This is a genomic window from Pseudarthrobacter sp. NPDC058196 (assembly GCF_042882685.1).
GTDB lineage: Bacteria > Actinomycetota > Actinomycetes > Actinomycetales > Micrococcaceae > Arthrobacter.
In genome coordinates this window covers 1-57,338 of sequence record NZ_JBHVVN010000011.1, presented here as the reverse complement: position 1 = coordinate 57,338, position 57,338 = coordinate 1, and the positions used below count along the sequence as shown (strand labels likewise).

The 57,338-nt window shown below is 66.3% G+C and carries 51 protein-coding genes (1 of these 51 running past the window's edge); 36 read left to right on the top strand and 15 right to left on the bottom strand.

Annotated features, from left to right (window positions below; translation table 11 throughout):
* From ACFVVC_RS16315 to ACFVVC_RS16285, 7 genes are all read left to right on the top strand, one after another.
* On the top strand, window positions 1-498 hold the 3' portion of the coding sequence (locus ACFVVC_RS16315) for an oligopeptide/dipeptide ABC transporter ATP-binding protein (protein WP_387455463.1). Its footprint begins 510 nt before the window's first position; 498 of the gene's 1,008 nt are visible here — the last part of the coding sequence; its start codon lies off the left edge, out of view; it ends in the stop codon at window positions 496-498.
* A 39-nt stretch (window positions 499-537) separates the two neighbouring features.
* Entirely contained in the window at window positions 538-2,829 is a 2,292-nt protein-coding gene (locus ACFVVC_RS16310) for a family 78 glycoside hydrolase catalytic domain (protein ID WP_387455460.1), read from the top strand.
* A complete protein-coding gene (locus ACFVVC_RS16305; protein ID WP_387455457.1) occupies window positions 2,829-3,788 on the top strand; it encodes a glycoside hydrolase family 43 protein in 960 nt (319 codons plus the stop codon). The genes ACFVVC_RS16310 and ACFVVC_RS16305 overlap by 1 nt, the downstream gene beginning before the upstream one ends.
* 58 nt (window positions 3,789-3,846) lie before the next feature.
* Window positions 3,847-4,311 (top strand): phage tail protein, encoded by a 465-nt coding sequence (locus ACFVVC_RS16300; RefSeq protein ID WP_387455454.1) that lies wholly within the window; start codon window positions 3,847-3,849, stop codon window positions 4,309-4,311.
* A gap of 68 nt (window positions 4,312-4,379) precedes the next feature.
* The gene (locus ACFVVC_RS16295; RefSeq protein WP_387455451.1) at window positions 4,380-6,734 is read left to right on the top strand and encodes a glycoside hydrolase N-terminal domain-containing protein; all 2,355 of its coding nucleotides are present in this window, start codon (window positions 4,380-4,382) and stop codon (window positions 6,732-6,734) included.
* Between the two features lie 85 nt (window positions 6,735-6,819).
* Window positions 6,820-8,319 (top strand): family 43 glycosylhydrolase, encoded by a 1,500-nt coding sequence (locus tag ACFVVC_RS16290; RefSeq protein WP_387455449.1) that lies wholly within the window; start codon window positions 6,820-6,822, stop codon window positions 8,317-8,319.
* Between the two features lie 220 nt (window positions 8,320-8,539).
* Entirely contained in the window at window positions 8,540-9,541 is a 1,002-nt protein-coding gene (locus ACFVVC_RS16285) for a LacI family DNA-binding transcriptional regulator (RefSeq protein WP_387455446.1), read from the top strand.
* Window positions 9,542-9,632: 91 nt separating this feature from the next.
* On the opposite strand, the gene ACFVVC_RS16280 is transcribed toward ACFVVC_RS16285, so the two are convergent.
* From ACFVVC_RS16280 to ACFVVC_RS16260, 5 genes are all read right to left on the bottom strand, one after another.
* Window positions 9,633-12,215: a family 78 glycoside hydrolase catalytic domain gene (locus tag ACFVVC_RS16280; RefSeq protein ID WP_387455443.1), complete on the bottom strand. Its 2,583-nt coding sequence runs from the start codon at window positions 12,213-12,215 to the stop codon at window positions 9,633-9,635.
* Window positions 12,216-12,368: 153 nt separating this feature from the next.
* On the bottom strand, window positions 12,369-13,277 hold the full coding sequence (locus ACFVVC_RS16275; RefSeq protein WP_387455440.1) for a carbohydrate ABC transporter permease: 909 nt from the start codon (window positions 13,275-13,277) through the stop codon (window positions 12,369-12,371).
* 3 nt (window positions 13,278-13,280) lie between these two features.
* A complete protein-coding gene (locus tag ACFVVC_RS16270; protein WP_387455437.1) occupies window positions 13,281-14,165 on the bottom strand; it encodes a carbohydrate ABC transporter permease in 885 nt (294 codons plus the stop codon).
* 77 nt (window positions 14,166-14,242) lie between these two features.
* A complete protein-coding gene (locus tag ACFVVC_RS16265) occupies window positions 14,243-15,565 on the bottom strand; it encodes an ABC transporter substrate-binding protein (protein ID WP_387455434.1) in 1,323 nt (440 codons plus the stop codon).
* A 167-nt stretch (window positions 15,566-15,732) separates the two neighbouring features.
* On the bottom strand, window positions 15,733-16,563 hold the full coding sequence (locus ACFVVC_RS16260; protein WP_387455431.1) for an IclR family transcriptional regulator: 831 nt from the start codon (window positions 16,561-16,563) through the stop codon (window positions 15,733-15,735).
* 151 nt (window positions 16,564-16,714) lie between these two features.
* Here ACFVVC_RS16260 and ACFVVC_RS16255 point away from each other — a divergent pair, with 151 nt between their 5' ends.
* The 3 genes from ACFVVC_RS16255 to ACFVVC_RS16245 are packed head-to-tail and all read left to right on the top strand — an operon-like array spanning window position 16,715 to window position 21,398.
* Window positions 16,715-19,444 carry a family 78 glycoside hydrolase catalytic domain gene (locus ACFVVC_RS16255; RefSeq protein WP_387455428.1) on the top strand — a complete coding sequence of 910 codons (2,730 nt, stop codon included), beginning with the start codon at window positions 16,715-16,717 and terminating at the stop codon, window positions 19,442-19,444.
* The gene (locus tag ACFVVC_RS16250) at window positions 19,441-20,433 is read left to right on the top strand and encodes an alpha/beta hydrolase fold domain-containing protein (protein ID WP_387455425.1); all 993 of its coding nucleotides are present in this window, start codon (window positions 19,441-19,443) and stop codon (window positions 20,431-20,433) included. Before ACFVVC_RS16255 ends, ACFVVC_RS16250 begins: the two co-directional genes overlap by 4 nt.
* Window positions 20,430-21,398: an alpha/beta hydrolase gene (locus ACFVVC_RS16245; RefSeq protein ID WP_387455422.1), complete on the top strand. Its 969-nt coding sequence runs from the start codon at window positions 20,430-20,432 to the stop codon at window positions 21,396-21,398. The genes ACFVVC_RS16250 and ACFVVC_RS16245 overlap by 4 nt, the downstream gene beginning before the upstream one ends.
* 11 nt (window positions 21,399-21,409) lie before the next feature.
* On the opposite strand, the gene ACFVVC_RS16240 is transcribed toward ACFVVC_RS16245, so the two are convergent.
* Window positions 21,410-22,345 (bottom strand): PaaX family transcriptional regulator C-terminal domain-containing protein, encoded by a 936-nt coding sequence (locus ACFVVC_RS16240; RefSeq protein WP_387455419.1) that lies wholly within the window; start codon window positions 22,343-22,345, stop codon window positions 21,410-21,412.
* A 170-nt stretch (window positions 22,346-22,515) separates the two neighbouring features.
* Between ACFVVC_RS16240 and ACFVVC_RS16235 the strand changes: the two genes are divergently transcribed.
* The 3 genes from ACFVVC_RS16235 to ACFVVC_RS16225 are packed head-to-tail and all read left to right on the top strand — an operon-like array spanning window position 22,516 to window position 26,131.
* Window positions 22,516-23,883 carry an MFS transporter gene (locus ACFVVC_RS16235; RefSeq protein WP_387455416.1) on the top strand — a complete coding sequence of 456 codons (1,368 nt, stop codon included), beginning with the start codon at window positions 22,516-22,518 and terminating at the stop codon, window positions 23,881-23,883.
* 38 nt (window positions 23,884-23,921) lie between these two features.
* Window positions 23,922-25,667, top strand: coding sequence for a CocE/NonD family hydrolase (locus ACFVVC_RS16230; RefSeq protein ID WP_387455413.1), 1,746 nt, complete (start codon window positions 23,922-23,924; stop codon window positions 25,665-25,667).
* A complete protein-coding gene (locus tag ACFVVC_RS16225) occupies window positions 25,664-26,131 on the top strand; it encodes a DUF3237 domain-containing protein (protein WP_387455410.1) in 468 nt (155 codons plus the stop codon). The genes ACFVVC_RS16230 and ACFVVC_RS16225 overlap by 4 nt, the downstream gene beginning before the upstream one ends.
* A 47-nt stretch (window positions 26,132-26,178) precedes the next feature.
* On the opposite strand, the gene ACFVVC_RS16220 is transcribed toward ACFVVC_RS16225, so the two are convergent.
* Window positions 26,179-26,559: a MerR family transcriptional regulator gene (locus ACFVVC_RS16220; protein WP_387455873.1), complete on the bottom strand. Its 381-nt coding sequence runs from the start codon at window positions 26,557-26,559 to the stop codon at window positions 26,179-26,181.
* A gap of 154 nt (window positions 26,560-26,713) precedes the next feature.
* Between ACFVVC_RS16220 and ACFVVC_RS16215 the strand changes: the two genes are divergently transcribed.
* Window positions 26,714-27,655: an aromatic alcohol reductase gene (locus ACFVVC_RS16215; RefSeq protein WP_387455407.1), complete on the top strand. Its 942-nt coding sequence runs from the start codon at window positions 26,714-26,716 to the stop codon at window positions 27,653-27,655.
* Window positions 27,656-27,775: 120 nt separating this feature from the next.
* Here ACFVVC_RS16215 and ACFVVC_RS16210 read toward each other — a convergent pair whose 3' ends face one another.
* Window positions 27,776-28,243 (bottom strand): MarR family winged helix-turn-helix transcriptional regulator, encoded by a 468-nt coding sequence (locus tag ACFVVC_RS16210; protein WP_387455870.1) that lies wholly within the window; start codon window positions 28,241-28,243, stop codon window positions 27,776-27,778.
* Window positions 28,244-28,374: 131 nt separating this feature from the next.
* On the opposite strand from ACFVVC_RS16210, the gene ACFVVC_RS16205 reads away from it, so the two are divergent.
* The 11 genes from ACFVVC_RS16205 to ACFVVC_RS16155 all read left to right on the top strand — a co-directional run bounded on the left by ACFVVC_RS16205 (window position 28,375) and on the right by ACFVVC_RS16155 (window position 41,039).
* Complete coding sequence (locus tag ACFVVC_RS16205) at window positions 28,375-29,313, top strand: SDR family NAD(P)-dependent oxidoreductase (protein ID WP_387455404.1); 939 nt, start codon at window positions 28,375-28,377, stop codon at window positions 29,311-29,313.
* 2 nt (window positions 29,314-29,315) lie between these two features.
* Window positions 29,316-30,209 (top strand): amidohydrolase family protein, encoded by an 894-nt coding sequence (locus ACFVVC_RS16200; protein WP_387455401.1) that lies wholly within the window; start codon window positions 29,316-29,318, stop codon window positions 30,207-30,209.
* Complete coding sequence (locus ACFVVC_RS16195; RefSeq protein WP_387455398.1) at window positions 30,202-31,425, top strand: acyl-CoA dehydrogenase family protein; 1,224 nt, start codon at window positions 30,202-30,204, stop codon at window positions 31,423-31,425. Before ACFVVC_RS16200 ends, ACFVVC_RS16195 begins: the two co-directional genes overlap by 8 nt.
* 43 nt (window positions 31,426-31,468) lie before the next feature.
* On the top strand, window positions 31,469-31,924 hold the full coding sequence (locus ACFVVC_RS16190) for a MaoC family dehydratase (RefSeq protein WP_018763272.1): 456 nt from the start codon (window positions 31,469-31,471) through the stop codon (window positions 31,922-31,924).
* Window positions 31,925-32,029: 105 nt separating this feature from the next.
* A complete protein-coding gene (locus tag ACFVVC_RS16185; RefSeq protein WP_387455395.1) occupies window positions 32,030-33,358 on the top strand; it encodes an MFS transporter in 1,329 nt (442 codons plus the stop codon).
* A gap of 7 nt (window positions 33,359-33,365) precedes the next feature.
* A complete protein-coding gene (locus ACFVVC_RS16180) occupies window positions 33,366-34,928 on the top strand; it encodes a long-chain fatty acid--CoA ligase (RefSeq protein ID WP_387455392.1) in 1,563 nt (520 codons plus the stop codon).
* A 94-nt stretch (window positions 34,929-35,022) separates the two neighbouring features.
* The gene (locus ACFVVC_RS16175; protein WP_387455389.1) at window positions 35,023-36,036 is read left to right on the top strand and encodes a bile acid:sodium symporter family protein; all 1,014 of its coding nucleotides are present in this window, start codon (window positions 35,023-35,025) and stop codon (window positions 36,034-36,036) included.
* 125 nt (window positions 36,037-36,161) lie between these two features.
* Entirely contained in the window at window positions 36,162-37,151 is a 990-nt protein-coding gene (locus ACFVVC_RS16170) for an alpha/beta hydrolase fold domain-containing protein (RefSeq protein ID WP_387455386.1), read from the top strand.
* Window positions 37,152-37,211: 60 nt separating this feature from the next.
* Window positions 37,212-38,093: a fumarylacetoacetate hydrolase family protein gene (locus tag ACFVVC_RS16165; protein WP_387455383.1), complete on the top strand. Its 882-nt coding sequence runs from the start codon at window positions 37,212-37,214 to the stop codon at window positions 38,091-38,093.
* Complete coding sequence (locus ACFVVC_RS16160; protein ID WP_387455380.1) at window positions 38,093-39,826, top strand: FAD-dependent monooxygenase; 1,734 nt, start codon at window positions 38,093-38,095, stop codon at window positions 39,824-39,826. Before ACFVVC_RS16165 ends, ACFVVC_RS16160 begins: the two co-directional genes overlap by 1 nt.
* Complete coding sequence (locus ACFVVC_RS16155; RefSeq protein WP_387455377.1) at window positions 39,804-41,039, top strand: DUF3500 domain-containing protein; 1,236 nt, start codon at window positions 39,804-39,806, stop codon at window positions 41,037-41,039. Before ACFVVC_RS16160 ends, ACFVVC_RS16155 begins: the two co-directional genes overlap by 23 nt.
* A 52-nt stretch (window positions 41,040-41,091) precedes the next feature.
* On the opposite strand, the gene ACFVVC_RS16150 is transcribed toward ACFVVC_RS16155, so the two are convergent.
* From ACFVVC_RS16150 to ACFVVC_RS16130, 5 genes are all read right to left on the bottom strand, one after another.
* Entirely contained in the window at window positions 41,092-42,162 is a 1,071-nt protein-coding gene (locus ACFVVC_RS16150; RefSeq protein ID WP_387455374.1) for a quercetin 2,3-dioxygenase, read from the bottom strand.
* Window positions 42,163-42,287: 125 nt separating this feature from the next.
* Window positions 42,288-42,587, bottom strand: a complete 300-nt coding sequence (locus tag ACFVVC_RS16145) for a DUF4193 domain-containing protein (protein WP_387455371.1) — start codon at window positions 42,585-42,587, stop codon at window positions 42,288-42,290.
* A gap of 122 nt (window positions 42,588-42,709) precedes the next feature.
* Window positions 42,710-43,570 carry an SDR family NAD(P)-dependent oxidoreductase gene (locus tag ACFVVC_RS16140; protein WP_387455368.1) on the bottom strand — a complete coding sequence of 287 codons (861 nt, stop codon included), beginning with the start codon at window positions 43,568-43,570 and terminating at the stop codon, window positions 42,710-42,712.
* Between the two features lie 263 nt (window positions 43,571-43,833).
* The gene (locus ACFVVC_RS16135) at window positions 43,834-45,213 is read right to left on the bottom strand and encodes an MFS transporter (protein WP_387455365.1); all 1,380 of its coding nucleotides are present in this window, start codon (window positions 45,211-45,213) and stop codon (window positions 43,834-43,836) included.
* A 313-nt stretch (window positions 45,214-45,526) separates the two neighbouring features.
* Window positions 45,527-46,090, bottom strand: a complete 564-nt coding sequence (locus ACFVVC_RS16130) for a hypothetical protein (RefSeq protein WP_387455363.1) — start codon at window positions 46,088-46,090, stop codon at window positions 45,527-45,529.
* Between the two features lie 332 nt (window positions 46,091-46,422).
* On the opposite strand from ACFVVC_RS16130, the gene ACFVVC_RS16125 reads away from it, so the two are divergent.
* The 5 genes from ACFVVC_RS16125 to ACFVVC_RS16105 all read left to right on the top strand — a co-directional run bounded on the left by ACFVVC_RS16125 (window position 46,423) and on the right by ACFVVC_RS16105 (window position 50,586).
* Entirely contained in the window at window positions 46,423-47,631 is a 1,209-nt protein-coding gene (locus ACFVVC_RS16125) for an aspartate transaminase (RefSeq protein ID WP_387455361.1), read from the top strand.
* Between the two features lie 46 nt (window positions 47,632-47,677).
* On the top strand, window positions 47,678-48,373 hold the full coding sequence (locus tag ACFVVC_RS16120) for a 4-carboxy-4-hydroxy-2-oxoadipate aldolase/oxaloacetate decarboxylase (RefSeq protein WP_387455359.1): 696 nt from the start codon (window positions 47,678-47,680) through the stop codon (window positions 48,371-48,373).
* Between the two features lie 261 nt (window positions 48,374-48,634).
* Window positions 48,635-48,961, top strand: coding sequence for a helix-turn-helix domain-containing protein (locus ACFVVC_RS16115; RefSeq protein WP_387455356.1), 327 nt, complete (start codon window positions 48,635-48,637; stop codon window positions 48,959-48,961).
* Between the two features lie 38 nt (window positions 48,962-48,999).
* On the top strand, window positions 49,000-49,812 hold the full coding sequence (locus tag ACFVVC_RS16110) for an IS3 family transposase (RefSeq protein WP_387455353.1): 813 nt from the start codon (window positions 49,000-49,002) through the stop codon (window positions 49,810-49,812).
* Between the two features lie 87 nt (window positions 49,813-49,899).
* The gene (locus ACFVVC_RS16105; RefSeq protein WP_387455351.1) at window positions 49,900-50,586 is read left to right on the top strand and encodes a hypothetical protein; all 687 of its coding nucleotides are present in this window, start codon (window positions 49,900-49,902) and stop codon (window positions 50,584-50,586) included.
* Between the two features lie 273 nt (window positions 50,587-50,859).
* On the opposite strand, the gene ACFVVC_RS16100 is transcribed toward ACFVVC_RS16105, so the two are convergent.
* Window positions 50,860-51,102 (bottom strand): hypothetical protein, encoded by a 243-nt coding sequence (locus ACFVVC_RS16100; protein ID WP_018763287.1) that lies wholly within the window; start codon window positions 51,100-51,102, stop codon window positions 50,860-50,862.
* A 123-nt stretch (window positions 51,103-51,225) separates the two neighbouring features.
* On the bottom strand, window positions 51,226-52,188 hold the full coding sequence (gene nac, locus ACFVVC_RS16095; protein ID WP_387455348.1) for a nitrogen assimilation transcriptional regulator NAC: 963 nt from the start codon (window positions 52,186-52,188) through the stop codon (window positions 51,226-51,228).
* A gap of 392 nt (window positions 52,189-52,580) precedes the next feature.
* Between nac and ACFVVC_RS16090 the strand changes: the two genes are divergently transcribed.
* From ACFVVC_RS16090 to ACFVVC_RS16065, 6 genes are all read left to right on the top strand, one after another.
* Window positions 52,581-53,366: a LamB/YcsF family protein gene (locus tag ACFVVC_RS16090; protein WP_387455345.1), complete on the top strand. Its 786-nt coding sequence runs from the start codon at window positions 52,581-52,583 to the stop codon at window positions 53,364-53,366.
* 2 nt (window positions 53,367-53,368) lie between these two features.
* Window positions 53,369-54,100 (top strand): allophanate hydrolase subunit 1, encoded by a 732-nt coding sequence (locus tag ACFVVC_RS16085; RefSeq protein ID WP_387455343.1) that lies wholly within the window; start codon window positions 53,369-53,371, stop codon window positions 54,098-54,100.
* Complete coding sequence (locus ACFVVC_RS16080) at window positions 54,097-55,110, top strand: biotin-dependent carboxyltransferase family protein (RefSeq protein ID WP_387455340.1); 1,014 nt, start codon at window positions 54,097-54,099, stop codon at window positions 55,108-55,110. Before ACFVVC_RS16085 ends, ACFVVC_RS16080 begins: the two co-directional genes overlap by 4 nt.
* 136 nt (window positions 55,111-55,246) lie before the next feature.
* A complete protein-coding gene (locus tag ACFVVC_RS16075; protein WP_387455337.1) occupies window positions 55,247-56,002 on the top strand; it encodes an SDR family oxidoreductase in 756 nt (251 codons plus the stop codon).
* A gap of 45 nt (window positions 56,003-56,047) precedes the next feature.
* Window positions 56,048-56,989, top strand: a complete 942-nt coding sequence (locus ACFVVC_RS16070; RefSeq protein ID WP_387455334.1) for a 2-hydroxyacid dehydrogenase — start codon at window positions 56,048-56,050, stop codon at window positions 56,987-56,989.
* Window positions 56,986-57,338, top strand: a 353-nt coding sequence (locus ACFVVC_RS16065) for an SDR family NAD(P)-dependent oxidoreductase (RefSeq protein ID WP_387455332.1), incomplete at its 3' end; no start/stop codon positions are given. The genes ACFVVC_RS16070 and ACFVVC_RS16065, both read left to right, overlap by 4 nt.

The following is a 57,338-nucleotide window of genomic DNA, read 5'->3' as shown; positions in this document are numbered from 1 at the left end:
CGCCAGCGCATTTCCGTGGCGCGTGCCCTCATCTGCGATCCCAAGCTTGTGGTCTGCGACGAAGCCGTCAGCGCCCTGGACCTTTCCACCCAGGCGCAGGTGCTCAACCTGCTGGCCGACCTCCGCGACGAGCGGGGCCTGAGCTACCTGTTCATCGCCCACGACATCGCCGTGGTGCAATTCCTGGCCCAGCGCGTGGTGGTGCTGTACCGCGGCCAGGTGATGGAAAGCGGCCCTGCGGCCGCCGTCACCGAAGACCCCAGGCACCCCTTCACCCAGGCGCTCGTGGCAGCCTCCCCGGTACCGCGTCCGGCGGAGCAGGCGGCGCGCCGCGAGGCCCGCGAATCACTGGGCGTCCGCACCGGGGCGGCGGCGGTGCCCGCACCCGGCGGCTGCCCGTTCCGGCTCCGCTGCCCCCTGGCCACCGAGCTGTGCGCCACCGAACGGCCGGCGCTGCGCCGGGTGGGGACGGCCGACGTCGCCTGCCACTACGCCTGAACCTCCTTGCTTCAACTTTCAGAACGGATCCCTTCTTCCATGACTTCCACTCCCTGGCTCGCCGCCATGATTTCGCCCGAGCAGGACTTCGACGGCGCCCCGCTGCTCCGCAAGGAATTTACGCTCGAGGAGGGCCACGGCGGCGTGGTGAGGGCGACGCTGCGGGCCACTGCCTTCGGCGTCTATGAGGCGTTCATCAACGGCTCACCGGTGGCGGACGACGTCCTGAGCCCGGGCTGGAGCTCCTACGAGTGGCGGCTCCGCTACCGCAGCTACGACGTCACGTCCCTGGTGGCGCCCACCAGCGTGCTGGGCGTGGAACTGGGCAACGGCTGGTACCGCGGCCGGCTGGCCTGGCACGGCATGGCCAACCTCTACGGCAGCGAGCTGGGGTTCTACGGGCAGCTGGACATCGAATTCGCGGACGGCCACGTCCAGTCGGTCGCCTCGGACACCTCCTGGCAGGCAGGGCCTTCCGCCACCACCTTCAACGACCTGTACGACGGCCAGACCATCGACGCCCGCCGCTCTCAGAAGGGCTGGGCGGAGCCCGGCTATGCGCCCGGCGCTGACTGGACCGGCGTGCGTGAACTGGCGTTCGACGACGGCCGGCTGGCTGAGCCGGTGGGCCCGCCCGTGGTGCGGGCCGGCGTCGTCCGTCCTGTGGACATCTTCACCTCACCCTCGGGCAAGACGCTGGTGGACTTTGGCCAGAACCTGGTGGGCTGGCTCCGCTTCACGGTGCGGGGCGAGGCCGGGCAGGCAATCACCATTCGGCACGCCGAGGTCCTGGAGAACGGCGAACTCGGAACCCGGCCCCTGCGGTCGGCGAAGGCCACGGACACGTTCATCCTCTCCGGCGGGGACGACGTCTTTGAACCCACCAAGACCTTCCACGGCTTCCGCTACGCCGAGATCACAGGCTGGCCGGGAACACTGACCGCGGATAACGTCGAAGCCGTGGTGGTCCACTCCGACCTCGAACGCACCGGAACCTTCGAATGCTCCAACGAACTCGTCAACCAGCTGCACCGCAACATCGTCTGGGGCCTCCGCGGGAACTTCCTGGACCTCCCCACCGACTGCCCGCAGCGCGACGAACGCCTGGGCTGGACCGGCGACATCGCCGTGTTCGCCCCCACCGCCGCCTACCTGTACGACGTCAAGGGCTTCCTGCAGGACTGGCTGCTGGACCTTGCCGCCGAGCAGAAGGCAGCGAACGGCCTGGTGCCCATCACCGTGCCCGATGCCTTGAAGTACTGCCCGCAACCGCCGGAATTCCCGGCCCCGGAATCCTCGGCGCTCTGGAGCGAAGCCTCCGTGTGGGTGCCCTGGGCCCTCTGGGAGGCCTACGGGGACATCAGCGTCCTGCGAAACCAGTACGAGTCCATGGCCTCGCACACCCGCCGGGTGGAGGGGCTGCTCTCGCCCACGGGCCTGTGGGACTCCGGCTTCCAGTTCGGCGACTGGCTGGACCCCGACGCCGCGCCGGACCAGCCATGGGCGGCCAAGGCTGACACCGGCGTGGTGGCCACCGCCTGCATGTACCGCACCGCGCGCCTCACCGCGCAGGCCGCCGGGCTGTTGGGAAAGCACGACGACGAAGCGTACTTCGAGGCGCTCGCCGCCCGGGTGCGCAGCGCCTTCGCCGAACACTACGTGGCAGCCGACGGCACCATCCGCAGCGACTGCACCACCGTCTACGCGCTGGCCATCGCCTTCGATGTCCTGCCGACCCCGGAGCTGCGGGAGTTCGCCGGGACCCGCCTGGCCGAACTGGTCCGGGACAACGACTACCGGGTGTCCACAGGGTTCGCCGGTACCCCGTTCATCACCCACGCGCTGACGGACACCGGGCACGTGGACGAGGCCTACCGGCTGCTGCTGGAGGAGGGCTGCCCGTCCTGGCTGTACCCGGTGACGATGGGAGCCACCACGGTCTGGGAACGCTGGGATTCCATGCTCCCGGACGGCACCATCAACCCGGGTGAGATGACCAGCTTCAACCACTACGCCCTGGGCGCGGTGGCCGACTGGATGCACAAGGCCATTGGCGGCATCCGGCCGCTGGAACCGGGCTACGCGCGCGTCCTCATCGCCCCGAAACCTGGGGAAGGGATCAGCTGGGCCAAGACCTCCCTGAAGACTCCGCACGGTGAGGTACGGGTGGAATGGACGCTCGACGGCGGTGCGTTCCGTCTGGAGGCGACCGTCCCCGCCGGGGTGGCGGCCGACGTCGTGCTTCCGGACGGTGCGCGGCACGCCATGGAGGGCGGGACGCACCGCTTTGACTGCCCTGCTGCGGTGCGGGAACCGTCGGTGACCCACTGATGGGGGCCGCCGCCCGGGCGGAACCTGCCCTGCGCCTCGACGCCATCAGGATGCGGGACCCGTTCATCCTGGAGTCCGCTCCCGGCGGGTTCGTCCTGTTCGGAACCAGCGATGAAAATGTGTGGGGCGGACCGGCCACCGGCTTTGACTGCTACACCAGCCAGGACCTGGAACACTGGGACGGCCCCTTTGCCGCCTTCCGGCCGCCGGCGGATTTTTGGGCGGACACCCAGTTCTGGGCTCCGGAGGTATACGCGCTCGACGGACGGTTCTTCATGTTTGCCACGCTCGCAACATCGTCCCGGTCGCGCCCTCGGGGCGTTGTGGTGCTCGCTGCCGATGCGGCGACCGGCCCGTACCGGCCATGGAGCGACGGACCGGTCACCCCGGCTGCGCAGCCCTGCCTGGATGGAACACTCCATATCGACGGCGATGGGACGCGCTGGCTGGTCTACAGCCGCGGGGCGGAAGGAACACGGGAAGAACCGGGCACCGCCGACGGCCACATGTGCGCGGTCCGCCTGTCCCATGATCTTCGCGCCGCCGTTGGCGAGCCGGTCCTGCTGTTCACGGCCTCCTCAGCCCCCTGGGCCAGGCCGCTGCGTCTCCCGGATGGCGCAGAACCCCCGGCGGCACTGAACCTTGCCAAGGACCCGATGTTCACCGATGGGCCGTTCCTCATCCGTTCACCACAAGGGACACTGCTGATGCTGTGGTCCAGCCACGGCGAGGACGGATATGCCATGGGTATCGCCGAGTCAGCAGGTGGAACGCTGACGGGGCCTTGGGTGCAGCAGGATGAACCCTTGTGGCCGGACAACGGCGGCCACGGCATGGTCCTCCGAACCTCCGGCGGCCGGGACTACCTGGTCTTTCACGGGCCGAACGACACACCGAACGAACGGGTCAGGCTCACGAGTGTAAGAATCGACGGGGACAGCATCCGCCTGCTTCGATGAGGTGCGGCGGGGGCGCTGATCTGCAACGATGTGGCAAAGACCATTCCCAGGAGGACTCATGCCGTACACCGTGGATTTCAAGAATGTGTCCACCGTTGGTTTGGAATCGTCGCCGGTTGCCGACGCGTTGGCCGGGCTGCGGGCCAACGAGGCACGCTACTACAAGACCAAATACGACCACGACTTCACCGTGGTCCCCGCGGACGAGGCGCCGGAAACGGTTGACTATGTCCACAACATCCTCTCCACCGAGCGGAACCTGGTGATCTCCTCCAAGCCGCTCGAGGTGTCCTCTTTCGAGGTGGACGGGCTGCGGATGGCCTACGTGTTCTATGAGTCCGGGCTGTCCATCAACGTCATGTACGGCATTGAGGAAGGCGGCAAGCGGGCGGTCGGGTTCAAACTCTCGGACGGCATGGACGTTCCGGAGGAACTGGCGTCCAGCTTCAAGTTCGCCCGCCAGAAGTCCAAGCTTGCGGGCACCATCCGCGGCTCCTACTTCGTCATCAAGGGCCAGTACTGAGCGCTGAAGCGGGGGCATCGCCCGGATCCGCGGGTCCGGTCGGCGCGCCCGGCCCCGATCCCGCCCACGTGCTCTGGTATAGGGATCCGGCGGAGCGGTTCGTCGAGTCCCTGCCGGTGGGCAACGGACTCTCAGGGGCCACAGTTCGCGGCCTGGTGGGTGGCGAGCGCCTCCAGCTCAATGAGGGTTCGGCGTGGTCCGGGCCAACAAGCCGGTCCGCACCGGTACTGGATCCATCCGCCGGGCCGGCAACGCTGCAGGCTGTCCGTTCGGCGGTGGATTCCGGGGATGTGCGGCGGGCGGAAGAGCTGCTGCTGGCATTCCAGGGCACGCATTCGCAGGCCTACCTGCCGTTTGCGGCCCTGGCAGTGGACGTTGCCGGGTCCGCGGCAGCTGTTGACGGTGGTCCCGCCCGCTGGCTCGACCTCCGGACCGGCACCGCGGGGCACCGATATGTGGTTGACGGCTCCGAGGTCCGGCACCGGACCTTCGCCTCCCACCCGGATGCCGTCATCATCCACGAGATCACTGCCGACGCTCCCATCAACGTCCGGATCGGGTTGCACCCCGACGCCATCCGGCCCCTTGGACAGGACGCCGCAGAGCATCAGTGGGGGAACGAACTCCGCCTCCGGGTGCTGCTGCCCAGCGACGTGGCGCCCGCCTTTGAGCGGACTGCCGAGCATATCCATTACGACGGCGACTCCCGCGCCGGAGCAGTCCATGCCGGCATTGCCACCGACGGGACTACGGACGTCACCGCGGGAGTCCTCGCAGTCACGGGCGCACGTTCCGTGCGGCTGGCCATTGCCACCGGAACGGTGCTGGCCCATCCGCACGCCGGCCGGCACGCGAACACCGCGGGTTCCCCTGACGGCCTTTCCGTGCTCCTCACCGGCCGGGTGGCGCGGGCCCTCCAGGACTCCGCGGAGGCCGTGCTGGAACGCCACGTTGCCGACCACGCCGGGCTTTACGGCAGGGTCTGCCTGGATCTTGGCCCGGAAGCCGGGGCAGGGTCCGGTCCGTGGAAGCCAACGGACCAGCGCATCCGCGACTTCGAAGAGGACAAGACCGACACCGCCCTGGTCTCGCTCCTGTTCCACTACGGCCGGTACCTGTTGATTGCCTCCTCCCGCGCCGGCGGGTTCCCGGCCAACCTCCAGGGCATCTGGAACGAGGAATTGCCGCCACCGTGGAGCAGCAACTACACCGTGAACATCAACACGGAAATGAACTACTGGCCGGCGCTGCCCGCCAACCTTGCCGAATGCCACGAGCCACTGCTGCAGCTGGTGGACACGCTTGCCCGTACCGGCCGGCCCGCTGCGGCCCTGTACGGGGCGCGGGGATGGGCGGTCCACCACAATACGGATCCCTGGGGCTACCCGTTTGCCGCCGGCGCCGGTGAAGGCGACTCCATGTGGGCCAGCTGGGCCATGGGAGGCACGTGGCTGGTCCAGTCAGTCTGGGAGCACTACGCCTACACCGGGGATGCCGGCCGGTTGCGGGCTTCCTGGCCGGCCATCGAAGGGGCATGCCTCTTCGCCCTGGACTGGATCGTCGGGGACACGGGCACCGGAACGCACACGTCGCCGTCCACCTCTCCCGAGAACCAGTACGTCGCCACGGATGGGGCGCCGGCGTCGGTGAGCCGGTCCGCCACCATGGATGTTTCCCTCCTCCGCGGGCTCCTCGATGCGGCACGGCACGCCGCCGCAGCCTTGGCGGCGGAACCACCCTGGCTGGCGGAATTCGCGGACAAGGTGCAGGCCCTTCCCCAACCGGCCACCGGTGACCGCGGAGAAATCCGGGAATGGTCGTTCCCTGCCACTGAGCACGCACCGGATCACCGGCACACCTCCCACCTGGCGGCCGTCTATCCGCTGCGGCAGTGGAACAGTGAGGCCACGCCGGCGCTCGCCGCCGCTGCTGCCAGGACCCTGGAACTCCGTGGCCCCGAGTCCACAGGCTGGGCCATGGCCTGGCGCATCGCCCTCTGGGCGCGCCTTGGCAACGCGGCAAAAGCTGAGGAGAGCCTCAACCTGGCTCTCCGGGTGGCGGGGGAGGGCTTCGACGGGCGCGGCGGGGTCTATCCCAACCTGTTCACCGCCCACCCGCCGTTCCAGATCGATGCGAACTTCGGTGCCACCGCAGGGATCGCCGAGATGCTGCTCCAGTCAGACCAGGCCGCCATCCGGCTGCTGCCTGCCCTGCCGGAATCATGGAGCGAGGGATCGGTCAGTGGCCTGCGGGCCGTGGGCGGAATCGAGGTGGACATCCGCTGGTCCGGGGGCGTCCTGCACAGCGCCGTGCTGCGGTCTGCGGCGCCCGTCCACCGGGAGGTCGTCTGGGACGGCCGCAGGACCACGGTACGCCTGTCCGGCACGGAAGAAGTTGAGGTCAGCCGAGACACCTTCGCCTAGCGGTCTGCGCCGCCGGCCCCAGAACGCCTTCCAACGAATGAAATAGGGCCACGCGGTGGGGTGGGTCAGGCGAAATGATGGCTGGATGCACTCCAACCCCATCCTTCCCGGCTTCAATCCGGACCCGAGCATTGTCAGCACCCCGGACGGTTACTACGTGGTGACATCATCGTTCGAGTACCTCCCCGCGCTGCCCATTTATCACAGCCGCGACCTCCAAAGCTGGGAGCTCATCGGGCATGTGGCCACTCGTGAGGAGCAGGTTCAGGTGGCCAACGTCCCGACGCCCGGAGGGGTCTGGGCGCCGACGCTTCGGTACCGGGACGGCGTGTTCCACCTGATCGTCTCGGTCTTCCTCGGAGGCCGCGGCTGCGTCGTATTCACTGCCACGGACCCCGCCGGCCCCTGGAGCGACGGAATTGTCATCGATGCGGTGGACGGCATCGACCCGGACCTGGCCTGGGATGAGGAGGGAACCGCGTACGTGACGTTTGCGCGGCACCCGGACGCGATCCAGCAGGTCCGCGTGGATCTGCAGACCGGGACAGCCTTGGAGGAGCCCAGGCCGCTCTGGCAGGGCAGCGGCCTCTACTCGCCCGAGGGGCCGCACCTCTACCGGCGCGGCGACTGGTGGTACCTGCTGGCGGCCGAGGGCGGGACGGACAGGGGCCACGCCGTCACCGTGGCCCGTTCGCGCCGCCCGAACGGACCCTTCGAGGCGGCGCCACACAATCCCATCCTGACCGCGGCCGGCACAGGCTCGCCCATCCAGAACACCGGGCACGCAGACCTGGTGGAGCTTCCCGACGGCGGCACCGCCATGGTGCTGCTGGGCGTCCGTCCGGTGGGCCTCACCCAGGCGTTCTCCCCGCTGGGCCGCGAAACCTTCCTGACCTCGGTGGACTGGGCTGACGGCTGGCCGCACGCCAGCCTGCCGGTCCCGTCCGCCGTCCCGCCGGAACGGTCCGGGTACGACTTCACCGGGGGTGCAGGCCTGGACCACCCGCACTGGATTGGAGTCCGGCGGACACCTGCGGACTTCACCACGCCAACAGACGGCGGGCTGGTCATCAGGGGCGACGGGAACACCCTCGACGCGGCCCGGCCCGCCTTCGTCGCGCAGCGGCAGCGCCACCTCGGCATCGAATTGCGGGCCGTCCTGGACGTCACTGCCGGGAGCGGCGGCATCGCCGTGCGCAACGCGGAGGACAACTGGTTCGGCGTTGAAGCCGGCAGCAGCGGCGGAGGCGTGACGGTCACCGCGCGGGCCGTCGTCGCAGGCTTTGACCGCACCTGGGAGGCAACGCTCCCGAACGGTGACGTTGAACTGGCGATCCTGGCCGAGCCGCCGTCGCGGGACTTCAGGGCCGGGGCCGTGGGCGGCGACAGGATCCGCCTCCTCGCCCGGCCTGCGGCACCTGATGCTGCCTCGGATGGCCGTGCCGGTGAGGTGCTGCTCACCGAACTGGACGGCCGGCACTGGGCGTTTGAAACCGCCAAGGCGTTCACCGGGCGGGCCTTCGGCGCCTACGCCGTGGAAGGAGACGTAGTGGTTCGCCGCCTGGACTATTGCGGCAAGGACTGACGGGTTTCGGCATCCAGTGGCTGGCGTGAGGACTCCACACCGTGCCAAGCCAGCACCCGGCTTGGCAGAGCGGCACCGGACGAAGAGCCGACCAGCAGCGGGGCGCGCGGTTTACTCGGGGAAAGTATGAAAAAATTGCTGAACATCATACTTAGGAGTTGCCCGGGTGCCACGTGAGAGCGGATCGGTGAAATCGGACGAGATGTCCGCTCCGCCGAGTATGTCCGACGTCGCCCGCGCCGCGGGTGTGTCGCTGGGCACGGTCTCAAACGCACTCAACAAGCCGGAAATCGTTTCGGACAGGACGAGGGAACGTGTCCAGGCAGCCATCGAAAAGCTGGGATTCGTCCGCAATGACGCTGCCCGTTCCTTGGCTGCGGGAAGCAGCAGGACGATCGGTTTGGTACTGACCGATGTGGGCAACTCGCTCTTCGTGGACATCGCGCGTGGTGCCGAACAGGCTGCCACGGAGGCCGGTCACGCCTTGCTGCTGGCCAACAGTGACGTCGACTTCAAGAAACAGGAGTCGTACCTGGACATTTTTGACGAGGCCCGTGTGGCCGGGATTCTCCTTGCCCCCCTGGATGCCAGCCTTGAGGGGGTGGATCGCGTGCGAAGCCACGGCCGGAGAATCGTTCTGGTGAACTACGCGGGCGACCGGGCTGACTGCTGCAGTGTTCTGGTGGACGAGGAACACGGTGGTTACCTCGCAGCCAAGCACCTGATCGATCTGGGCCGGCGCCGGCTGGTGTTTGCCGGTGGCCCGGAGAACCTGCGTGCCGTGAATGACAGGCGACGCGGTGCGCGCCGCGCCGTTGCCGAGGAAGCTGGCCGTGTTTCGCTGGAGATCGTCATCGGGCGGAGCCTGAACAGCCCTGAGGGGCGGCGGATCGCGGGGGACTTGGCTAGCCGCGGGCGCAGTCACCTTCCGGACGGCATCATTGCTCCTTCCGACCAACTGGCTGCCGGGATGATTCACGAGCTGACCGCGGTCTACGGTCTGCGTGTTCCGCAGGATGTGGCCGTGATCGGATATGACAACAACCAATTCGCCACTGAGGGCGCCATACCGTTGTCGACCATAGGCCAACCGGGGCACGAGATGGGCAGGGTCGCTACGAAGTTGCTGCTGGAAGAAGCAGCCGAATCCACGGGACACGAACACCGCGTGCTGATGCTTGAGCCGAACCTGATTGCACGCCAGAGCACGGTGGGGCGCTGAGGGCCGCTGACAGGCGGCGGCAGGGGATAGAGAAACGGGGCGGCGGAGCCCGTAAACGCCAGGCATTGCCGCCCCTGCTTCTGCAGTCCTGCTACGCCACGGAAGCGACCTCATACCTGAACGTCCCCGAGCCCACCTCGACCGGTGGCTGACCAGGCAGCTCAATCCGGGCGGTGGTTCCAGTGGGAACTTCGATCGTGACATCCAGCCCCGTGTTCGAAACACGCCAACTGATGGCAGCACTTCCGTAGGGCGTCTCATGGCGTGCCGACGCATGCGTGAGCCCGCCGCCCGGTTGCGGCTTGAACAGGATTCTGCGGTAGCCGGGGTCCAGTGGTGCGATGCCGGCAACGACGCGGTGCATCCAGTCGGCGACAGCTCCGAGGGCGTAGTGGTTGAAGGACGTCATGCCTCCCGGGTTGACGGTGCCGTCCGGCAGGAGGGAGTCCCACCGTTCCCAGATAGTGGTCCCTCCCTGCTCCACCGCGTAGAGCCAGGAGGGGCAGCTCTTTTCCAGCAGCATGTCGTAGGCGGTGTCGAGAGCCCCGACGGTGGTCAGCGCATCCGAGATGACCGGGGTCCCTGCGAATCCGGTAGCGATCCGGTTGCCCCCGATGGCCACGAGTTCCGACAAACGCTCCCCGGCCTTCTGCTTTTGCTCGGCTGTTGGGAAGAGATCAAACACGATCGCAAGGGCGTACGCCGTTTGGGCGTCTCCTGCAACGGCGCCACTGGGAAAGATGAATTCCTCGGCGAATGCACTGGCGACGGCCCGGCCAAGTTCTGTGTAATGCAGCTCGTCCGTTGTGTTTCCCAGGACTGATGCCATCCGGCCCAAGTGGAGGGCCGACCATGCAAAGTAGGCGGTGGCGACCAGATACCGGTCGGTTTTGCCGTCGGCAGGGTCGTTTGGCGGGGCTGTCGGGTCGAGCCAGTCTCCGAGCTGGAAGCCGGTATTCCACAGGTGGCTTTCTCCCGCCCGGGAATCCATCAGGTCCACCCATGCCTTGGCGCTGCCGTATTGGTCGTCGAGCACCTTCGTGTCGCCGAAGCGCTGGTAGATGGTCCACGGGGTTAATACGGCCACATCGCCCCAGACGGCGCCGGGCCGAACAGGCGTCCACTCGGACCCGCCGGGGATGATCGGGACATACCAGGGCACTGTTCCGTCGGGAAGTTGTTCGACGGCGACGTCTTTAAGCCAGGATGAGAGCATGCCGGAGCAGTCGTAAAGGAAGCTCGCCGTTGGTGCGAACACTTGGATGTCCCCGGTCCAGCCGAGCCGCTCGTCGCGCTGCGGGCAGTCGGTGGGGATGTCCACGAAGTTGCCACGCATGCTCCACCGCACGTTTTCGTGCAGTCGGTTCAATGCGGGGTTTGAGCTGTCGAACCAGCCGGTGCGCTCCATGTCCGTGTGGTAGACGCGCGCAACGACGTCGCGGGAGATGTCGCCTCCTGTCCAGCCACTGACCTCGGCGTAGCGGAAGCCGTGGATGGTGAAGCGCGGTTCCCAGGTTTCTGTCCCGGAGCCTGCCATCGTGTAGGTGTCAGTGGAGATGGCGCGCCGGAGCGGGCGGGTGTAAATCTCTCCGTCCTGCAGGATTTCCGCGTGCCGCAAAGTGATGGTTTGCCCCGGGCTTCCCTTGGCGGTGATCCGCAGCCGCCCGACGAGGTTCTGGCCGAAGTCAAGCACTGTCTTTCCCGACGGGGTATTGAGCACCGCGACCGGGCGTACCTCTTCCGTGCACCGGACCGGCGGCCCTTCCGGTGCCACCAGCGTGTGCGGGTCCCGGTCTACCGGAATGACGCCGGACCAGGATGCGTCGTCGAACCCCGGTTCGCTCCAGCCCGCGGGGAGGCTCCCGGCGTCGTAGGTTTCGCCTTCGTAGAGTCCTGTGAACGATATGGGACCGAACCCAGCCTTCCAATCCGCGCCGGTTCCGATGACAGCCACGGAGCCGTCGTGCAGGGTCACGTGCAGTTGGGCGAGGAGTGCCACTTTGTCGCCGTAGAGGTTGCGGTAACCCTCGTGGAAGCCGATCCTGCCGCGGTACCAGCCGTCTGCCAGCCAGCTGCCGATCGCGTTGGCACCTTCGTGCAGCTGGGCGGTGACGTCATACGTGTAGTAGCGCAGGCGCTGCCCGTATACGGTCCAGCCCGGCGAGAGGATGTCGGAGCCTACCCGGGTGCCGTTGAGTTCGACTTCGTAGAGCCCGTGGGCCGTGACGTAGAGGCGCGCCTTGAGGATTTTCCCTGCGATGGTGAATTCACTCCTGAGCAGCGGCGGCCGCCGGTCCGTGTCAGGGTCTTCTTCCCAGCCGGGGGAGATGGCCACGGCAGTCCAATCTGACGGGGCAAGGAGTCCTGCTTCGACCGTTGCAGCTTGGGACCAGTCGCTGGGGTCGGCTTGTCCTGCGCCCCAAAGCCGGACCCTGACGGTTGCTTCCTCGCCGGAGTCCAACGGCCTGTCCGGCCACGGCACCAGGACAGATTCAGCGGACTCAACCCGGTCGCTGAGGAAGGATTGGCGGTTCCGGGTCACTTCGATTTGGTACGCCTCTTGGGTCCAGCCCGGCCCGGCGGTGGTTTTCCACGATATCCGGGGAGCGGGTGTGCCAATGCCAATGGCTTCGCGATGGTGTTCGAACGTTGCCGGCCTGACGGTCGTTGGCATGGTTGGCTGCTCCTGAGGTGACTTGTCGTCGTATGAATGCTGTGGTGTGGGTGGGGTGGGCGCCGGATGCCGCGGAGGGGTCGGCGGTGTTTTCCAGGACCTCATGGTTGCGGGCGACGGCGGCCGGGGCGACGGGCTGGCATGGTCATCCGGTCAGCCCTTCACCGCGCCGCCGGCGAGGCCCTTCATGACGCGCTGGTTCAGGAAGAGGTACAGGACCAGGGTGCCGAAGACGTTGATGCAGATGGCGGCGAACAAGGGCCCGTACTGGACGGCCCCAAATTCGCCCGTGAAGTTCAGCAGGCCCACCTGGATGGTGCTCAGGTCTGAACTGTTCGTGAAGGTCAAAGCGATCAGAAGGTCATTCCAGATGAAGAAGAACTGGACCAAGGCGACGGTGAAAACGGCATTGCGGACCATGGGGAAGCCGATGAGGAAGAACGACCGGATGATGCCGGCACCATCGAGCGTGGAGGCCTCAAAGACCTCGCGGGGAACGGCACGGAAGTAGGTGGCCATCATGAAGACGGTCAGCGGGAGGCCCGTGGCGGTGTAGGTGATGATCAGGGGCCACAACGTTCCCGTCAGGCCGACCTGGAAGTAGGCCGAGAACAGGGGCAGCAGGATCATCTGCCCGGGGACCATGATGCCGGCCAGGAACGCCAGCAGCACCCCGTTGCGTCCCTTCCACACCATTACCTCGAGGGCGAATCCGGCCGCGACGCCAAGGAGGACGATCAGGAACAGCGAAGGCAGGGTGGCAATGAGGCTGTTGGCGACATACGTGGCGATGTTGCCAGTGGTCCAGGCTTCGACGTAGTTGTCGAAACTGAAGCTGGAGGGCAGGGCCCAGGTGGGGCTTTCCAGGAACTCCTGCTGGGTTTTGAAGGAGCCCAGGAAGAGCCACACGAGCGGGTAGATTTCCACGATCAGGAGCAGGGCCACCAGGACTTTGACGGGGAGCCCGCGAAGCATCCTTCCGGTGTTCCGGCGCGGCCGTGCAGCCGGGGGCGCGAGGTGCGAGGGCACGGTACCGGTGCTGCTGGCTGTTGAAGTTGTCATGGATCAGTCCTTGGTGAGGTCGCGGCGGGAGGACCGGAAGATAAACAGCGTGACGATGAGGCAGAGCATTGTCAGGAGCAGCGCGATGGAACTGCCGTAGCCGTAGTCGCCGTAGGTGAATGAGGTGCGGAACATATGCAGGGTCAGGGGAGTGGTGGCGCTCCCTGGGCCGCCGTTGGTCAAGGCGACGATGGAGTCAAAGACCTTCAATGTGCCGTTGATGCTGAAGATGATGGACGAGAGCAGAACCGGCAGTGATAGCGGCAGGACTATTGTGCTGATCAGCCGGAACCCGCGGGCGCCATCCAGCCGGGCGGACTCGAGGATGTCCTCCGGGATATCCACCAGTCCGGTGTAGAGCAGTACGGCGTAGAAGCCCATGGAACGCCAGAGGTCCATGATGACGATGACCCAGAACGCCGAGGTTCCGTTGCCGAACCAGTCGATGGAACCGAGGCCCAGCGCGTTCATGGCTGAATTCACCACCCCGCTCTGTGGCGCGATTTCGAACATCTTCTGGAACAGCAACGCGACGGCGACGGTAGGCAACACCACCGGGAAGAAGACGAGGGTCCGGATCAGGCTGGAGCCCTTCTTGATCGCAAAGACATAGAGCAATGAGAGCAGGTACCCGAGGCCGACCTGGCCAACCGTAATGATGACCGCGTACTTGAGTGTGAAGACCAGGGCCTCCCCCACAGCGGGATCCGTGAAAAGCTTTTGCAGGTTCGCGAAACCGGCCGGGCTGAACCCGGTGATCGCGTTTCCTGTGAAGAATGTGTAGCCGACAGACCAAAACACGGGCAGCAGCATGGCCACTGTGTAGACGAGCAGGGCCGGCCCCAGCAGCAGGATGATGGCCCGCTTGTCACCGAGAACGTGGTTCATGGTTTTCCTTCATTGGAATGGCTCGCTCCGGGGTGCGGACCACGCAAGGGGATCCGCACCCCGGAGCTATGCCTGGTTTACTTGGTGGCGAGGTCGGCCTGGACGAGTTCCATGAACTTCTGCGGCGACACCGACCCGGTGACCAGGCCGGCAGCGTTCGTTTGGCTGGTGGTGGTGGCCTTGGTGCTGAAGAGTGCCTCGAACCAGAGCACGCTTTGCTGGGTGTTGTTGACCGTTTCCTGCGTGGACTTCACCAACGGGTCCAAACTCTCCACCGGGGTATTGACCTTGAAGCCGGAGATGGAGGCCTTGTCCTTCAGCGCTGAGCTGCCGTAGTTGGTGGCGATGCACTTGAGCCAGGCGCTGGCGTTCGCGTCGTACTTCTTGGCATTGAATGTCATGGGCAGGCCGACGTTGGCAGCGTACTGGTTATCGATTCCGGTGCCGCCCGAGACTTTGGGGAAGGGCAGGAAGCCGATGTTCTCTTCCCCGATCTGGTTCTTTGTCTTGTCGTTGAAGTTGGAGAGGACCCAGCTGCCCATGTAGAACATGCCGGCTTTTCCGGTGAGGAACTGGTTCACCGCGGTGTCGTAATCGATGGAACCGACGCCGTCGCCGAAGTAGCCCTTGGATCCGAGATCGGCAACTGCCTGGGCCGCCTTAACGTACTCGGGGTCAGTCAGCTTGGCTTGCCCGTCGGCAACCTTCTTGAGCGCGTCCGGCCCGAGATCGCTGAAAAGGTAGCCGCTGACAAGCCGGGTGAGCGGCCAGCCTTGCTTGCCGGAGGCGGACAGCGGTTGGACGCCTGCGGCCTTGAGTTTCGCTCCGGCCGCGACGAACTGATCCCAGGTCTTTGGTTCCTGGATACCGTTGTCGGAGAAGAGCTTCTTGTTGTACCAGACACCCTCCACGTTGTACTGGTAAGGCAGCACGTTGAGCTTGCCACCGTAGAGGGCCTTGATGGTCGAGGCGGCACCCGGAAGGATGGCGTCGGAGATGCCCAGATCGCCGAGCGCCTTCTCAAAGTCCAGCACGTTTCCGGACTTGTCCAGATCCTGGGTCAAGGCCGGCGCGTTACCCGCGGCGAACTGGACCGGGAGGGCGTTCTGGCCGGCCAAAAGCTGAAGTTTCTGGTCCAGGCCGGTCTGCGGGACGGTGTCCACCTTGAGGGGCGCTTTGTCGTTCTCAGCCTTGCACTGGTCCTTGCTCAGGGTTTCGAGCTCGCTGCGGATCGTGGTGTTTTCCACGTTCGTCAGATAAGTGAACTCTTTGGACGACTGCGTGGCGGACCCGCCGCCGGCGCCCCCGCCGCAGCCGGTCAGAAGCAGGGCGAGAGCGCCAACAGAGGCGATCACCGGAGCGGCAACACGAAGCCTCGGCCGCACGAGAACAGAAACCACAGTTCCTCCTTGAATTGTGCTTCTCAGAAATTGAAGCGCTTCAAAAATTATGCGGGAAGAAATTGAATCGTGTCAAGGGTCACTTCCAACGCGCAGTAGGGTAGTCTCCGGTGGCTCTCCCGGCGGGGCGGGAGCGCGGCGGACGCCAGTCGATGCCGGGCGCTCCGCTACCCCTGCGAGTGCGTCCTGACGTCCGCGCTTGCCTGCGCCTGGAAGCCCAGGTTGCGGGACACGGCCCTGGCGGCGGCGCGGACTGCTGGGGCCAGGACGTTCGGCGGCGTGGAGCCGTCCGGAACCACGATGGACAGGGACGCCACCACGGCACCCTGGGCGTCGAAGATGGGCGATGCCACGGATACGGTCCGGGACGGCAGGCTGCGGCGGATCATGGCGATGCCGGTCCGCCGCACATCGGACAAGGTCCGGCGCAACTGGCCCTCCGGCATCTCGGATACGCCGGGTTCGATCTCCGGCGGCCGCTTCAGGATGGTTTCCTGGAACTGCTGGTCCGCTCCAGCCAGCAGCACCAGGCCGATGGCCGTGGACCGCAGCGGTGCCCGGCCGCCCACCCGGTACGCCACCTCGGTGGCGTCCTTCGCGGACAGCCGCTCGATCAGCACCGCCTGCTCGTTGTCCCGCACCGCCAGCAGGACGTGGTGCCGCGTGACCTCGAAAAGGTCCTCCAGGTAGGGGAGCGCGATCTCCCGCACCCCGTGCCCGCGCGGCGACAGCGAGGCGACCTCCCACAGCCGGACGCCCACCACATAGCGGCCGTCGTCCAGCCGTTCCAGTGCACCCCACGCCACCAGCCGGGCGATCAGCCGCAGCGCCGTGGGCGCAGGCATGTCCGCGTACCGGGCCAACTCGGACAGGGTCAGTGCCCGGCGCCGGTCCGAGAAGACGGCGAGCAGGCTCAGCGCCCGGTCAATGACCGGTTCGCCCTGTTTGGGCCGCTTGCCGCGGGCAGTCGGGGTATCCGTTTCCGGGGTGGCAGTCATGGCAGTGGTTCCTAGCGCCGTCGATAGTTGCGGTGGCTCGCAGTGAGCTGAACCACAATACTATTCCAACCATTGAAAGCACCCTGTGGGGGACTGGTGGCGGCACACGAAGCTGGAACTCCCAGCAACCGCACTCCAGGAGTCCCGCCGCATGACCGCCCCCACCCGGCTTCGGGCCGAACACCTGTCCGAGGCGATGGGCCTGACCATCCGCGAGCCGCGGCTCAGCTGGACACCGCCCGGCGGAACCGTCCGCCAGGCCGCGTACCGGATCACGGCCGGCAACGGCTGGGATACCGGCAGGGTTGAGTCGGCTGAAAGCGGCGGCATCCCCTACAGTGGCCCCGCACTGGATTCCCGCAGCCGCTTCGAATGGCGGGTCCGCACCTGGAACATCGACCCCACCGGCACCGAAACAGCCAGCGGCTGGTCCGAACCGATGCCCGTGGAGCTCGGCCTCCTGCACGCCTCCGACTGGGCGGCGCAGTGGATCGGGCCCGGCGAAGAGAAAGTCCCCGCTCCCGGGGAGCGGCCCGGCTGGGCCCTCGCCAAGAACTTCACGCTGCAGACCGCCCCGGAGCAGGCCCGCGCCTACGCCACCGCCCACGGCATCTACGAGCTCTTCATCAACGGCCGCCGCGTCGGAGAGCAGCAGCTCACCCCCGGCTCCACCAGCTACAACACCACCCTCCAGGTCCAGGCCCATGACGTCACCGGCCTGCTCCGCGAGGGCGCCAACACCATCCGCGCCATCCTCACCGACGGCTGGTACCGCGGCAGCTTCGGCTACACGCGCGACGCCGACATGTACGGCACGCACACAGCCCTCCTGGCGCAGCTCGAACTGGAGTCCGGCGCCGGAAGGCAGGTCATCGGCACGGACGCGACGTGGCAGGTGTCCGGCACGGAGATCACCAGCGCGGACCTCATGGCAGGCCAGCGCGTCGATTTTCGAACGGACGACGCCGGCCGCGCACCTGCCGGCGGCACGGCACCAAGGCCCCGTCCCGCCGTCGTCCGCCCCGGCAGCCTGGACGCACTGGGCGGGCCCCTCGCCCCGCCCACCCGGATCACCCGCGAACTCACCCCCGTTTCCATCACCCGCCTTCCAAGCGGCAACCAGGTGGTGGACTTCGGCCAGAACATCCACGGCTGGATCCGCCTCACCACACTGGGGGCGCCGGGCGAAATCGTCACGCTGGAATACGCCGAGGCCCTCGGCGGGGACGGCGACGCCACCCGGGACCACCTGCGCCCGCACAATTTCCGCTCACCAGGGGCGTTCCTCGACGCCGGCCAGGTGGACACGGTCATCTCCTCCGGCGCGCCCGGCGAGGTCTTCGAACCCCGCCACACCACCCATGGCTTCCAGTACGTGTCCGTGCAGGGCCTTCGCCAGGACCTGCAGCCCCGGGACATCACCGGCTGCCTGGTCCGGACGGACCTGGAACGCATCGGCACCTTCCGCTGCAGCGACGAGCGGCTGAACACGCTCCACGACATCGTGGAATGGAGCTTCCTGGGGAACTCCTGCGAAGTCCCCACCGATTGTCCCCAGCGCGAGAAAGCCGGCTGGACCGGAGACTGGCAGCTGTTCGTCCCCGCCGCCGCCTACCTGTACGACGTCGCCGGGTTCTCCCGCAAGTGGCTGCGGGATGTCCGCGCGGACCAATGGGAGAACGGCGTCATCGCCAACATTTCACCGTCGGCCGGGCCCGCCGTCACCTCCGCCGAATTCATGGGCTTCACCAACGGCTCCGCCGGCTGGGGCGACGCGATCGTCATGGTGCCGTGGGAGCTCTACCTGGCCACCGGTGACGCCTCGATCCTGGCCGAAAACCTCGATGCGATGAAGCGCTGGCTCGGCTTCGTCCAAGCCTCCGCCGAAAACCGGCGGCACCCCGCCAGGGCCGCCGCACGCCCCACCCCGGCACCGCACGAACAATACCTGTGGGACACGGGCTTCCACTTCGGCGAGTGGATGGAGCCGGACGGTCCCGAGCCGGACCTCTTCGCCGCCCGCAGCGCCGACAACGGCATCGTGGCCACCGCCTACTACCGCCACACCACGGACCTGATGGCACGCATCGCCAGTGTCCTGGGCCGCCACGACGAGGCCGCCGGGCTGGCAGAACTCTCGGGCGGGATCCGGGACGCCTGGGAAACGGAATACCTCGGCCCGGACGGCCGCGTCACCCAACCGAGCCAGGCCAACTGCGTCCGTGCCCTGGCCTTCGACCTGCTTGGCCCCGAACGCCGCGCCGGGGTCACGGCGCAGCTGGCGGAGCTGATCCGGGACGCCGGCACCCATCTGGGCACGGGCTTCCTGGCCACGCCCTACCTGCTCCCCGTCCTGGCCGCCAATGGTGAACTGGACCTGGCCTACCAACTGCTGATGCAGGACACCGAACCGTCCTGGCTGGCCATGGTGGACCGCGGCGCCACCACCGTGTGGGAGCTGTGGAACGGCATCGATGCCGCCGGCACGGCACACCAGTCCCTCAACCACTACAGCAAGGGCGCCGTGGTGACCTTCCTGCACCGGTATGCGGCCGGGCTGCGCCAGGCACCGGGAAGCGCCGGCTGGGAACGGATCATCATCGAGCCACGCCCCGGCGCCGGACTGGCCTCCGCCTCCACCTCCCATCTGGGGCCGCGCGGCCTGATCCGGGTGGAGTGGGCCGTGGCGGAGGGGGCAGCGTCCCCGGGGAAACAGCACGACGCCGGGCTGACGCTCACTGCCACGATCCCCGCCGGCACCACCGCGGAGGTGCTGCTGCCCGGCGAACCGGCCGCCGTCGTCGGGCCGGGAATCCATACTTTCGTTGCCGCCACCGGTGGGGACGCTGCCACACCCGAACTGATGAGGAGCACACTATGACAGTGGATGACGCTACCGGGGTACTCGACCCGTCGCGCCCGGACGTTTCCCGCCCCGGAGGAAGGGACGTTCCGGCGTTCCCGGTCTTCGACGCACCCGGAACACCGGAGCAGGTCTCGGACGTGTCCGCCGTGCACCGGGAAATCACGTATGCCCGGGCCATCGGATTCCGGCCACTGAAGCTGGACATCTGGCTGCCGCGCCAAGCGTCCGGCCCCACACCGCTGGTGCTCTGGGTGCACGGGGGCGCCTTCCAGCTGGGCGACCGCCGGGAACTGCCGCCCACGTTCGCGCCCAACTCGGTGTTCCGGCTGCTCAACGAGGCCGGCATCGCCTGTGCCACCGCTGACTACCGGCACTCCCTTGAGGCACCCTTCCCCGCCCAGCTCCACGACCTCAAAGCCGCCGTCCGGTACCTGCGCGAATTTGCCGCAGAGCTGAACATCAACCCCGGCCGGTTCGGCGCCTGGGGTGAATCTGCGGGCGGCCACCTTGTGGCCCTCCTTGGACTGACCGGCAACCACGGCGGCCTTGAAGGCGGACTCGGTGCGCAAGGGCACTCCAGCGGCGTCAGCGCCGTCGTCGACTTTTACGGTGTTTCCTCGCTGGTGGACATCCCTCCCATGTCCATGCCTGAGGGCCTCTTTCCCGCCGCCCTGACCGCGGCGGTGCCGCCGGGCATCTCCCTGCAGCCTGAGTACATGCTGGTGGGCGGCTCGGATGATCCGGAGCTGCTGGCTGCGGCCAGCCCGGTCAGGTACGTGGATGCCGGCGCCGCCCCGTTCCTCCTGGTGCACGGTGACTCCGACGTGCTGGTGCCGCATTCGCAGACCGATCTGCTGGCCGCCGCGCTCGCCGAGGCGGGGGTGGAGCACGTGGTGGTGACCATCGAGGGCGCCGACCACTGCTTCTTCGGCGCGGAGGACAGGATGGCGGACATCCTCGACTCCGCCGTCCGCTACTTCTCCAGGAAGCTGGGCACGCCATGACACCAGGGACAGAGCCGGTGGCGGTTGCCACGGAGGCTTCCACGGCCGGCGGTCGGGAGGGTACTGCCGACGGTTTCGCCGAATACCTTGCCAGCCCTGAAGGCCCGCGGTTCCTGAATCCCGACGCCGTCCGGACGCCTGGCCCCGACGTCCCCATCCACACGGTCACTGCGGACGGGCGGCACGGGCCGGTGGCGCTCCGGATCTACGGCGAAGCAGCCGGAACCGGCAGCCCGGCCCTGGTGTGGCTGCACGGCGGCGGCTTCGTCAGCGGCAGCGTGGACATTCCCGAGTCTGATTACCTGGCCCGGGTGCTGGCGGACCGGGGGACGCCGGTGCTGTCCGTTGACTACCGGCTGGCACGGGACGGGGTCTCCTACCCCATTCCGCATGACGATGCCCTGACCGGATGGTTCTGGGCGCGGAAGAACGCCGCATCCCTGGGGCTGGATCCGGACCTGCTCTGTTTGGGCGGTGCCGGTGCCGGCGGCAACCTTGCCGTGGGCGCCGCGCTCTATCTGATTGACGCGGGCAAGCCGCTACCGGCCAAGCTCCTGCTGGCCTACCCCTTCCTGCATGCCGAACTCCCGCCGCCGGCTGGCGGCCTGGACCAGGCGGTCATGGCCGGCCTGCCCCGGCATTTACGGTTCACCCTGGAGGACTGCATCCGCACGGCGGAGAACTACGTGGGCGGACCTGTCAGCATGGCGCCGTCCTATGCGATGCCCGGGTATGCCGACCCTGCCGGGCTTCCGCCCACGGCCCTGCTTGCGTGCGAATACGACGACGCCCGCGGCTCGACCGAGCTTTTTGCCTCCTCTTTGGAGCGGGCCGGGGTTCCGGTGTCTTCCTTCCTGGCCCGGGGCGCCGTCCACGGCCATCTCAACCACACGGCGGGGCTTCCCGAGGGGCAGCCGGCCCTGGACTTCCTGGCCCGGGAACTGGCGGCGGTTCGGGCGGCATAGGCGGTGAGGTCCTACGGCCTGACCCGGAAAGCGTGGATCTCGCCAGCGACGTCGGGGGCCAGCCGGACGGCGGTCTCCTCCACGTACGCGGCGGAGACCTCGGCGAGCGAGTTGTACAGGGCGACAAAGATCCGCCGCGCCTCGAACAGCGGAAATTCACGGGGGAGGAGTTCCGGCGGCAGCCCGGGGTCCTCCCAGGGGAACGCCCGCCACGCGTCAATGACCTCGGTCCGCAGCCTGAAGGCCTCTTCACCCCTGAGTTGGTGCGGGTCCAGGGACCGGGCCGTTGGACCATAAGTATCGATGAAGGGCATGTACTGCCGGCGGACGTCGTCAAGATCCCACGCCTCAAGCAGCGGCCGGCCGCGCAGAGCCGACTCCGGCGTGCGGAAGATGGCGTAGTTTTCGACGCCCAGGTGGCGGACGGAGTCCTCCAGTTCGTCCGCCGTGTCCCATGCCGAAACCCAGACGGCCCCATACAGCGGAGCGAAGCCCAGCCATTTGAGCCGGCTGCGCAGGAGCTCACGCATTTCCCGGGAGCTCTCCGGCACGGTGAACGCCACCACGGTCCACATCCCGTCCCACCGGCGCTCCTCGGAACCGAAACCGCCGATTTGTCCTACGCCGATGTCCAGGCGGGCCTTCGCCTCGGGCGTGAACCGGTAGCGGGACGTGCGGCCCGCATTCGACTGCTCCAGGACATCGCGCCCGGCCAGGCGGCTCAACGCGGTCGAGGCTGCGGAGGGGCTGAGGCCAAGGGAGCCCGCCAGCGACACAATCATGCGGGACGGCAGCCACGCCGCCGAGCCCCGCCAGTAGTCCGCCAGCATTGTCACCACCAGGTGCTGGGATGCAGACCCTTTCAGCGGCCGCGGGAAATTGACCTGTTCGGCGGCAATCCGGGCGCTGGCGGGGTGGCCGGGTGGGGCATGGGGCTCTGGGGTCACGGTCCATCTTCTCAGGCCCGGCACGCACAGGACACAATCTTTTGCAGTTTTATTGACGGTCGTATCAAATTGCGCATAGCATTTAGATAGTGATCCGGCCCACAACAGTGTGCCGGCGCGACCATCCTCCAGCAGGCGCCTGCTACCCCATCATTTCCAGGAGATCCGCAATGACCGCAGGTCCCAGTCCGGTGACACCGTTGTCCCCGGACGCCATATCCGCTCCCGCATCTACCGAGCAGGGCACGCAGAATGCCCGCAGGGCCGCCGTGGCCAGTTTCATCGGCAGCACCCTCGAGTATTACGACTTCTTCATCTACGGCTCAGCCTCGGCGCTGATCTTCAACAAGATCTTCTTCCCGGGCATCGACCCCGCGCTGGGCATGGTCCTTTCCATGGCCACGATTGGCATCGGCTACGTGGTGCGGCCCCTGGCCGCCGGCGTGATCGGCCACTTTGGCGACCGGATCGGGCGCCGGCAGATGCTGGTCCTCACGCTGGTCCTCATGGGCGTGGCCACGTTCCTGATCGGCTGCCTTCCCCCGGTATCCGCCATTGGTGCCGCCGCACCCGTCCTGCTGGTCCTCCTGCGCGCACTGCAGGGGGCTTCGGCCGCCGGCGAGTCCGTGGGTGCCGTGACCATGACCATGGAACACGCCCCCACCCACAAACGTGCCTTCTATGCGAGCTGGGTCAACACCGGCGCGGTGGCCGGCATCATGCTGGCGTCGCTCGCGTTCCTTGCAGTATCGCTGCTGCCGCAGGACGATTTGCTCGCCTGGGGATGGCGCCTGCCGTTCCTTGCCAGCATCCTGGTGGTTGCGGTGGGCCTGTACATCAGGCTCCGCCTCCCGGAATCGGAAGTGTTCGAGGCCGCCAAGGAATCTGCGGGCGCCCAGGAACTGCCCATCAAGGTGGTCCTGCGCGACCACTGGGCCACCATCCTCAAGGTGATCCTCTTCGGCCTGTGGAGCGTGGTCTCCTCGGTGTTCGCGGCCTTCGGGCTTGCCTACGCCGGCAAGCTCGGAGTCCCCGCGGCCGTCATGCTCACCGTCACCATCGTCACCGCGGCCCTGGGTATCATCGTCCAGCCGTACGCAGGCATCCTGGCCGACCGGATCGGACGTAAACCGGTGTTCATCACCGGCAACATCGTCTGCGCCGGGGCTGTCTTTGCCTTCTTCTGGTCGATCAGCGCCGGCTCCATTCCGTTGATCTTTGCCACGCCCATCCTCTTCATGACCGTCGGCTACGGCATGGTCAACCCGCTTGGCCCGTCCATGACCGCGGAAATGTTCGAGACCAGGATCCGCTACACCGGGGCTGCCACTGCCTCCCAGCTGGGGCTCGTCGTCACCGGCTTTGCTCCCGCCATTGCCGCCGCGATCGTCCAGCCCGGCCCTGACGGATGGCTGCCCGTTGCCGTCTTCACGGCCGCCTGCTGCCTGGTCTCCGCCGTCGTAACCGCCGCGTGGGTCAAGGAGACCTACCGGACCCGGACCGAAGACCTCGGCAAGCGGCCCGTCCAGGCCGCCTGAGCACTAAACCAGCCTCCACCCAAACGAAAGGCACGCACGTGCGCTACCCGGTCGTCGTCGACGGCGATGTTGAAGCAACCATGACCGACGGAACCGTCCTCCGGTCCACCGTCTACCGGCCGGACGCGCCGGGCAGCACCTTCCCGGTGCTGCTCACGCGCACTCCCTACGGGCGGGACCTGGCGGTCAACTCGGCGTACTTCAATCCCGTGACGGTCGCGGCGTCCGGGTACGTGGTGGTGATGCAGGACTGCCGCGGCAGGTTCGGCTCCGACGGCAGGTTTGAGCCTTCGGTGAATGAAGCGTCCGACGGCGCCGCAACAGTGGAGTGGGCCGCGCGCCTCCCGTGGTCCAACGGCCGGGTGGGCATGTGGGGCCGGTCCTATTTCGCCGAAACCCAGTGGCGTGCCGCCCGGTACGCTCCGGCCGGGCTCAAGGCACTGGCGCCCGGTGTCTCTGCGGGCGGCAACGCCAACAACGGCGCCCTGTATCGGGGCGGTGCCCATGAGCTGGGCAGCCGCCTGGCCTGGGGGCACGCCTCGATTTCGCTGAACGAACTGATGCGGGAACATGCTGACGATCCCGAGCGGCGCGCGAAGGAGTTCCAGGAATGGCTTGCCCTGGACGCTGGATTTGCCGATGGTTCCTGCTACGGAGTCCTCCCGCTACGGGACCTGGAGCCCAGGGTGGGCACCTTCCTTCGCAACGAGGTCACCCCGTCCGCGGGGGAGGGGCCGGGGAGTGATTTCTGCCGGTTGTGGGATGCCGCTTCCGATGCGGCGGTGCCGCTGCCAACGCTGCACATCGGCGGCTGGTTCGATATCTTCGCCCCCAACACGCTGGACCAGTACCGCCGCCAGGCGGCCCTCAGCAAGACCTTCCCCGGTATTGAACCCCGCCTCATCCTGGGGCCGTGGACACACACCAACCTCACCGGCGGGTACCCGGACATCCACTTCGGTGCGGCCGCGTCCTCCGGCATCGTCGATGGCCGCGGAGATCTGTCGTCCCTCCACGCGTCCTGGTTCGACGCCGTCCTCAAGGAGGACGGAGCGGCCATCGCTGAGGTCCCCCCGGTGCTGGTGTATTTCCTGGGCGAGAACCGCTGGCGCGGCTTTGACGAACTGCCGGTTCCCTCCGCGCAGAGGTCGTGGTTCCTTTCCGCCGAGGGGGACCTGCTGGACCAGGCGGGTGCGGACGGAAACGTTGACTACGCCTACGATCCGCTGGACCCGGTCCCCACCACCGGCGGGGCCACCATGCTGGCCGGCGCCTATCCCGCGGGACCGGCACGGCAGGACGCCGTCGAGGCGCGGGCCGACGTCGCCGTCTTCACCACGGAGCCCTTCACCGCCGCCACCACCGTTTTCGGTGCCGTCACCGCAACGTTGTTCGCATCATCCAGTGCCGTGGACACGGACTGGGTTGTCCGGCTCTGCAAGGTGTCGGCGGACGGTGTTTCACTGGGCATTGCCGACGGCATTGTCCGGGCGTCCTGGCGCGATGCCTATGCGGAAACCGGGCTGTTCAAGGAGGGATTCGCGCCCTCTGCCATAGAGCCGGACCGGGTCTACGAGTACACCATCTCCCTCTGGGAGACGGCGCTGACCTTTGCACCGGGGGAGCGGCTGCGCGTGCAGGTCACCTCCAGCTGCCACCCGCGCTGGGACCGGAACCTTAACACCGGCAAGCTCGCCTACGAATCACGAATTGCGGTAACCGCCAACCAGCGCATCCATGTGGGCGCCTCCCACCCCAGCCGCCTGACGGTGGGGGTGCTGTGAGCACACCGCTGCCGCCGCGCCTGGAGTTCCTGACGGAGCTGCGTGTCATGGTGGAGACACCCATTGACGTCGGCCCGGCTCCCACGGGACACCGCCGGATCATACCGATCACCGGCGGTTCGCTGACAGGGCCAGCCCTCAGCGGCACGGTGCTGCCCGGCGGTGCCGACTTCCAGCTCCTGCACAGCCCGGAACTGACCGAGCTCGATGCCCGCTACGTCATCGAGGCGGTGGACGGGGCATTGATCCACGTGCACAACAGCGCCCTGCGGCATGGCGCCGCGGCCGACATCGCCAGGCTCAACCGCGGTGACGCAGTGGACCCGGGCGCCATCTACTTTCGGTGCTCGTTGAGGTTTTCCACCGCCTCCGAGGCATGGGGGTGGCTGAACCATATCCTCGCTGTGGGCACCGGCGAGCGCTATCCGGATTCGGTGAAGATCGCCGTCTTCATCGTTCGCTGAACCGGTGATGGGGCTGCCGTCGCCGGGTCAGCACTTGGACAGAGTGATCAAGGGGCATGCGTCAGTAGATCTGAGTGATTTGTCCGCTGAAGAAAGTCGATGACGGCATCACGGCTCTTCTCCAGGCACACAATTCTGTTCTCCACGACGCGAAGTTCCTGGGCAAGCTCCTCCGCTAGAGCGCGGTTGCATTCGTCGCTTTGATCCTGCGTTGCCGGAGCTTCGATGTTGAGCACGATCTTGATCATCCGCGTTGACAGGCCTGCTTCCACAAGAGCGCGGACATGACGGGCGTGTTCAATCTGTTCGTCGGAATATTCGCGGTACCCGTTGGTAGAACGTGACGCCTGGATGAGCCCCTGCTGCTCGTAGTAACGGAGCATCCGAGTAGGGGCACCCACTTCCTTGGCGACTTCACCGATCTTCATCGTCTCCACCGTTTCTCATTGGTCACCGACTTGACCTTGACACTGATGTCAAAGTTTACGCTGGCAATCGTGCCCGTCGACGGGGCGGTTCTCCAAAGGATCCCGCCGGTCACATGGACACTGACAAATCACGAATCAATCAGGGAATGTGCCAATGAACGACGAAAATCCATCTGCCCCCTCGCGGGACATCCTCATCATCGGAGCCGGAGAACTCGGCATGCCCGTACTGCGCAATGTCGCACGGCGGGCAAGAGAGGTCGACGGCTCGTCCGTCAGTGTGCTCCTGCGGGCGAGTGCCATCGAGTCCGCCAAGACGGAGAAGCAGCGCGACCTCGCTGAGATCCGCAACCTGGGGGTAAGGATTGTCCAAGGAGACCTGGTAATGAACTCGGTCGACGAACTTGCATCGATCTTCGCGAACTACGACACCGTGATCGGCTGCACGGGCATCACCGCAGGGATCGACACTCCCATGAAAGTTGCCCAGGCCGCTCTTCAGGCAAAACTTCCGCGCTACTTCCCCTGGCAGTTCGGCGTCGACTTCGACGTGATCGGTCGGGGAAGTCCCCAGGACATCTTCGACTCGCAGCTGGATGTGCGGGATTTGCTCCGCTCCCAGAACGAGACCGAGTGGGTGATCATCTCCACCGGTATGTTCATGAACTATCTCTTCGAGCCAGGCTCCGGCATGGTGGATCTACCCCTTGACACCGTCAACGCCCTCGGCAGCCTGGATACCGCTGTCACCGTGACGACGCCCGAAGACATCGGCTTCCTTACAGCGGAGATACTCTTCGCCGAACCGCGCATCCGCAACGAGATCGTCTACCTCGCCGGCGACACCATCACCTACCGAGAGTTGGCGGCGACCCTCGAGGCTGTGCTTCGGCGTCCGTTCAAAACTGTGGAGTGGACCGTGCCGTTCCTGCTCGATGAGCTGGCCACGGACCCGAACAACATGACGCGAAAGTACCGGGCGGTCTTTGCCCAGGGCCGAGGGGTGGCATGGGCAAAGGACGGCACCTTCAACGCGCAACACTCAATCCCGGTCACCGCCTTGCGCGATTGGATCACAGAGAACATCGCAGCCTGACCGGACTGACGCAGCAACAGCTTCCGGTCTTAGCGAGTGGGCCTGGGCCCCTGAGGGGCCCAGGCCTGACCCGCGCCGCCCGCAGTCGGTTTCCCCGAAAGCCGGAATCCAGCCAGAGACCTATTCCGCCGCGCCCCACAGCGCCTTGCGCAAAAGCCGCTTCAGTTCCTGGGACTCATCGTCGGTCAGTCCGGCCAGCTGGTCCAGCTCGGCGGCGTCCAGGGCCGCCCGGGCCTTGGTATGCATCCTGCGGCCCTCGGCCGTGGAGACGATGATCTTGGCGCGCCGGTCCTGTTTCCCCTGCGCCCTTTCCACCAGGCCGCGGCGCTCCAGGTCGTCCACCAGGGTGACCACCTGGCTCGGGTCCAGGCTCAGGAAGTCCGCCAGTTCCCGCTGCGTGGGCTCCAGACCGCTGCACGCCAGCGTCAGGACCGAGAAGGAGCGCTCCCGCAGGCCAAAGTCAGCCAGGGCCTTGTTGTTCAGCACCGAGCCGGCGGCGTGCAGTTTGGCCAGCAGCAGGCCCACATCAGTGCCGATCCTCGCTGCCGCAAGGCGGGGGGTCTGAACTTCGGTGCCCAAGGTGGCCATCACAACTCCGGTGTAAAAAACAATCGTTGACTTTTTCAATGATCCGTAATTTCATTGATCTCAACAAGGATCTCACACCGCAGTGGGACCACCCCAACGGCTTCGGCCGGCGCATGCGAAGGAGCAGGCCAATGAGCTTGAACGGCAAGGTTGCAATCGTCACCGGCAGCGGGCAGGGCCTTGGCCTTGCCTACGCACGGGAACTGGCCCGCCAGGGCGCCGCCGTCGTCATCAACGACGTGAACGCCGAGACTGCCGCCCAGGCTGTGGCGCAGATCGAGGCCGACGGCGGCCGCGCCACCGCGGTGGTGGTTCCGGTAGGGACGACCGACGCCGCCAAGGCGCTGGTGGCCGGAGCCGTCGACACGTTCGGCCGGCTCGACATCCTGGTCACCAACGCCGGAATCCTGCGGGACAAGTCCCTGCTGAAGATGACGGACGAGGACTTCGACGTGGTCATCAACGTCCACCTCAAGGGCACCTTCACCTGCGTCCGGGAGGCCTTCGCGTACTTCAAGCAAAACAACGTGCAGGGCCGCATCATCACCATCGGGTCGCCCACCGGGCAGCGCGGCAACTTCGGCCAGACCAACTATGCGGCGGCGAAGGCCGGGATCGTGGGCATGGTCCGCACCTGGGCGCTGGAAATGAAAAAGGCAGGCGTCACGGTCAACAGCGTCATCCCCGTGGCGGCCACCGCCATGACCAAGACCGTCCCCTACTTCCAGAAGGCAGTGGAGGCGGACGAGCGCGGCGAGGCCATGCCGTCCTTCTTCCGCCATGACCTGGGCTTTGGAACGGCCGACGACGTCGCCGGGCTGGTTGCCTTCCTCGCCTCCGACGAGGCCGCCACCATCACCGGCCAGGCCATCGGAGCCGGCGGTGACCGGCTGCAGGTCTGGACCCACCCGGAGGCAGCCACCACCGAATACCGCGAGGGCGGCTGGAGCTACCAGGCGTTGCAGGAAAACGCCGGCCAGCTGTTTACCCTGGAAACGCTGCAGAGCTTCGGCGAGGAATTCCTGCCCCTGCCGGAGGACCTCAAGCCCGAACCCGCGCAGGCCCGCTGATCATGGCAACGGACCGCTACGAGCTGGGCGTCGACGCCAGCAAGCTCGACGCCATCGACATGCACGTCCACCTCGAGGTGGACAGCTGCGGCCACGGCTCCCTGCCGGACGCCCTCACCGAAGCCTCGGCAAAATACTTCAAGGCCGAGGACCGCACCCCGTCCCTGGACCGCATCGCCGAGGTGTACCGGGAACTGAACATGGCCGCCGTCGTCTTCACCGTGGACGCCCGCACCCAGCTCAAGCACCAGCCCAACAGCATCCCGGAGCTCATCGCCGGAGCCGCCCGGAACAACGACGTCCTGATCCCGTTCGGCAGCGTCGATCCGCGCACCGGTGAAGACGCCATCGCCGGAGCAAAGCACCAGGCCGTTGAACTCGGCGCCAGGGGGTTCAAGTTCCACCCGTCCCTGCAGGGTTTCGATCCGTCCAGCGAACGCTTCTACCCGCTATGGGAGACCCTCCAGGAACTGGGGTTGCCGGCCATCTTCCACACGGGCCAGAACGGCATGGGCGCTGGCCTTCCCGGCGGCTATGGCATCAAGCTCGCCTACTCCAACCCGTTGCTGCTGGACGCCGTGGCCGCGGACTTCCCGGGCCTGCAGATCATCATGGCCCACCCCTCGGTGCCGTGGCAGGACGAGGCAAACTCGATCGCCACGCACAAGGCCAACGTGTTCATCGACCTCTCCGGCTGGTCGCCCAAGTACTTTCCGGAGTCCCTGGTGAAGGCTTCCAACTCCTACCTGCAGGACAAAGTGCTGTTCGGCACCGACTTCCCGCTCATCACGCCGCAGAAATGGCTCGGAGCCTTCGCCGACCTGCCGCTGAAGGACGAGGTCCGGCCCAAGATCCTCAAGGACAACGCGGTGCGCCTCCTTGGGCTGGGTGGCTGATGTGGGTACAAGCAGTACGACGACGGCTCCCGGCGTGGGTGCCCGGCTCTACGAAGCGGCGGACTGGTACGACGCCGAGTCCCTGCTCACTCAGGACGAGCGCCGGGTCCTGGCCCGGCTGCGGGACTTCCTGGACGCGGAAGCCAGGCCCCTCCTTGCCGAGTACTGGGAACGCGGGGAGTTCCCGGAGCAGCTCGCCCGCCCCCTGATCGACCTGGACCTGATGGAACCTGCGGAGCTCACCGAAGACGGGCCTGCGCGCGGACTCTACCAGGGCTTCCGGATCTTCGAACTTGCCCGCACCGATGCCTCGCTGGCCACCTGGTACACCGCCCAGGCCGGCCTGTTCCGGACCGCCATCCGCGTGGGAGCCTCGGAGGAACAGCAGGCCGAATGGATGCCCAAGGTCATCGATTTCTCGCTCAAAGGCGTCTTCTCCCTGACCGAGCCCGAGCATGGATCGGACATCGCCGGCGGACTGTCCACCACCGCACGCCGTGATGGGGACGGCTGGATCCTTGACGGGGCCAAGCGCTGGATCGGCGGTGCCTCCACAGCAGATGTCCTGGCCGTCTTCGCCCGCGATACCGCCGACGGACAGGTCAAGGCCTTCCTCGTGGACCGGCAGGCCGACGGCGTCACCTTGGAGAAGATCCACGGGAAGACGGCCCTGCGGATGATGCAGAACGCCCACATCACGTTGGAAGGCGTCCGTGTCAACGAGTCCATGCGGCTGCACAACGTGGACTCGTTCAAGGACGTCGCGGCGATGCTCCGGGCCATGCGCTCGGACGTCGCCTGGATCGCCACCGGCATCGCCGCCGGTGCCTTCGAAGCAGCCCTCGCCTACGTCAACGAACGCCGTCAGTTTGGCCGCACCCTGGGTTCCTTCCAGCTGGTCCAGGAGAAACTGGCCCGCATGCTGGGCAACGTCACGGCCAGCCTGTCCCTGGTGGTCAGGCTCACCGAGCAGCAGGCCAAAGGCATCTACCGCGACCAGGACTCGGCCCTGGCCAAGATGCAGACATCCCTGTTCATGCGCGACACCGTAGCGCTGGCCCGGGAAGTGGTGGGCGGAAACGGCATCACCCTGGCCACCGACGTCGCGCGTTTCCACGCGGACGCCGAGGCCGTCTACTCCTACGAAGGCACCCACGAGATCAACGCCCTCATCATCGGCCGCGCCCTCACGGGCGAAAGCGCCTTCACCCGCTGAACCACTGCTTCTTCACCCAACAAACAACTGCCAGGAGGCAACGATGCCCAATCTCGTCGTCGATTTCGACACCCTGCTCACCCTGTCCGGCAAGGACCTCGGCACCACCGACTACCGCCAGATCACCCAGGACCAGATCAACCAGTTCGCGGACGCCACCGACGACCAGCAGTGGATCCACACCGACCCCGAACGCGCCAAAGACGGCCCGTTCGGCGCCCCCATCGCGCACGGCTTCCTCACCCTGTCGCTGATCATCCCGTTCTGGGGCGAGCTGTTCGACGTCGACGGCGTCACCACCAAGGTCAACTACGGCCTGGACAAGGTCCGCTTCACCTCCCCGGTGAAGGTCGGCTCCAAAGTCCGGATGCAGGCCACCATCGCCGATGTCACCGAGGTCAAGGGCGGCGCCCAGATCAAGGTCAACGCCACCATCGAAATCGAAGGCCAGGAACGCCCCGCCGTCGTCGCCGAATTCCTGGCCCGCTTCTACAAGTAAGCCACCTCCACCAGTAACAGCAGTTCCAAAACCCAGGCTGCGCCCTCCGGCGCCGCCGCCTCAGGCAACCCCAAAATCCCCTTCCCTCCGTCCCTAGGAACAGCCATGTCCGGACACACCACGCTCGCACCCGCGGGCACGGCCGCCAAGCGCAAGGAAGCGCGCACGGTCATCCTGTCCAGCTATCTGGGCAGCACCATCGAGTTCTACGACTTCCTGTTGTACGCCACGGCCGCAGCCGTCGCCTTCCCCAAGGTTTTCTTCACCGGCATGGACGATTGGGTGGGTGTGGTCGCGGCCTACGCCACCTTCGCCGCCGGGTACGTTGCCAGGCCGCTGGGCGGGGTGATCTTCGGCCACTTCGGTGACAAGGTGGGCCGCAAGGGGATGCTGATCATCTCCATGGCCATGATGGGCATCGCCTCCACCCTCATCGGCCTGATCCCGGGCGCCGGCGTCATCGGGCCCTGGGGCGCCGTGATCCTGGTACTCCTGCGGGTCTGCCAGGGCATCGCCGTCGGCGGTGAATGGGGCGGCGCCGCCCTCATGGCGCTGGAACACGCCGACCCCAAACGGCGCGGCTTCGCAGCCTCCTTCGTCAACGCCGGAGCCCCCACCGGCGCCGTGCTGGGCACCCTGGTGATGGGTGCCTTCTCGGCCCTTCCGCAGGACGCCTTCCTGGCCTGGGGCTGGCGTGTGCCGTTCTTGCTGTCCTTCGTGCTCCTGATCGTCGGCATGTTCGTCCGCCTGCGGGTCTCGGAAAGCCCCATCTTCGCCGAAGCCGTGGCCAAGGAGGAGGCCCAGGCCGGCACCAAACGCAAGATTCCGCTGCTCGAGGTGCTGCGCCGGCCCAAAGCGCTGATCATGATCATGTTCGCCGGCGCCGCCGGGTTCGGCCTGCAGGTGGTGCTGCCCACCTTCTCGGTCACCTATGCCGTGTCCAAGGGCGCACCGCAGCAAGGTGTGCTGTACGCGTTCGCCGGGGCCTCGGCCATCTCCATCATCTTCGTGCTCCTGGGCGGCCGCCTGTCCGACCGGTTCGGCCGCCGGCCCGTGATGATCGCCGGCCTGGCCCTGTTCATCGCCTACCTGTTCCCCATGTTCGGCATGCTGGGTTCCGGCAATGTCGGCCTGGTCTTCGTGGCATTTACCGTGGCGCTGATCCTGCACTCATCCCTGTACGGGCCGCTGGCAGCGTTCGTGTCCGAACAGTTCGGCACCACGTCCCGCTACACCGGTGCCGCGGTGGGCTACCAGCTGGCCACCCTCATCGGCGCAGGCTTCACCCCGGGCATCATCGCCGGACTCTACAAGGATTCCGGCCAGAGCATCCTGCCGGTGGTGGTGTTCCTGTCCGTCATGGCCCTCGTCTCGATTGTCTTCATCGCCCTGACGCGGGAATCTAAGAACAACGACCTCACCACGGTCCGTTAGGAGAACCATGGACAACAACGGAGTTGGATCCTGGCTGCAGCGCCGCCGGCACAAATCAGGTTCCAAGGCAGCCCTCATTTCCGGAACCAGCACCCTTGGCTACGAGGAACTGGCCGAGCGGGCCGACCGCCTGGCCAACGCGCTCATGGGCCACGGAGTGGCCAAGGGGGACCGGGTGGCGTACCTGGGGGAGAACCACCCGTCCTTCGTGGAGACCTTCTTCGCCTGCGGCCTCGTGGGCGCCATCTTCGTCCCGCTCAACACCAGGCTTGCTCCGCCTGAACTGCAGTTCCAGCTTGAGGATTCCGGGGCCCGGCTCCTGGTCAACGCCGCAGCCCTGGAACCGTCCGCCTCCGCCGCCGTGGGAGGAACGCCGGTCACCCACCGCCTGGTCATAGCTGCCGACGGCGGGACGGAACTTTCCGCGGCTGGGTCACCGGCCGGCGTCGAACACTCCGTCACGGTGGAGCACTACGGAGAGGCGCTGCAGGCGGCGGCGGCGGACCACCCCGACGTGCCGGTGGGGCATGACGACGGGGCAATGATTCTCTACACCTCGGGGACCACCGGCAAGCCCAAGGGGGCGCTCCTGACGCACGGGAACATCACCTGGAACTGCATCAACACCATCGTGGACATGGACCTGAACCGCAACGATGTGGCGCTGATGATCTCGCCGCTGTTCCACGTTGCGTCGCTGGACATGGGGCTGCTGCCGATGCTCCTGAAGGGTGCCACCGTGGTGCTGGAGGCCAAATTCGATCCCGCCAGGGTCCTGGAACTGATCGAGCAGCACAAGGTGACCACCCTCAACGGGGTGCCCACCACGTTCCAGCTGCTCTGCGAGCACCCGGGCTGGGAGGGGGCGGACCTCAGCTCCCTGGACAAGCTCACGTGCGGCGGCTCCGCCATTCCCCGCCGGGTCCTGGATGCGTACGAGGACCGCGGTATCGGGTTCACCAGCTGCTACGGCATGACTGAAACAGCGCCGGGAGTCACCATGCTTCCCGTGGCGCGGTCACGGGAGAAGGCCGGTTCGGCAGGCCTGCCCCACTTCTTCACCGACGTCCGGATCGCCGATCCCATGGGCAGCGCCGTGGCTCCCGGGGAGGTGGGGGAGATCCAGATCTCCGGGCCCAACGTGATCAAGGAGTACTGGAACGGGCCTGAGGCGACGGCCGGAAGCTACGCGGATTCGGTCTGGTTCCGCTCCGGCGACATGGGCTACCGGGACGGGGAAGGCTTCCTGTTTGTCTCCGACCGGCTCAAGGACATGATCATCTCCGGCGGGGAGAACATCTACCCGGCCGAGGTGGAGGCGGTCATCTCCGAGCACAGCGCCGTGGGGAGCGTGGCCGTTATCGGCGTTCCGGATGAGAAGTGGGGCGAGGTGCCGCAGGCGATCGTGACCCTGCGCGAGGGCGAATCCCTGACGGCGGACGAGCTGCGGAGCTTCCTCCACGGCCGGCTGGCCCGGTACAAGATCCCCAAGTCCCTGGTGGTGGTGGCCGAGATGCCCCGCACGGCCAGTGGGAAGATCCGCAAGATGGAGCTCCGCAAACAGCTCTGACGGTCCCACGTCCTGGCGCGGTGTGGCTTCGCCGTTGTTACCCTTCCCGGTCATCAATTGGCGGAGCCATACCACCCGGTGACACCATGATTGGATGCTTGAGGCAACTAAACCCCAGAATTCCCCGGACGGGGCACCCGCCAACCCTGCGCTTGAGGCGGAAAGCAGGATTGCCCGCATCGCGGTAACGGTGTTCCCCCTCCTGGTGGTGGCCGCAGGCATCGCCGGTTTCCTGCTCCCAGGTGTCTTCAAGCCCATGGGACAGGGCGTGCCCTACCTGCTGGGCATCATCATGTTCTGCATGGGCCTGACCCTTACCCCCCCGGATTTCGCCGCAGTGGCCAAGCGGCCGTGGGCGGTGGCGCTGGGAATCGTGGCGCACTACGTCATCATGCCCGGTGCCGGCTGGCTCATCGCCGGAGCCCTCAACCTCAACCCCGAACTCGCCGTCGGCGTCATCCTGGTGGGCTGCGCACCCTCCGGTACGGCCTCGAACGTCATGGCTTTCCTGGCCAAGGGCGACGTCGCCCTCTCTGTCGCCGTCGCCTCCGTTTCAACCCTGATCGCCCCGATCGTCACCCCGCTGCTGGTCCTGTTTCTGGCCGGCTCCTACCTGCAGATCGACGCCGCCGGGATGGTGCTGGACATCGTCAAGACAGTGCTCCTGCCCGTGGTCGCCGGACTGCTGGCCCGGCTGTTCCTCAAGAAGCTCGTCGCGAAGGTGCTGCCGGCGCTGCCCTGGGCCTCCGCCGTCGTGATCTCCCTGATCGTGGCCATCGTGATGGCCGGCAGCGCCAACAAGATCCTCGACGCCGGTGCCATCGTGTTCCTTGCCGTGGTGCTCCACAACGGTTTCGGCCTGGGGCTGGGCTACCTGGCCGGCAAGCTGGGCCGCCTGGACGACAAGGCCCGCCGTGCCCTGGCGTTCGAAGTGGGGATGCAGAACTCCGGCCTTGCATCGACGCTGGCCATCGCGCACTTCACCCCGCTCGCGGCACTCCCGTCCGCCGTCTTCTCCCTGTGGCACAACATTTCCGGCGCCATCGTTGCGGCCTGGCTGGCCAGGCGTCCGCTGAAGGAAGAGCCGCCGGCGCAGGAAGCACGCTGACCGAATCGTCCGGGTCAACCCCAGGGCCCCTGCCACTTCGCTCACGGTCCTGTCCTCAGCGAACCAGTTTCATTCAGTGAAACAACCCGCGCGTCCGGGCCTGCCCATGCCCCACAGTTGAGTCCATGAACGCGGACCACACCTTGGTCCGGCGCCCGGCAACGCCGGGACAGAGGCAACAGGACAGAAACGGCGCGGCACACATGGAGTCAACGATGACGGCACTGCGGATCCTCCGGGGGATCGAGTTCGGCCGGCCACAGAACACGGACCCGCTGCTCCTGGACCTTTACCTTCCGGAGGCGGCGCCTCCGGGAGGCGGGGGCAGCCGCCAGGCCGGCCTGCCCGCCGTGGTCCATTTCCACGGCGGCGGCTGGCGGACGGGGGAGCGGTCCTCCCTGGGACCTGGCGTGGACGGTTTTCGCCTCAGCCCTATTGAGCAGCTCGCGGCCGCCGGCTTCGTGGTGGCCTCGGCCGACTACCGCCTGACGGACACCGCCACCTTCCCGGCGCAGCTGCTGGACGCCAAAGCAGCCGTCCGCTGGCTCCGGGCCCACGCTGCCGAGTACGGGGTGGACCCGGACCGGATCTACGCCTGGGGTGACTCCGCCGGCGGCCACCTTGCCAGCCTCCTCGGCCTGACGTCAGGAGGCGCGGATTTTGTGGACCCGGCCCGTAGCCCCGACGCTGACGGGGACAGCCAGGTGGCCGGCGTCGTGGCCTGGTACCCGCCCACTGACCTTGTGACCATGGGGTCACAGGCGCGGCCTGATGCCGTTGCAAGCGCCGACGACCCCGGCTCCCGTGAATCCCTCCTGATCGGTGCCCAGCCGGCGGACGCCCCTGCCAAGGCACGCGCCGCCAGTCCCGCCACCTACGTACACCCGGACGCGCCGCCGTTCCTGCTGATCCATGGCACGGCCGACCGCTTCGTCCCCGTGGAACAGTCCACCGGCTTCGCCGCCGCGCTGGAAGCCGCGGGCAACGTCGTCGACCTCCTCCTGCTGGAGGACGCGGACCACATGTGGCAGCTCCCGGACCGCAGCACCACGGCCGCGGAACAGGCAACCACCGCCACCATCGAGTTCTTCCGCCGCCACGCAGACCAGCACTGATTCCCCAACCCTTGCCCGGTGCGCACGCGCCCTCCGGGAACCGGACCTGAAAGGCCCCCCATGCAGTTCATCGGCATCACCCACCACGGCGAGCCCTGGGCAGCCGCCCTCGCCGGTTCCCGCGTCCTCCCGCTCGTACCAATCCCCGGATTCTGGGCCGACGCCGAAGGCTGGCAGGACAAGGCCGCGGGCCTGGTTGCCGGTGCAGCAGGCAGTGAAGCGTCCGACGCCGGCGCCTGGCTGGAGCGCGGCAGCGTCACCGAGGTGCCGCTGGTCCCCGCCTCAGCCCGGGTTATCTGCGTCGGGCTGAACTACAAGGCACACGTTGCCGAAGGCAGCTTCAAGGACCAGGAACTGCCCCCGTACCCCACCCTGTTTGCCCGCTGGACGGCGTCCCTGTCCGTCGGCAACGTTCCGGTCCCCGTCCCTGCTGGCGAGGACGGTCTGGACTGGGAAGGCGAAGTGGCCGCGTACATCGGCCGCCGGGTCGAGTCAGTGGACGAATCCGCCGCCGGCGACGCCGTCTTTGGCTACTCCACGTTCAACGACATCACCTCCCGCAAGGCCCAGAAACTGACCTCGCAGTGGACGCTGGGCAAGAACGGCGACTTCAGCGGTCCGCTGGGTCCCCTGGTCAGCCGTGATGAGGTGGGGGACCTCCGCGAAGGCCTGCAGGTCCGCACCCGCGTCAACGGCATCGAGGCCCAGAACGGCAACACCCGGGACATGATCTTCTCCGTCCCGGCCATCATCTCGCTCATCAGCCAGACGTTCACGCTGCACCCGGGCGACGTCATCGCCACCGGCACCCCGGACGGCGTTGGCTATGCCCGCACCCCGCAATGGCTCCTCCAGCCCGGCGACACCGTGGAAGTGGAGATCGAGAAGCTCGGCACGCTGACCACGCCGGTGGGGGACCTTTCCCTGCGGAGCCGTGCCTGATGACCGCATCCCATCACGCCGCAGACCTTCCGGCGGAGGTGCAGGTCCTGATCGCCGGCGGGGGCCCCAGCGGGCTCTTCCTGGCATTGGACCTGGCCTCCCGCGGCATCGCCAGCACCGTCGTCGAACCCCGTACCGCCGTGGACCATACCCGGCCGCGGGCCAAGACCACCAACGCCCGCACCATGACCCACCTGCGCCGGCTGGGGCTCGCGGACCCGCTCCGGAACGCGGCGCCGCTGCCGGTGGACTATGGGCAGGACGTGATCTTCTGCACCGGGCTCACCGGCCCGGCCGCCCACGAACTGCGCCGGTTCCGCAATGCCTTCCAACTGGTCCCCGGCCGGTACGGCCCGCAACCCGAATGCGGCCAGCAGGTGCCGCAGCCGGTCCTTGAGGAAGTCCTCCGCAGCGCCGCAACGGACAACCCCCTGGTCACGTTCGTGACCGGGTGGACCGTCACCGATGCCAGCCCTGCCGGCGGCGATGCCACCGGGCCGCACGCCGTCGTCGTCGCGGATTCCTCCGGTGACTGCCGCACCCTCTCCGCCCGGTTCCTGATCGGAGCCGACGGCGGGTCCTCCACCGTCCGCCGCAGCCTGGGGCTCCGGCTGGAGGGCGGCTCCGCGGCCCTGTCCAACGTCAGCATCCTGTTCCGCTCGCAGTCCCTGGCATCGGCCATCGCATTGGATCCGGCCGTGCAGTACTGGGTGGTGGGATCGGAGACCTCCGGCATGGTGGGGCCCATGGACCTGGCCGGCACCTGGTGGGCGATCGTCCAGGGCGTGGATCCCGCCATCAACGTCAGCACGGAAGACGCCGCCGCGATGGTCCGCTCCCTCGTGGGTGCGGAGGTGGACATCGACGTGGTGGCCACCGATCCGTGGACCGCCCGGATGCTGCTGGCGCCGGAGTACAGCGACGGCAGCATCTTCCTGGTGGGCGACGCCGCGCACCTGAACCCGCCGTGGGGCGGCCACGGCTTCAACACCTGCATCGGCGACGCCGCCAACCTGGCCTGGAAGCTCGCCGCCGCCATCAACGGATGGGCCGGCCCGGGGCTCCTCCCCAGTTACGGCGAAGAACGCCGCCCGGTGGCGGCCCGCACCATCCGCGACGCCGCCGAAAACGGCAAGGCCCTGGCGTACCACTTCGCGGATACCCACCTCGCGGCCGCAGGGGCACGAGGCGACGCCGCACGGCAGGCCGCCAACGCGGCGCTGGCCGTGAAGCAGAGCGAGTTCGACTCCCTGGGCCTGGTGTTGGGCTATTCGTACGCGGACTCTTCCCTGGTGGTGCCGGACGCCCTGCCCGCCCCCGCCGAGGACCCCATCGACTACATTCCCTCAGCCACCCCCGGCGCCCTGCTGCCGCACGCCTGGCTGGCGGACGGCACCTCCCTGTACAGCCATTTGGGAGCCGGCTTCACGCTGCTGGCCGACGCCGGCGCGCTGGCCGGGGTGCCGGCGTCGGAAGCCTTCCAGCCGGTGCTGGCGGCCGCCGCCCGGACCGGCGTCCCGGTGACCATCGCCGTCGTCGGACCAGCCGACGACGGCACGCACCTTTCGCAGGTATGGGGTGCCGGCACCCTGCTGGTCCGCCCGGACCAGCACGTGGCGTGGCGGGGCAATTCCGCCGCTGCCGCAGGCGCCGCCTTGTCCGTGGCGGCCGGCTGGTCGCCTATTTCCCTCGAGACCACCAGGAGCATCCGTGCAGACGCCGTCCTTCCGTGACTACCTGTTCTCCCCGGACCACCCGCGCGTCGCGGAGATCCGCGGACTGGACGCCCGAGAGTACGCAGAAGCCGCCAAGAACGATTCCTTCGCCGGGCCCATGATCGAAGGGTGGCAGGAGCTCTACCCGCAGCCCTTCACCGGGATCACCAGCGACGGCGTCCGGCGGGAAGGCCTGTACCCGCTCGCACCGGCGCGGCCCGGCGAAGAAGCGCCCACAGCGCAGATGGTGGCGGCAGCCCGCAAGCTCCTGGGCACCCTGGACGCCGACCGGGCCCGGAAGCTCAGCTACGCCGTGGACGCCCCCGAATGGCAGAGCTGGGCCAACCCGGAGTTCATGCAGCACGACACCGGCCTCCGGCTCGATGAACTGGAACCCGCGGTCCGCGACGCCGTGCTTGGCGTGGTGGAGGCCAGCCTGAGCGCCGAAGGATTCGAACTGGTGCGGAACCTGATGCGCATCAACGGCTTCCTGGGTGACCTGGTGGAACTGCCCCTGCTGATGAACGAGTTCAGCTACAACTTCGCCCTCTATGGCGAGCCGTCAGAAACCGAACCCTGGGGGTGGCAGCTCTTTGGCCACCACGCGGCGCTGAACTGCCTGGTAGCGGGAACGCAGCTGGCCATCTCGCCGGTATTCATGGGTGCTGAGCCGGACGTGATCGACGCCGGCCCGCACCGGGGCGTCAAGGTGTTCAAGGAGCGCATCGCCCTGGCCCGGGAACTGATGGGCGCCCTGCCGGCCGAGTTGCGCTCCCGCGCCGTTGTTTACGGGTCCATGGTGGACCCGGCCATGCCGGAAGGCCGCCTCCACCCCGGGGACGAACGGCACCTGGGCGGCTGTTTCCAGGACAACCGGGTGATCCCGTACGAGGGCATCCGGGCTGCTGACATGCCCTCCGGGGCGCGCAGCTTGCTGGACGCGGTGGTGGATGATTTCATCGCGTACCTCCCGGAGGGCCCGCGCGCAGCCCGCCGCCGGGAAATCCGCGAGCACTACGGCGAGACGTACTTCAGCTGGATCGGCGGCTGGGAAGGCGGGGAAGCGTTCTACTTCCGGCTGCAGAGCCCCGTGGTGGTGCTGGAACTTGACCATCACACCGGAGTGTTCCTCAGCAACGAGGAGCCTGCCCCGTTCCACATGCACACCGTGGTGCGCACGCCCAACGGCAACGACTACGGCCGGGAACTGGTGAAGCAAGCCATCCGGTAACACCAGGAAGGCCCGGATTCCTCTCGGAAGTCCGGGCCTTTTGTGGTGCGGCTTACAGGATGTCCAGGGCTGCGCGGCGCTGCGGCGGGGGCCCCACAACTGTCAGGTCCATCTCGGCCTGGGCGCGGCCGAAGCCTTCCATGTCCATGTACGGTTCGCCGCCCTCGGTGTACATGTGGTCCTCGGTGGGCTTGTTGAAGTACTCAAAGAACCCGTTGAAGACCGATGGCGTCAGGAAGCCCACCATCTGGGTGTTGTGGGCATCGAGCGCGAACGAGTGGACGGTTCCGGCGGGGGCATGCACAAAGTCGCCCTTGGTCAGGAGCATCTCGCGGCCGTTGGCGTAGAGCCACATCCGGCCTTCGGTGCAGAGGAAGTTCTCCGTGTGCTGCGAGTGGAAGTGCAGTGGAATGTAGGGGGATTTGGCGCCCTTGGTGTGTACGGCGAAGTAATTGGAACCGGTGTTGGCGGGCCGGGACAGGTAGGTGAACATCGTCTGGTAGCTGGCCAGCCGCTCACCCTCCCCGGCACTGAGGAAGTAGGGGCTCTGCGTGGGCGGCAGGCCGGCGTCGTGCTTGAAGGACGGAGCCACGCGCTCAACGTCCGGGAAGGTGATGCCAAACTCTGCACCTACCTCGGCCTGCTCCTGCAGGCTGGCCTTGTGCCCGGGCCTGGCCGGCGGGACGTGCGAATCGATGGGGGTGCCAACCCGCTCGTAGTAGGCCTCGCCGCCGCCGGGAGTCATCCAGTTCAGGAAACGCGTGTAGTGGCTCGCCATCCGGTAGGCGTGCGGAGTGTTCGGCGGGATGACCACCGAGTCGCCCGGCGTCAGGATCCGGCTCTCGCCAGGCAGCCAGACGTGCAGGATTCCGTCGAACACGTACAGCGTCTTGTGCTCGATGCTGTGGCTGACAAAGGGGGATTCGGCTCCCATGCCGCCGGAAACGTAGGCTGCGCTGAAGATCCCTCCCGTATCGGCGGAGCGGGCGATGACCGTCACCAGCTGGCCGTTGATTTCGTAGCGTGCGCCCTCGCCGGACGCCATGTAATACGGGACTGCCTCGCCGGGCAGCGCGTTGGCCACCGGGAGCTGCTTGTTCATTTCCTCAACGCTGAGGGACATGGTTTCCTTCTTTCCAGTCGGCCGGCCGTTGCCGGAGCGTGACCTACATCATGGCTGTCGCACGCTCCCTCCACGAGCCCGGATTCCAATGGTTGGAATCCGAACCTGGCCAGCCTTCCTGCCGGCTATCCCTCACATTCCTTGCAGTACTTCTTGCCGTCCTTCTCCCGGGCCAGCTGGCTGCGGTGGTGGACCAGGAAGCAGGACATGCAGGTGAACTCGTCGGCCTGCACCGGGACCACCTGGATAAGGAGTTCCTCGTTGGAAAGATCGGCGCCGGGCAGCTCGAAGCTGTCCGCGAGGTCCGTCTCGTCCATGTCGGGACTGGCCTCCCGGCGGGCGGACTTATCGGACTTCAGCTCCTCCAAAGCGACGTTCGGCTCTTCCTCGGGAGTAACCCGTGGAGCGTCGTAGTCAACTGACATGTGGTGTTTTCTCCTGTCGAGCTGCAGTTGTCCAGATTGTTCTGAACAGATCGACAACGCAGGGGCGCGTCAACAAATTCCCTGCACGGTACTCCGGCCCTCGGTTGCCGTCCAGGAGGAGCTCACGCGAAATCCGTACCGGCCAGGCGCACGCACGCCTCCCACAACCGACGCCGGGCCTCCGCGTCCGAGCCCATGCCCGGGGTGGGAAGTTGCTTCCGCTTCGCCCACAGCTTGCCGGTCACGGCTGCAGCCTCCGGCGAAGTTGCCAGCCACAGCGGCGTGTCCGCGGCCCGTTCCGCCGACTTGCCCAGCGTGTTGGTCAGCCGGCGGAACGGACCGCCTACGTCCTGCAGCAGCCCCGTATTCCGCACCAGCCCCGGGTGCACGGCGTTGGCCACCACGCCCGTGCCGCGCAGCCGTTCGGCAAACTCCTGCGTCAGGAGGATCCGGGCCAGCATGGTGGGTGGCGTGGAACGGAGGAAACTGTATTTGCCCCTGGCGGTCTGCAGGTCATCGAACGGGAGCCTGACGTTGCCGTATTTGGAGGCGATATTGATGATGCGTGACGGCAGGGCGGCCGTGGCACCCTTCTTGAGGGCCTCCAGGAGGAGTCCGGTCACCAGGAAATAGGACATCACGTTCGTGGCAAAGGTGAGCTCCAGCCCTTCGGCGGTTTCGTGGCGCTCCTTGCGGAATACTCCGGCGGTGTTCACCAGGACGTCCACCCGGTCGTGACGGGAACGAAGTTCGGCCATGGCCTCACGGATGGACGATTGCAGCGACAGGTCGCAGGCCAGGGGCTCCAGCTCGGCGTCCGGGACGCGGGTCCGGATATCCGCCATGGCCGCCAGGGCGCGGGCCTGGCTGCGGGCCACCACCACGACGGCGGCCCCTTCACGGGCAAGGCCGGCAGCAACAGCCCGTCCAATACCGCCCGCTGCCCCGGTCACCACCGCAATCCGCCCGTCCAACCGTGCCATCGCCATCGCCTCCATATCGCCAGCAGTTGCCGGCACTATCCCAGCACTTATCGGGGCGGCGGGCCAGGGTCTTCCGGACTGGAACCAGGGTACGCGGGTATTGGTGGTGCGGCGGCCCTGGCGACAGGAAGACCTCTTAGTGGTTGGCTGTTGGTGCCGCCACTAAGAGGTCTTCACTTGTTCATAACGGAATCAACGTTGTGGGACGTTCAGCGAGTCCGTGATCATCTCAAGGGAGATATCCCGTCATCCCGCTTTTGGGTCTAACCGGCGAGGCCGCGGGCAGCTGAGCTTGGGGACATGGCCGCGGCCGTGAGGACGGACGTTTCCCGTTCGCTCTGCTGCACCTCGTCGAGCTCCTTGAGGGTGTACTTCTTGGTCTCCTTGGCGGTCAGGGCTGAGGCTCCTGCCAGGACCATGAACCCGAGCGCCACCATGGACGGTCCGACCCAATCTTTCAGGTCGGGGCCAGCGAGTGCTGTCGAGAGAACGGGGCCGATGACACCGGAGATCGCGAAGCCGACCTGAGTCCCAAGGGCGAGTCCGGAGACGCGCAGGCGGCCGGGGAACATCTCCGCGAAGAACGAGGGCCACGACGCGTTCACCATTGAGTAGAAAAGGGAGTAGTTGATGATGCCGAACAGGAAGATCAGCGACCAGTTCCCGGTCGTGATTGACCACAGGTAGGGGACCATCGTGACGCCAACGCCGCCCGTTGCGATGAGGAACATCGTCTTGCGGCCGATCTTGTCCACAAGGAATCCTGCCAGGGGCGTGATGCCGAGCGCGATCACGGCCGAGACGGTAGTCGTCAGGAGCATGGTCGGCTTATCCAGCTTGTATCCGGCGGTACCGAATGCCACCGAGAAGGTCTGCATCATGTAGCTCGTGCCCGCGATGAGGGCACAGAACACGATCCGCAGCACCGCACGCCAGTGGAAACGCAGAAGATGCCGGAGGGGAGCAACGGTCACCTTGGCGGCCTGGGCCTTTACGAACTCCGGCGGCTCCTCGATGTGGCGGCGGATCAGGTAGGCAGCGACGACGACGAGGGCGGAGGCCCAGAACGGCAGCCGCCAACCCCAGCTCAGCAACTGCTCCGAGGGCATGGCGGCGATCGGGATGAAGACCAGCAGGGTAAGCAGCGTGCCGGAGGAGGAACCCAAGGTGGTGAAGCTCGCGAGGAACCCGCGCCGGCCTTCGGAAGCATGCTCCAGGCTCATGGTGATGGCACTGGGCTGCTCACCGGAAAGGCACAGTCCCTGGATGACGCGGATCAGCACGAGCAAGACTGGAGCAAGAGGACCGATTTGGGCGTATGTGGGGAGGCACCCGATCAGGAAGGTGCAGCCGCCGATGCCGAACAGTGTGATCATCATGACGAACTTGCGGCCGCGACGATCGCCCAGCGGCCCCAGGATAAGGGAGCCGAGGGGGCGCACCGCGTAGCCGACCGCGAAGGTGATCATGGCGAGCAGTACGCTGAGGCCCTGGGGAAGCTCAGGTGAAAAGAAGAGCACGTTCAGAACCAACGCCGACGAGGTGCCGTACACCGCGAAGTCGTAGTACTCCAACGTCGTACCGATCCAGGCCGCGATTGCGGCCTTGACCGGGGTCTTCCTGGGAAGTGTGGTTTCTGTCATTTCGTCTCCGTGGGTGATGGGTGAACACCGGTTGCCGCTAAACCTGGGCTCTCGGAAAGAGATCTTGAGTGGAATGTCCTGTTGGTCCTGCTGTGAGCTCTCTCGCAAATCGTGTTTACGGCTTTGCGGACCGGCCTCAAACATCAAGTTAACGTTTGCGGTATGGGTCACACAAAGTCGGCTTTTATGTACCTACATAGCGATTTGTTATGGCTTGGAGTCGAACGACCGGAGGCCATGGGCAACAAGGAAGCCCGCCGTGGAACGGGGATGGGCGAGCGGAGGGCCGCCGGCAGGGGATCAGCCGGGACGATTATTGCGGCTGGGCCACACCCAAGCCGACGCCCCTGGTCATTTTGCGGATTTCGTCGGACTTAAGGCCGCTTGCCCCGGCAAGTTGGTAGTCGTCAAGGAGCCGGGATTTCCTGGCCAGGGCCAATACCTGCGTTCGTTGTTCTTCCGCGTCACTCCGGGCGCCTTCGGCTGCCGCCAGCTCTGAAGCCAATCCCGCAATGAGGTGAAGATGCCCGCTCCGGGTTTGGCCTGACGGGTACAGCTCGCCGCGTGCCAGCGTGGCAGACCGGATACTGGCTGCAGGCTGTCCGGCGGCCTTCGCGACCGCGGCAACTTTCACGCCATCGCACACGGCCTGGGCAAGGCAATCACCCAGCTCGGCGGTGAGGGCACGTACCCTGCTGGACCGAAGTGCCAGGGTCGTCCTCAGCTGGGCCAGCATGGCCAAGGTTTGTTGGGCTCGCGCCGTGGCGGGGTCCGGCTTCGGGACGCCGCGGTACCGGTACGCTGCCACGGCGGCCGCGCCCGTGCCGGTCCTGGCTGAACGCGGAGGTATCCGATCGTGATTTTCTCTGCCGGGCACCTCTGCTCCTTCTCCGTTTGAGTGTCCATGCCCGCGCGGCTTCCCGCCGGCAGGCATAAAACTCCTGCGGTTCGGCCCGTCGGCCCGGAAGGCGTCGCGGGAGGGGCCGGCGGTGTGCCTTCATTGGCCCCGTTATCCACCCTGCAGGTTACGCCTCAGGCAAGCCGGTAGGGCAATACCGAAAGTACGTGGAGCAATAGGTGAAAGTTCTAGGTGCTCCGTCATAAGGGCTGCTTATCTGTCCACGCACTTTAGGTCTTATCCAAGGGGGCGGCTCCTTCCCTAGGCTCGAATGAACCACCCTCATCCGTACCGGAAGCCTGGAAGACACCATGCCTGAATTCGTGCCCGCATCACGCGTAACCCGTATCAAATCCTCACCCAGCGTTGCCGCGGCGGCCCGTGTCCGGGAGCTCAAGGCCGAGGGCCGCCGGATCCTGGACCTCACGGTCGGCGAGCCGGATTTCGACACGCCACAGCACATCAAGGACGCTGCCGTCGCAGCCATCAACCGTGGTGAAACCAAGTACACCTCGGTCACCGGGACGCCCGAACTGCAAAAGGCCATCCTGCAGACGCTGCACCGCAAAACCGGGCAGCACTACACCGCCGGCGAAATCACCATCGGGGGAGGCGGCAAGCAGGTCATCTTCACCGCGTTCATGGCCACCCTCGACCCGGGCGACGAGGTTGTCATTCCCGCACCGTACTGGGTCTCCTACCCGGACATGGTCCTCGCCAACGAGGGCACCCCCGTCATTGTTTCCTGTGGTGAGGACACCGGTTTCAAACTAACCCCTGAGGCACTGGCAGGCGCACTGACGGAGCGCACCAAGTGGGTCATCCTCAACACGCCTTCCAATCCCACAGGAGCGGTGTACTCCAGGGAGGAACTGGCAGGCCTGGCCGCCGTCCTCAAGGACCACCCTGGCGTCTATGTCCTCACTGATGAGATCTACGACGAGATCCACTTCGGCGAAGAGCCCATAACGGGTCTCGTGGCCGTTGCCCCTGAGCTTAAGGACCGTGTGCTGGTCACCAACGGGGTCTCCAAGGCCTACGCGATGACCGGATGGCGGCTGGGTTACGCCGGCGGTCCGGCGCCCCTGGTGGCTGCCATCAACAAGCTGCAGTCCCAAATGTCCTCCTGCCCGTCCTCGATCAGCCAGGCGGCTGCCGCCGCGGCACTCACCGGAGACCAAGCATTCGTCCGCGAAAGCGTGGAGGTGTACCGCGAACGGCGTGATGCGGCAGTCTCCGGGCTTAACGCGGTCAATGGCCTGCAGTGCGCGACGCCGGAAGGCGCCTTCTACGCGTACGTCAACTGCGCCGGGGTCATCGGCAAGACGACGCCCGATGGCAGGCAGATCAGCAACGACGAGGACTTCACGCTGTACCTGCTGGAAGCGGCGTCTGTTGCCGTCATCCAGGGTTCGGCGTACGGACTAAGCCCCTACTTCCGGATTTCCTATGCCACCGGGCTGCCGGTGATCGAGGATTCCCTCGCTGCCATCGAAAAGGCCGTCAGGGCGCTGGCCTGACCTAACCACTATTTTGCCCACGCCTTCTACAACACAGGAGCACCTCATGATCCATGTCAAAACGAAATTCGACCGCCCTTCCGAAGATGCCGTTCAGCGACTTTCCAAGTTCTCCTCTGCCACAGTGCATGAAGCCCAGGGCCGCAAAGGTGCCCTGAGTTCGAAGATCAAGCCGATTGACCGCAGCATGTCCTTCTGCGGCCCCGTTGTCACCGTGGTCTGTGCGCCGCGGGACAATCTGATGCTTCAGGTGGCCATCCACTACGCCCGGAAGGGCGACGTTGTCCTGGTGGCAGCCGGTGAGTACGAGGAAGCCGGGACATTCGGCGATGTGCTGGGCAACGCCATGAAGGCGAAAGGCCTGGCGGGTATGGTCACGGATTCAGGTGTCCGCGACACCAAGGACCTGATTGAACTCGGACTGCCGGTGTTCTCCGGCAGTGTCTGCATCAAGGGGACCGTCAAGGAAACCATTGGCCCGATCAACCATCCCCTGGTGTTCGGCGACGAAATTGTCTACCCGGGCGATGTCCTGCTGGGTGATGCCGACGGTGTGGTGGTGGTCCGCAAGGATGAAATCGAGGAAGTCATCAAGCTGTCGCAGGCACGCGTGGACGCTGAGGACGACCTCATCCGCGGCTACAAGGAGGGTGGCACCACCATCGAGTTGTGCAAACTGACCGACGTGCTGAAGGCCAAGGGCCTGCTGGTGGAGGACGCCGAATTGGAGCCCGCGCTGTAACTTCACACCGATGGGGTTAAACCACAGAGGCCCGGCGTTCTGAACTGCTCCCCGAAAGTTGGACTGAGAAATCAGTTCTGACTTTCGGGGAGCAGTTTTATGCATGGGAGAAGTTCGTTGTCCGTGGAGCAGCGCGAGGCCGCGGTAGCGTTGTTTGAAACGGGTTGGGGTGCTTGGGCGGTAGCGACCCGACTCGGGGTAGGTAGGGGTGCTATCAAACGTTTTTATGGTCGATGGCGGACGCGCGGAGGTACGACGCTGGTGGCGAAGCCGACACGACCGGTGTTCTCGTTTGAGTTCAAACTCGATGCTGTGCAGCGATACCGCGCGGGTGAGCCCAAAGTCGCCCTGGCGAAAGAGCTTGAGCTGTCCTCTCCACTGTTGCTCGAGAAGTGGGCGCGTCAGTACCGGACCGAAGGCGAGGACGGGCTGCGCCCCAAGCCGAAGGGCCGTCCGAAGACGAATCCTGGGACAGCAAGGAAACCTGAGTCTGAGGTAGAGCGGCTGCGCCGTGAGAACGAACGCCTGCGGGCAGAGGTTGCCTTTCTGGGAAAAGTAAACGCCTTGAGGGACGGGGAACAGCGCTAAAGGTCCGCGCTGTCATCGCTCTCAGGGCTGAACACCGCTTGGAAGTTCTCCTGGACGTAGCCGGGTTAGCCCGGTCCACGTTCTTCTACCACCAGTCCCGCCTCCAAGGCCCAGATCCACGGGCTTCTCTGAAGGCCGCTGTCACGGAGATTTTCGAGAAGAACCATGGCCGGTACGGACACCGCCGGATCCATATTGATCTGCTCAAGCAAGGGTGGACGGTCGCTAAGAAGACCGTATTGAAGCTGATGCGTTCCCTGCGGCTGGTCTGCAAGGTCCGGAGCAGGAAGCGGTACAACTCGTACCAGGGCGAGCAGGGCGCTGTGGCCCCGAACCTGCTGAATCGCCAGTTCGAAGCGGATGCCCCAAACCAGAAGTGGGTGACCGATGTGACCGAGTTCAGCGTGGGTGACCGGAAGCTCTACCTCTCACCGATCATGGACCTATTTGACCGGCAGATCATCTCCTATGCCATCGGGAGGTCCCCCAATTTGGAGCTGACCAACGCCTCGCTGCGCAGCGCCTTGGCCACGCTAGCGGACGGGCGGAAACCCCTCGTTCACTCCGACCAGGGATTCCAGTATCAGCACAACTCTTGGCGCACGCTCTTGGCGGAGGCCGGTGCGGTGCAGTCGATGTCCCGCAAAGCCAACTGCTACGACAACGCCGTGATGGAAAACTTCTTTGGGCACCTCAAGGAAGAACTCTTCCATCACGTCCGCTTCCTCAACACCGAGGCCCTAACAGCGGCCTTGCACGAGTACATCCACTGGTACAACACCGAAAGAATCTCCACCAAGCTCAAGGGTTTGAGCCCGCTACAGTATCGTGCTCAGACGCTTGCGGCATAGGTCCCTCTTAGCGAACCTTCACCGGGACTTTGGGGGCTGAAACTCAATCCCATTTACAGGCACCCTCGCGTGGTTCATAGTCGGGGTATGAGAGGGGCTGGAATTCTCCCCGCAGACGCTCCCGACCCGCGGGCCGGATGGGCCGAGCGCCTGAAACTCATGCCCATTCCGGTGATGGGGCTCATCTCCCAACTGTCATTGGAGGACACCGACAGCGTTGGTGTGACCTATGGCCAAGATGATCGTGGGTACAACGAGATGACGGCGAGCATCACCTATACGCTCTGGCGAAACCCGGATGACCGCTCAGACCCGGTAAACCTCGCAGACCTCAACGAGAAGACACGCAGATCGATCGAGGAAGTTCCGCCATGGCCGCGGCCCCCTTGGCTGATCGAGTACGTGGAGCGCCTGCGTTACCCGCAAGTTGAGGAGGCCGTGCGAACCACCTGGCACCGCGATCCATCCGAGCGCTCTTCGGTTCGAAGCCTGTTGGCTGACCATGTCAACCACATCCTCATGAACCAATACCGGCAAGAGCTCTGGCCGGGCAGCAACCCGTGGGACCAGCACGCACCCTCAGTAACCGCCCGGATGGTCAACAGCCAGGCCAGGACCGTTATCAACGGAGTCGACATGCCCGGCGCAGAGATTGATACAGACCCGTTCGTCTACGGTATCGGAGCCCAGCTGTCCGGCGGCGGCGTGGTGACCGCTGTGCTTCCGCGCACGGAGCTCAAGCACGTCCAAGTCCAATTCACCACCCGGAGCTAATACATCTACACACAGCGACAACGCGAGGGGTCTACAAATGGCAGAAAATTTGGGTACTCGCCTCTGAAGCAGCCAGTCTGGAACTTCGGCCACCGAAGCATGGGACGGAAAAGGCTCCGACCAGGAAGGGACGGAGCCTTTAGCAAAGGGCCAACCGCTTACCGCTAGAGTTGGACTCGCACATTTGCGAGTCCAACTTTCGGGGACCGGTTCATTCCTTCTGGAACTCCGGGCCTTCTCTTGGCCGCCGGCGGCGCGGTGGTTCAAGCCACCTCAGTTCATCCCGGGAAGAAGGTAAGCAGGCGGCCCCACCTGGGAGTCGTCCAGGTACCACATGGTGGATCCCCGTTTGCCCGGCGGCATCATGCTGCCCTCGAAGACAAACACCGGATCCGAGGCAGCGCCGTCCTCGGCCCGCCAGAAACCATTGGTGGGGCAATGCGAACCGGTGCTGGCCTTAAGCTGGATCCTTCGTTCCGAGGAATTCCGGTATTGCAGGCTGGTGATCTTTTTCATGCTGGGCTCCAAGGGAATCATTTGTGCCGGGTAAACGCCGTTGGCGAACCTTTATGGCTTTTATCCTAGGACGCAGCAAATTCCGTGGATAAGACTAATGGAGCGTGACCTGATAAGGGCCGCTTATGATGCATCCGCGGCAGCGGAGGATGTTCCGCCGGAAAGCGGCTGGTATTTGCTGCGCAGCATTTCCTGGAGCATTTCCTTCAGTACCAGCAGTACGGCGGAACCGGCCTCGGAGAGCGGTTCGTGGTCCGGAGTGCACAGCGCGATCTTGCACTGCAGTGCAGGCCCGGTGATCCGGAGGACCCGGAAGTCCTCCTCATGGAACAGGGCATCCGCGGCCGACTTGGGCAGGATGGTGGCACCCAGGTCGCTGCGCAGCAGCCTGGTCAGGGACGGCACCGATTCCACTTCCCCCACCAGGTGCAGCGTGAGGCCCTTGCTGTCGAAGCCCGCCTCCACCACCTGGCGGAGGGTGTGGATCCGTTCGGGCAGGAACAGGCCCAGGGTGGCCGCCGCTTCCAGGGCGATGGTGCCGGCCCCGGGGTCCACCGGAAGCTCCCGTGCGGCGTTGACCACCAGGTACAGGTCCTCGACGATGAGGGTGGTGAATTGCACACCCCGGATAGGCCCCGGTTCATAGATCAGGGCCATGTCCAGCCGCCCGTTCTTGATGGCCTCGCTGAGTACGCCGCCGTATATCTCGGTCAGGTGCAGCACGATGTCGGGGTAGCGCCGCCCTACTTCGCGGATAATCCGAGGGGTAAGGCTTGAGGCCATGCTGTAGGGGGCGATTGCTATGGAGACGCGCCCGGAAGGTGCCGCCCCTGAAGCTGCCACATCGATCCTTGCCTGCTCCACTTGGCGCAGGATGGTCTGGGCGTGCCGGTAGAGGGTATGGCCGGCCGCCGTGGGCTCCACGCCCTGCTTGCTCCGGATCAGGAGCCGCTGCTTCAGCTCCGTTTCCAGGGCCGACACCTGCTGGCTCAGCGCCGGCTGGGCGACGTGGAGGGCGGCGGCCGCCTTCGTGATGCTTCCTGAGTCGACGATCTTCACGAAGTACGCCAGCTTCCGGGTGTCCATAGCGCTCCTCTTTTCCAGCCGGGGACGGCACAGCATGCGGGGTCATACGTTGGCGCTATGGCGGGACAGGCAATACGTCTTTGTGTGATCCGAGTCTCGGGCATAGGTTAATTGCAGATGACTTTCCAATGACAAGAGCATTCTATCCCGACCCAAGCCATCGCCGTTTTTGATGCCGGCATATGTTTTGTGCATAAGTAGGGAAATAGTTTGTTGGAAAGGCCAGTCTTGTCGTCACGAAATAAGGGCCGCTTGCATTTTTTGGGTCGCCAATAGCGCCTCTAAAGGTCATAACTGTTCCCTATAGCGTGATACGGCATTCGTCTTTGTGTGGCTCCAAACCCGATGCCACACTGATTTACACCCGCAGCACCAGCAGAGGAAGGCCCGCAATGCCCACAGTTGATCTCGTAGCGGATCTTGGTGAAGGTTTTGGCGCCTACTCGATCGGCGACGACAACGCCCTCCTGGAAGTCGTCTCCAGCGCCAACATCGCCTGCGGCTTCCACGCAGGGGACCCCGACATCATGGACGCCACCGTGGCTGAATGTGTCCGCAAGGGCGTGGGCATCGGCGCCCATCCGAGCTTTCCGGATCTTCGCGGCTTCGGCCGCCGGGCCATGGACCTCACCGCCGACGAAGTCCGCAACGACGTCATCTACCAGCTGGGAGCCCTGTCGGCGTTTGCCGCCTACCACGGCGGCACCGTCTCCCACCTGGCTCCCCACGGCCGCCTGGGCAACCTGGTGGCCACCCGCGCGGACTACGCCGGAGCCGTAGCGGATGCCGCGGCCCGGGTGGACCCGAAGCTGATCATCCTGGCGCAGGACGGTGAACTCGCCACTGCGGCGGCGGAGCGCGGCCTGCGGGTGGCCATCGTTGGCATCGCGGACCGCGCCTACCAGGATGACGGCACACTGGTGCCGCGCAGCCGGCCCGGCGCCGTGATCCACGACCCCTCCGTCATTGTCCAGCGCACTGTGCGGATGGTGACCGAAGGACTCATCGAAACAGTCTCCGGCAGCGACATCGCCATCCATGCCGACACGGTGCTGCTCCACGGCGACAACCCGGGCGCCGTCGAACTTGCCCGCCTGGTTCGCAGCGAACTGATCGCCGCAGGCGTCACCATCGCCCCGTTGGCACAGGTGCTCGCCGCCAAGCAAAAGGTTTCCTGACCATGGCCGCCCCCACGACAACCAGCCGGACAATGCTGGACATCTACGAGTCGGGCGACGCCGCCCTGCGCGTGGTGGCACAGTCCGGTGACGCAGAAGCCAACTGGGCCACGGTCCACTCCCTGGCCGGCTGGCTGGCGGCCGTCGGCGTCGAAGGCATCCACGGCGCCGTTCCCACCTACGACTCCGTCCTGGTCGAATTCGACCCCTACCTCACCTCCGCCCGCCAGGTCAGGGCGTTCATCCTCCTGGGGATGCGCCAGCTGGACTTTGTTGGTACCACCCTGCGCGAGCCGCGCCGCTTCGAGGTACCCGTCGTGTACGGCGGCAGCTACGGGCCTGACCTGGAAAGCGTGGCAGAACACCAGGGCCTGGAGGTCCAGGACGTGATCGCCCGGCACACGGCCAAGACCTACGTCATCCGCTGCCTCGGAGCGCCGGCAGGCTCGCCCATGATGGACGGCCCAGACTTCCCGGTCCCCGTCCCCAGGCTCAAAGACCCGCGGCTGTCCGTACCCGCCGGTGCAGTATCCGTGGCCGGACGCCAAGCCGTGATCGCGCCCGCCGTCGCCCCGGGAGGCTGGTGCGTCATCGGCCAGACCCCCCTGACGGTCCTGGACGCAGCACGCGAACCCCTGGTGCCCTACGTCCCCGGCGATGAACTGCGCTTCTACCGCATTCCCCCGGAGGACTTCGGAAAGTACGAGGGGCAGTTCCTGGAGGCACGGCCATGACCGGGTCACTTGTCATCCTTCAGCCCGGACACTCCGTCGTCACCGACCTTGGCCGGACGAAGGGTCCTGCCTTCGGACTTCCCGTCAACGGGGCCCTGGACCAGTTTTCGGCAAAGGCCGCGAATATCCTGGCCGGCAACGGGGACAATGATCCGCTGCTGGAACTCACCGCCCTGGACTTCAGGATGCGCGCCACCACGGACCTGCTGATCGCCGTGACCGGCGCGCCGCTGGACCTCTCGGTGGGCGGCCGCGACTGCCCCCAGTGGGAGCCCGTCTCCGTCCGGGCCGGCGAAACAGTGACGGTCCGCGGAATCCGCACCGGTCTCCGGGCCTACATCGCCGTCCGCGGATCCTTCACTGTCCCCACGCTGCTGGGCAGTTGCGCACCGGACACGGTGGTGGGCTTCGGACTGAAACTTGTTGAGGGCACCCGGCTTGAAACGCAAAAGACCACCGCACCGATCACCCAGCCATACTTCGGCCTGCCCCTGTTCCGGCTGGGGCTGGCAAAGCCGGAATTCAGCACCCACCCGGTCATCGACGTCACCGACGGGCCGGACGTAGCCGAATTCGGCGACACCGCAGACCTTCTTTTCACCACGCAGTACACCGTGAGCCCCCGAAGCAACCACATCGGACTCCGGCTCGGCGGCGCACTGCCCGAACGCCAGCTCACCTCCGAGGTCCTCTCCCGCGGTGTCCCGGTGGGGGCCATCGAGGTTCCGTCCCGGGACGAACTGCTGGTCCTGCACCGGGGACGCGGCGTTACGGCGGGCTATCCGGTCCTGGGGGTCGTCACGAGCCGCTCCCTGGATGTCCTGGCACAGTCCAGGCCTGGACACACCGTCACCTTCAGAAAGACAACCGTGGCTGAAGCAACAGCCATGCACCGCACAGCCTGCCTGGAACTGGACAGACTCCGGAACACCGTGAACACCGTCTTCGGACTCCTCGGGGTCGGCGCCGGCCAGCGCTGGTACGAACTCAGCCCGGCGTCAGGAGCCTGAACATCATGAATGCCCGTCCAACCGCCCGGGACCGCACCCACTGACCGCTACGCGAATCCCTAACCCCCTGCCAACCACTACGCCCAGCCCGTTGCCGGACCTAAGGGCCCGCCACTTACCACTTATTGGAGTCCCTGTGCCTTTTTCCGACTACACCACAGCCCTCGTCACCGGAGCGTCAACCGGCATGGGCGCCGCCATCGCCGAACGCCTCGCCAAGCGCGGACTGACCGTGCACGCGGTGGCCCGCAACGGGGAACGCCTCGCCGAACTGGCCGACCGCACGGGGGCAGTCCCGCATGTGGTGGACCTGACCGACACCGCCGCCCTTGCCGGCGTCGTCCGCGACCTCAAGGTGGACGTCCTGGTGAACTGCGCCGGCGTCTCCCGGCCCGGCAACATCCTGGACTCCTCCGAACAGGACATCGACGAACTCATCGACGTCAACCTCCGCGGCCTGCTGCAGCTCACCCGGCTGGTACTGCCCGGCATGGTGGAACGGGACCTAGGCCACGTGGTCAACATCAGTTCAATCGCCGGGCTCTACAACTTCTACGGCCACACCGCGTACCACGCCACCAAGGCCGCCGTGCACCAGATCTCCCGGCAGCTGCGTAACGACACGGTCGGCAAGCGCATCCGCGTCACCGAAATCTGCCCAGGCCGGGTGGAAACCGAAATCTTCGGCCGCAACCTGGGCGGCAGCCCCGAGGCCATGGAAGAAGCCTGGCAGACCTACTACGAGGGCTACGAATCGCTCACCACGGACGACATCGTCAACGCCCTTGATTACGCCATCGAAACCCCGCGACACGTGAATGTGGGCATGCTCGAGCTCATGCCCACCTTCCAGGTCCCCGGCGGCCTGACCTTCGACCGCCGCGACGCATAACGATCCGCCCGCAGCACCTTCCCACCAACCGATAGGCCTTCAACGATGCAGCACGTGCAAACCGTCAGTTTCCCCGATTCCGAGCTCCTGGCCCAGCTGTCGCCACTTCCGGGCAGCCTCCGCGGGGTGGTGTGGGACATGACGGAAGCACCAGGCGCCCACCTGGGCGGGATCGACGGCGTCATCCTCCCCTACATCGACGCCGGCGCCGTGCTGGGTTCCCTTGGCAGCGTCCCGGACCTGAAGTTCGTGCAAACACAGTCAACAGGGTTCGACGGCGTCCGCGAGGCAGCAGGTCCGGCCGCCGGGGTGGCAAACGCCTCGGGCGTCCATGCGGCTGCCACCGCGGAGCTGGCCGTTGGCCTCATCCTCGCCAAACTGCGCGGCATTGACCAGGCTGTCCGGGACCAGCAGGCCGAACGCTGGAACCCGCAACGCCGCCAGTCGCTGGCCGACCGGAAGGTCCTGCTGCTGGGCATCGGCGGAATCGGGAAGGAGCTGGCCCGCCGCCTGGAGCCCTTCGAGGTCACCCTGACCCGGGTGGGAAGCGCCGCAAGGACCGATGCGGATGGTCAGGTCCACGGTCCCGATGAACTCCTGGCGCTCGCCGCCGGCCATGACATCCTGGTCTCCGTCCTTCCCCTCACCGAGGCGACCCACCACCTGGTGGGCAGGGACGTCCTGGCCGCCCTGCCTGACGGCGCCCTGGTGGTCAACGTGGGCCGCGGCGCCGTGATCGACACAGACGCCCTCACGGCTGAAGTGGTGTCCGGCCGCCTGCACTGCGCCATCGACGTCGTCGATCCCGAACCGCTGCCCGCCGGCCACCCGCTCTGGTCGTCGGAGAACGCCCTCATCACGCCGCACGTTGGCGGCAACGCGTCTGCCTTCGAACCACGGATCCTGAAGCTCCTGAGACGCCAGCTTGAGGCACTCGCCGCCGGCGAACCCCCAGTCAACCTGGTGCAGCAGGGACCGTTCGCATGAGCTCACTGTTTGACCTCACCGGCCGCGTCGCCTTGGTCACCGGCTCCAGCCGCGGCATCGGCTCCTCACTCGCCCGGGCACTGGCCGACGCCGGTGCCACGGTTGTGCTGAACGGCGTCAACCCGGAGCGGCTCAAGGACGCCGAAGCCGCGCTCGCCGCCGACTTCCCGGCCGGCCGCATCGCCAGCATCGCGTTTGACGTCACCGACGGTGAGGCGGCAGCCCGCAGCATCGCGTGGATCGAAGAGCATGTGGGTCCGTTGGAGATTCTGGTGAACAATGCCGGGATCCAGCACCGGGTGCCGATGCTGGAGTTGGACGTGGCGGACTGGGAACGGGTCATCTCCAC

Excerpts from the sequence above, each read along its gene's own strand:
- ACFVVC_RS16310 (WP_387455460.1), top strand. The coding sequence starts at position 538 with ATGACTTCCACTCCCTGGCTCGCCGCCATGATTTCGCCCGAGCAGGAC.
- ACFVVC_RS16305 (WP_387455457.1), top strand. The coding sequence starts at position 2,829 with ATGGGGGCCGCCGCCCGGGCGGAACCTGCCCTGCGCCTCGACGCCATC.
- ACFVVC_RS16300 (WP_387455454.1), top strand. The coding sequence starts at position 3,847 with ATGCCGTACACCGTGGATTTCAAGAATGTGTCCACCGTTGGTTTGGAA.
- ACFVVC_RS16290 (WP_387455449.1), top strand. The coding sequence starts at position 6,820 with ATGCACTCCAACCCCATCCTTCCCGGCTTCAATCCGGACCCGAGCATT.
- ACFVVC_RS16285 (WP_387455446.1), top strand. The coding sequence starts at position 8,540 with ATGTCCGACGTCGCCCGCGCCGCGGGTGTGTCGCTGGGCACGGTCTCA.
- ACFVVC_RS16280 (WP_387455443.1), bottom strand. The coding sequence starts at position 12,215 with ATGCCAACGACCGTCAGGCCGGCAACGTTCGAACACCATCGCGAAGCC.
- ACFVVC_RS16275 (WP_387455440.1), bottom strand. The coding sequence starts at position 13,277 with ATGACAACTTCAACAGCCAGCAGCACCGGTACCGTGCCCTCGCACCTC.
- ACFVVC_RS16270 (WP_387455437.1), bottom strand. The coding sequence starts at position 14,165 with ATGAACCACGTTCTCGGTGACAAGCGGGCCATCATCCTGCTGCTGGGG.
- ACFVVC_RS16260 (WP_387455431.1), bottom strand. The coding sequence starts at position 16,563 with ATGACTGCCACCCCGGAAACGGATACCCCGACTGCCCGCGGCAAGCGG.
- ACFVVC_RS16255 (WP_387455428.1), top strand. The coding sequence starts at position 16,715 with ATGACCGCCCCCACCCGGCTTCGGGCCGAACACCTGTCCGAGGCGATG.
- ACFVVC_RS16250 (WP_387455425.1), top strand. The coding sequence starts at position 19,441 with ATGACAGTGGATGACGCTACCGGGGTACTCGACCCGTCGCGCCCGGAC.
- ACFVVC_RS16245 (WP_387455422.1), top strand. The coding sequence starts at position 20,430 with ATGACACCAGGGACAGAGCCGGTGGCGGTTGCCACGGAGGCTTCCACG.
- ACFVVC_RS16235 (WP_387455416.1), top strand. The coding sequence starts at position 22,516 with ATGACCGCAGGTCCCAGTCCGGTGACACCGTTGTCCCCGGACGCCATA.
- ACFVVC_RS16220 (WP_387455873.1), bottom strand. The coding sequence starts at position 26,559 with ATGAAGATCGGTGAAGTCGCCAAGGAAGTGGGTGCCCCTACTCGGATG.
- ACFVVC_RS16215 (WP_387455407.1), top strand. The coding sequence starts at position 26,714 with ATGAACGACGAAAATCCATCTGCCCCCTCGCGGGACATCCTCATCATC.
- ACFVVC_RS16210 (WP_387455870.1), bottom strand. The coding sequence starts at position 28,243 with ATGGCCACCTTGGGCACCGAAGTTCAGACCCCCCGCCTTGCGGCAGCG.
- ACFVVC_RS16205 (WP_387455404.1), top strand. The coding sequence starts at position 28,375 with ATGAGCTTGAACGGCAAGGTTGCAATCGTCACCGGCAGCGGGCAGGGC.
- ACFVVC_RS16200 (WP_387455401.1), top strand. The coding sequence starts at position 29,316 with ATGGCAACGGACCGCTACGAGCTGGGCGTCGACGCCAGCAAGCTCGAC.
- ACFVVC_RS16190 (WP_018763272.1), top strand. The coding sequence starts at position 31,469 with ATGCCCAATCTCGTCGTCGATTTCGACACCCTGCTCACCCTGTCCGGC.
- ACFVVC_RS16185 (WP_387455395.1), top strand. The coding sequence starts at position 32,030 with ATGTCCGGACACACCACGCTCGCACCCGCGGGCACGGCCGCCAAGCGC.
- ACFVVC_RS16180 (WP_387455392.1), top strand. The coding sequence starts at position 33,366 with ATGGACAACAACGGAGTTGGATCCTGGCTGCAGCGCCGCCGGCACAAA.
- ACFVVC_RS16175 (WP_387455389.1), top strand. The coding sequence starts at position 35,023 with ATGCTTGAGGCAACTAAACCCCAGAATTCCCCGGACGGGGCACCCGCC.
- ACFVVC_RS16170 (WP_387455386.1), top strand. The coding sequence starts at position 36,162 with ATGAACGCGGACCACACCTTGGTCCGGCGCCCGGCAACGCCGGGACAG.
- ACFVVC_RS16165 (WP_387455383.1), top strand. The coding sequence starts at position 37,212 with ATGCAGTTCATCGGCATCACCCACCACGGCGAGCCCTGGGCAGCCGCC.
- ACFVVC_RS16160 (WP_387455380.1), top strand. The coding sequence starts at position 38,093 with ATGACCGCATCCCATCACGCCGCAGACCTTCCGGCGGAGGTGCAGGTC.
- ACFVVC_RS16150 (WP_387455374.1), bottom strand. The coding sequence starts at position 42,162 with ATGTCCCTCAGCGTTGAGGAAATGAACAAGCAGCTCCCGGTGGCCAAC.
- ACFVVC_RS16145 (WP_387455371.1), bottom strand. The coding sequence starts at position 42,587 with ATGTCAGTTGACTACGACGCTCCACGGGTTACTCCCGAGGAAGAGCCG.
- ACFVVC_RS16140 (WP_387455368.1), bottom strand. The coding sequence starts at position 43,570 with ATGGCACGGTTGGACGGGCGGATTGCGGTGGTGACCGGGGCAGCGGGC.
- ACFVVC_RS16135 (WP_387455365.1), bottom strand. The coding sequence starts at position 45,213 with ATGACAGAAACCACACTTCCCAGGAAGACCCCGGTCAAGGCCGCAATC.
- ACFVVC_RS16125 (WP_387455361.1), top strand. The coding sequence starts at position 46,423 with ATGCCTGAATTCGTGCCCGCATCACGCGTAACCCGTATCAAATCCTCA.
- ACFVVC_RS16120 (WP_387455359.1), top strand. The coding sequence starts at position 47,678 with ATGATCCATGTCAAAACGAAATTCGACCGCCCTTCCGAAGATGCCGTT.
- ACFVVC_RS16105 (WP_387455351.1), top strand. The coding sequence starts at position 49,900 with ATGAGAGGGGCTGGAATTCTCCCCGCAGACGCTCCCGACCCGCGGGCC.
- ACFVVC_RS16100 (WP_018763287.1), bottom strand. The coding sequence starts at position 51,102 with ATGAAAAAGATCACCAGCCTGCAATACCGGAATTCCTCGGAACGAAGG.
- nac (WP_387455348.1), bottom strand. The coding sequence starts at position 52,188 with ATGGACACCCGGAAGCTGGCGTACTTCGTGAAGATCGTCGACTCAGGA.
- ACFVVC_RS16090 (WP_387455345.1), top strand. The coding sequence starts at position 52,581 with ATGCCCACAGTTGATCTCGTAGCGGATCTTGGTGAAGGTTTTGGCGCC.
- ACFVVC_RS16085 (WP_387455343.1), top strand. The coding sequence starts at position 53,369 with ATGGCCGCCCCCACGACAACCAGCCGGACAATGCTGGACATCTACGAG.
- ACFVVC_RS16080 (WP_387455340.1), top strand. The coding sequence starts at position 54,097 with ATGACCGGGTCACTTGTCATCCTTCAGCCCGGACACTCCGTCGTCACC.
- ACFVVC_RS16070 (WP_387455334.1), top strand. The coding sequence starts at position 56,048 with ATGCAGCACGTGCAAACCGTCAGTTTCCCCGATTCCGAGCTCCTGGCC.